Annotated in this window: 53 protein-coding genes (2 of these 53 only partly in view); 31 read left to right on the top strand and 22 right to left on the bottom strand. The window is 66.1% G+C overall.

Annotated elements, in window-relative coordinates; genetic code table 11:
- A protein-coding gene (locus DESPIGER_RS09995; RefSeq protein WP_072336281.1) for a YczE/YyaS/YitT family protein crosses the window boundary here: on the top strand, nt 1-279 show its end. It extends 423 nt beyond the left edge of the window; 279 of the gene's 702 nt are visible here — the last part of the coding sequence; its start codon lies off the left edge, out of view; the stop codon is at nt 277-279.
- Between the two features lie 254 nt (nt 280-533).
- Here the strand turns inward: DESPIGER_RS09995 and DESPIGER_RS09990 are convergent, their stop codons facing one another.
- Nucleotides 534-1,265: a DUF4952 domain-containing protein gene (locus DESPIGER_RS09990; protein WP_072336278.1), complete on the bottom strand. Its 732-nt coding sequence runs from the start codon at nt 1,263-1,265 to the stop codon at nt 534-536.
- Nucleotides 1,266-1,498: 233 nt separating this feature from the next.
- The gene (gene folD, locus DESPIGER_RS09985) at nt 1,499-2,353 is read right to left on the bottom strand and encodes a bifunctional methylenetetrahydrofolate dehydrogenase/methenyltetrahydrofolate cyclohydrolase FolD (protein WP_072336275.1); all 855 of its coding nucleotides are present in this window, start codon (nt 2,351-2,353) and stop codon (nt 1,499-1,501) included.
- A 270-nt stretch (nt 2,354-2,623) separates the two neighbouring features.
- Between folD and DESPIGER_RS09980 the strand changes: the two genes are divergently transcribed.
- Nucleotides 2,624-5,620, top strand: coding sequence for an EAL domain-containing protein (locus DESPIGER_RS09980; RefSeq protein ID WP_072336272.1), 2,997 nt, complete (start codon nt 2,624-2,626; stop codon nt 5,618-5,620).
- Nucleotides 5,621-5,816: 196 nt separating this feature from the next.
- On the opposite strand, the gene eno is transcribed toward DESPIGER_RS09980, so the two are convergent.
- Nucleotides 5,817-7,118, bottom strand: a complete 1,302-nt coding sequence (eno, locus tag DESPIGER_RS09975; protein ID WP_072336269.1) for a phosphopyruvate hydratase — start codon at nt 7,116-7,118, stop codon at nt 5,817-5,819.
- A 203-nt stretch (nt 7,119-7,321) separates the two neighbouring features.
- Nucleotides 7,322-8,110, bottom strand: a complete 789-nt coding sequence (locus DESPIGER_RS09970; RefSeq protein ID WP_072336266.1) for a type III pantothenate kinase — start codon at nt 8,108-8,110, stop codon at nt 7,322-7,324.
- A gap of 273 nt (nt 8,111-8,383) precedes the next feature.
- Between DESPIGER_RS09970 and DESPIGER_RS12975 the strand changes: the two genes are divergently transcribed.
- The gene (locus DESPIGER_RS12975) at nt 8,384-9,097 is read left to right on the top strand and encodes a hypothetical protein (RefSeq protein WP_156831687.1); all 714 of its coding nucleotides are present in this window, start codon (nt 8,384-8,386) and stop codon (nt 9,095-9,097) included.
- Between the two features lie 185 nt (nt 9,098-9,282).
- Here the strand turns inward: DESPIGER_RS12975 and DESPIGER_RS09965 are convergent, their stop codons facing one another.
- The gene (locus DESPIGER_RS09965) at nt 9,283-10,221 is read right to left on the bottom strand and encodes a TIGR01212 family radical SAM protein (RefSeq protein ID WP_072336263.1); all 939 of its coding nucleotides are present in this window, start codon (nt 10,219-10,221) and stop codon (nt 9,283-9,285) included.
- Nucleotides 10,222-10,476: 255 nt separating this feature from the next.
- On the opposite strand from DESPIGER_RS09965, the gene DESPIGER_RS09960 reads away from it, so the two are divergent.
- From DESPIGER_RS09960 to gap, 7 genes are all read left to right on the top strand, one after another.
- Nucleotides 10,477-11,517, top strand: coding sequence for a rod shape-determining protein (locus DESPIGER_RS09960; RefSeq protein ID WP_006007445.1), 1,041 nt, complete (start codon nt 10,477-10,479; stop codon nt 11,515-11,517).
- An 81-nt stretch (nt 11,518-11,598) separates the two neighbouring features.
- A complete protein-coding gene (mreC, locus tag DESPIGER_RS09955; RefSeq protein ID WP_231927565.1) occupies nt 11,599-12,489 on the top strand; it encodes a rod shape-determining protein MreC in 891 nt (296 codons plus the stop codon).
- Nucleotides 12,490-12,492: 3 nt separating this feature from the next.
- A complete protein-coding gene (locus DESPIGER_RS09950; RefSeq protein WP_072336260.1) occupies nt 12,493-12,963 on the top strand; it encodes a hypothetical protein in 471 nt (156 codons plus the stop codon).
- Entirely contained in the window at nt 12,950-14,959 is a 2,010-nt protein-coding gene (mrdA, locus tag DESPIGER_RS09945) for a penicillin-binding protein 2 (protein ID WP_072336257.1), read from the top strand. The genes DESPIGER_RS09950 and mrdA overlap by 14 nt, the downstream gene beginning before the upstream one ends.
- 18 nt (nt 14,960-14,977) lie before the next feature.
- Entirely contained in the window at nt 14,978-16,084 is a 1,107-nt protein-coding gene (gene rodA, locus DESPIGER_RS09940; protein WP_072336254.1) for a rod shape-determining protein RodA, read from the top strand.
- Nucleotides 16,085-16,338: 254 nt separating this feature from the next.
- A complete protein-coding gene (locus DESPIGER_RS09935; RefSeq protein ID WP_006007425.1) occupies nt 16,339-16,893 on the top strand; it encodes a GAF domain-containing protein in 555 nt (184 codons plus the stop codon).
- 131 nt (nt 16,894-17,024) lie between these two features.
- Nucleotides 17,025-18,041 (top strand): type I glyceraldehyde-3-phosphate dehydrogenase, encoded by a 1,017-nt coding sequence (gap, locus tag DESPIGER_RS09930; RefSeq protein WP_072336251.1) that lies wholly within the window; start codon nt 17,025-17,027, stop codon nt 18,039-18,041.
- 391 nt (nt 18,042-18,432) lie between these two features.
- Here gap and DESPIGER_RS09925 read toward each other — a convergent pair whose 3' ends face one another.
- Genes DESPIGER_RS09925 through DESPIGER_RS09900 form a run of 6 tightly spaced genes read right to left on the bottom strand, consistent with a single transcriptional unit; the run spans nt 18,433 to nt 22,838 of the window.
- Nucleotides 18,433-19,113: a DVU0298 family protein gene (locus DESPIGER_RS09925; protein ID WP_072336248.1), complete on the bottom strand. Its 681-nt coding sequence runs from the start codon at nt 19,111-19,113 to the stop codon at nt 18,433-18,435.
- A 16-nt stretch (nt 19,114-19,129) separates the two neighbouring features.
- Complete coding sequence (locus tag DESPIGER_RS09920) at nt 19,130-19,729, bottom strand: lysine exporter LysO family protein (protein ID WP_072336245.1); 600 nt, start codon at nt 19,727-19,729, stop codon at nt 19,130-19,132.
- Complete coding sequence (locus tag DESPIGER_RS09915) at nt 19,726-20,088, bottom strand: LysO family transporter (RefSeq protein WP_072336242.1); 363 nt, start codon at nt 20,086-20,088, stop codon at nt 19,726-19,728. Before DESPIGER_RS09915 ends, DESPIGER_RS09920 begins: the two co-directional genes overlap by 4 nt.
- Before the next feature lie 7 nt (nt 20,089-20,095).
- On the bottom strand, nt 20,096-20,998 hold the full coding sequence (locus tag DESPIGER_RS09910; protein ID WP_156831686.1) for a hypothetical protein: 903 nt from the start codon (nt 20,996-20,998) through the stop codon (nt 20,096-20,098).
- Nucleotides 20,980-22,209, bottom strand: coding sequence for a bifunctional phosphopantothenoylcysteine decarboxylase/phosphopantothenate--cysteine ligase CoaBC (gene coaBC, locus DESPIGER_RS09905; RefSeq protein WP_072336236.1), 1,230 nt, complete (start codon nt 22,207-22,209; stop codon nt 20,980-20,982). The genes DESPIGER_RS09910 and coaBC overlap by 19 nt, the downstream gene beginning before the upstream one ends.
- A complete protein-coding gene (locus DESPIGER_RS09900) occupies nt 22,206-22,838 on the bottom strand; it encodes a hypothetical protein (protein ID WP_072336233.1) in 633 nt (210 codons plus the stop codon). The genes coaBC and DESPIGER_RS09900 overlap by 4 nt, the downstream gene beginning before the upstream one ends.
- A 206-nt stretch (nt 22,839-23,044) precedes the next feature.
- Here DESPIGER_RS09900 and queA point away from each other — a divergent pair, with 206 nt between their 5' ends.
- The 5 genes from queA (at nt 23,045) to DESPIGER_RS09875 (ending at nt 27,005) form a co-directional block, all read left to right on the top strand.
- The gene (gene queA, locus DESPIGER_RS09895; protein ID WP_072337709.1) at nt 23,045-24,157 is read left to right on the top strand and encodes a tRNA preQ1(34) S-adenosylmethionine ribosyltransferase-isomerase QueA; all 1,113 of its coding nucleotides are present in this window, start codon (nt 23,045-23,047) and stop codon (nt 24,155-24,157) included.
- 192 nt (nt 24,158-24,349) lie between these two features.
- Nucleotides 24,350-24,571 (top strand): 4Fe-4S dicluster domain-containing protein, encoded by a 222-nt coding sequence (locus DESPIGER_RS09890; RefSeq protein WP_072336230.1) that lies wholly within the window; start codon nt 24,350-24,352, stop codon nt 24,569-24,571.
- A complete protein-coding gene (gene vorB, locus DESPIGER_RS09885; RefSeq protein WP_072336227.1) occupies nt 24,568-25,656 on the top strand; it encodes a 3-methyl-2-oxobutanoate dehydrogenase subunit VorB in 1,089 nt (362 codons plus the stop codon). The genes DESPIGER_RS09890 and vorB overlap by 4 nt, the downstream gene beginning before the upstream one ends.
- Before the next feature lies 1 nt (nt 25,657).
- Nucleotides 25,658-26,473: a thiamine pyrophosphate-dependent enzyme gene (locus tag DESPIGER_RS09880; RefSeq protein WP_072336224.1), complete on the top strand. Its 816-nt coding sequence runs from the start codon at nt 25,658-25,660 to the stop codon at nt 26,471-26,473.
- Nucleotides 26,466-27,005 (top strand): 2-oxoacid:acceptor oxidoreductase family protein, encoded by a 540-nt coding sequence (locus DESPIGER_RS09875; RefSeq protein WP_072336222.1) that lies wholly within the window; start codon nt 26,466-26,468, stop codon nt 27,003-27,005. The genes DESPIGER_RS09880 and DESPIGER_RS09875 overlap by 8 nt, the downstream gene beginning before the upstream one ends.
- A gap of 310 nt (nt 27,006-27,315) precedes the next feature.
- Here the strand turns inward: DESPIGER_RS09875 and DESPIGER_RS09870 are convergent, their stop codons facing one another.
- The 3 genes from DESPIGER_RS09870 to DESPIGER_RS09860 all read right to left on the bottom strand — a co-directional run bounded on the left by DESPIGER_RS09870 (nt 27,316) and on the right by DESPIGER_RS09860 (nt 29,825).
- A complete protein-coding gene (locus DESPIGER_RS09870; protein ID WP_072336219.1) occupies nt 27,316-27,813 on the bottom strand; it encodes a DUF805 domain-containing protein in 498 nt (165 codons plus the stop codon).
- 239 nt (nt 27,814-28,052) lie between these two features.
- The gene (gene proB, locus DESPIGER_RS09865) at nt 28,053-29,240 is read right to left on the bottom strand and encodes a glutamate 5-kinase (protein WP_072336216.1); all 1,188 of its coding nucleotides are present in this window, start codon (nt 29,238-29,240) and stop codon (nt 28,053-28,055) included.
- 147 nt (nt 29,241-29,387) lie between these two features.
- Nucleotides 29,388-29,825 carry a MerR family transcriptional regulator gene (locus DESPIGER_RS09860; protein ID WP_083575371.1) on the bottom strand — a complete coding sequence of 146 codons (438 nt, stop codon included), beginning with the start codon at nt 29,823-29,825 and terminating at the stop codon, nt 29,388-29,390.
- Nucleotides 29,826-29,965: 140 nt separating this feature from the next.
- Here DESPIGER_RS09860 and DESPIGER_RS09855 point away from each other — a divergent pair, with 140 nt between their 5' ends.
- Nucleotides 29,966-30,391, top strand: coding sequence for an ester cyclase (locus DESPIGER_RS09855; protein ID WP_072336210.1), 426 nt, complete (start codon nt 29,966-29,968; stop codon nt 30,389-30,391).
- Between the two features lie 60 nt (nt 30,392-30,451).
- Nucleotides 30,452-31,159 carry a phosphatidylserine decarboxylase family protein gene (locus DESPIGER_RS09850; RefSeq protein ID WP_072336207.1) on the top strand — a complete coding sequence of 236 codons (708 nt, stop codon included), beginning with the start codon at nt 30,452-30,454 and terminating at the stop codon, nt 31,157-31,159.
- A 359-nt stretch (nt 31,160-31,518) separates the two neighbouring features.
- Here DESPIGER_RS09850 and DESPIGER_RS09845 read toward each other — a convergent pair whose 3' ends face one another.
- The 4 genes from DESPIGER_RS09845 to rplU form a co-directional block, all read right to left on the bottom strand.
- Nucleotides 31,519-31,944 (bottom strand): hypothetical protein, encoded by a 426-nt coding sequence (locus tag DESPIGER_RS09845; RefSeq protein WP_072336205.1) that lies wholly within the window; start codon nt 31,942-31,944, stop codon nt 31,519-31,521.
- A gap of 77 nt (nt 31,945-32,021) precedes the next feature.
- The gene (gene obgE, locus DESPIGER_RS09840) at nt 32,022-33,125 is read right to left on the bottom strand and encodes a GTPase ObgE (RefSeq protein WP_072336202.1); all 1,104 of its coding nucleotides are present in this window, start codon (nt 33,123-33,125) and stop codon (nt 32,022-32,024) included.
- 138 nt (nt 33,126-33,263) lie between these two features.
- Nucleotides 33,264-33,536, bottom strand: coding sequence for a 50S ribosomal protein L27 (gene rpmA / locus DESPIGER_RS09835; protein ID WP_040369732.1), 273 nt, complete (start codon nt 33,534-33,536; stop codon nt 33,264-33,266).
- A 56-nt stretch (nt 33,537-33,592) separates the two neighbouring features.
- The gene (gene rplU, locus DESPIGER_RS09830) at nt 33,593-33,901 is read right to left on the bottom strand and encodes a 50S ribosomal protein L21 (protein ID WP_006007380.1); all 309 of its coding nucleotides are present in this window, start codon (nt 33,899-33,901) and stop codon (nt 33,593-33,595) included.
- A gap of 363 nt (nt 33,902-34,264) precedes the next feature.
- Between rplU and DESPIGER_RS09825 the strand changes: the two genes are divergently transcribed.
- The 7 genes from DESPIGER_RS09825 to DESPIGER_RS09795 all read left to right on the top strand — a co-directional run bounded on the left by DESPIGER_RS09825 (nt 34,265) and on the right by DESPIGER_RS09795 (nt 40,046).
- Nucleotides 34,265-35,803 (top strand): class I SAM-dependent RNA methyltransferase, encoded by a 1,539-nt coding sequence (locus DESPIGER_RS09825; protein ID WP_072336199.1) that lies wholly within the window; start codon nt 34,265-34,267, stop codon nt 35,801-35,803.
- Nucleotides 35,804-36,087: 284 nt separating this feature from the next.
- The gene (locus DESPIGER_RS09820; RefSeq protein ID WP_072336196.1) at nt 36,088-36,564 is read left to right on the top strand and encodes an AtpZ/AtpI family protein; all 477 of its coding nucleotides are present in this window, start codon (nt 36,088-36,090) and stop codon (nt 36,562-36,564) included.
- Nucleotides 36,565-36,641: 77 nt separating this feature from the next.
- Nucleotides 36,642-36,992, top strand: coding sequence for a hypothetical protein (locus tag DESPIGER_RS09815; RefSeq protein ID WP_231927564.1), 351 nt, complete (start codon nt 36,642-36,644; stop codon nt 36,990-36,992).
- Nucleotides 36,993-37,032: 40 nt separating this feature from the next.
- Nucleotides 37,033-37,737 carry a F0F1 ATP synthase subunit A gene (atpB, locus tag DESPIGER_RS09810; protein WP_072336190.1) on the top strand — a complete coding sequence of 235 codons (705 nt, stop codon included), beginning with the start codon at nt 37,033-37,035 and terminating at the stop codon, nt 37,735-37,737.
- A gap of 87 nt (nt 37,738-37,824) precedes the next feature.
- Entirely contained in the window at nt 37,825-38,148 is a 324-nt protein-coding gene (atpE, locus tag DESPIGER_RS09805; RefSeq protein ID WP_006007371.1) for an ATP synthase F0 subunit C, read from the top strand.
- Between the two features lie 376 nt (nt 38,149-38,524).
- Complete coding sequence (locus DESPIGER_RS09800) at nt 38,525-39,169, top strand: redox-sensing transcriptional repressor Rex (protein WP_072336188.1); 645 nt, start codon at nt 38,525-38,527, stop codon at nt 39,167-39,169.
- 295 nt (nt 39,170-39,464) lie between these two features.
- Nucleotides 39,465-40,046 (top strand): nitroreductase family protein, encoded by a 582-nt coding sequence (locus DESPIGER_RS09795; protein WP_072336185.1) that lies wholly within the window; start codon nt 39,465-39,467, stop codon nt 40,044-40,046.
- A gap of 386 nt (nt 40,047-40,432) precedes the next feature.
- On the opposite strand, the gene DESPIGER_RS09790 is transcribed toward DESPIGER_RS09795, so the two are convergent.
- Nucleotides 40,433-42,142: a cobyrinate a,c-diamide synthase gene (locus DESPIGER_RS09790; RefSeq protein ID WP_072336182.1), complete on the bottom strand. Its 1,710-nt coding sequence runs from the start codon at nt 42,140-42,142 to the stop codon at nt 40,433-40,435.
- A gap of 79 nt (nt 42,143-42,221) precedes the next feature.
- Nucleotides 42,222-43,502, bottom strand: a complete 1,281-nt coding sequence (locus DESPIGER_RS09785; RefSeq protein ID WP_072336179.1) for an IMP cyclohydrolase — start codon at nt 43,500-43,502, stop codon at nt 42,222-42,224.
- A gap of 215 nt (nt 43,503-43,717) precedes the next feature.
- Between DESPIGER_RS09785 and DESPIGER_RS09780 the strand changes: the two genes are divergently transcribed.
- The 6 genes from DESPIGER_RS09780 (at nt 43,718) to DESPIGER_RS09755 (ending at nt 52,553) form a co-directional block, all read left to right on the top strand.
- Nucleotides 43,718-44,080, top strand: coding sequence for a hypothetical protein (locus DESPIGER_RS09780; RefSeq protein ID WP_072336177.1), 363 nt, complete (start codon nt 43,718-43,720; stop codon nt 44,078-44,080).
- 285 nt (nt 44,081-44,365) lie between these two features.
- Nucleotides 44,366-45,844 (top strand): phosphotransferase, encoded by a 1,479-nt coding sequence (locus tag DESPIGER_RS09775; RefSeq protein WP_072336175.1) that lies wholly within the window; start codon nt 44,366-44,368, stop codon nt 45,842-45,844.
- Nucleotides 45,841-47,172, top strand: coding sequence for a CDP-glycerol glycerophosphotransferase family protein (locus DESPIGER_RS09770; protein ID WP_072336172.1), 1,332 nt, complete (start codon nt 45,841-45,843; stop codon nt 47,170-47,172). Before DESPIGER_RS09775 ends, DESPIGER_RS09770 begins: the two co-directional genes overlap by 4 nt.
- Before the next feature lie 36 nt (nt 47,173-47,208).
- Nucleotides 47,209-49,749, top strand: coding sequence for a YidC/Oxa1 family membrane protein insertase (locus tag DESPIGER_RS09765; RefSeq protein WP_072336169.1), 2,541 nt, complete (start codon nt 47,209-47,211; stop codon nt 49,747-49,749).
- Between the two features lie 300 nt (nt 49,750-50,049).
- Nucleotides 50,050-51,327 (top strand): adenylosuccinate synthase, encoded by a 1,278-nt coding sequence (locus tag DESPIGER_RS09760; protein WP_072336166.1) that lies wholly within the window; start codon nt 50,050-50,052, stop codon nt 51,325-51,327.
- A gap of 332 nt (nt 51,328-51,659) precedes the next feature.
- The gene (locus tag DESPIGER_RS09755; RefSeq protein WP_072336163.1) at nt 51,660-52,553 is read left to right on the top strand and encodes a hypothetical protein; all 894 of its coding nucleotides are present in this window, start codon (nt 51,660-51,662) and stop codon (nt 52,551-52,553) included.
- A gap of 306 nt (nt 52,554-52,859) precedes the next feature.
- Here DESPIGER_RS09755 and DESPIGER_RS09750 read toward each other — a convergent pair whose 3' ends face one another.
- Nucleotides 52,860-53,330 carry a hypothetical protein gene (locus DESPIGER_RS09750; protein WP_072336160.1) on the bottom strand — a complete coding sequence of 157 codons (471 nt, stop codon included), beginning with the start codon at nt 53,328-53,330 and terminating at the stop codon, nt 52,860-52,862.
- A gap of 251 nt (nt 53,331-53,581) precedes the next feature.
- On the opposite strand from DESPIGER_RS09750, the gene asnS reads away from it, so the two are divergent.
- On the top strand, nt 53,582-54,946 hold the full coding sequence (gene asnS, locus DESPIGER_RS09745) for an asparagine--tRNA ligase (RefSeq protein WP_072336157.1): 1,365 nt from the start codon (nt 53,582-53,584) through the stop codon (nt 54,944-54,946).
- Nucleotides 54,947-55,292: 346 nt separating this feature from the next.
- On the opposite strand, the gene DESPIGER_RS09740 is transcribed toward asnS, so the two are convergent.
- On the bottom strand, nt 55,293-55,614 hold the 3' portion of the coding sequence (locus DESPIGER_RS09740) for a nucleoside deaminase (protein ID WP_072336154.1). 188 nt of this gene lie beyond the right edge of the window; only the last 322 of its 510 coding nucleotides appear in the window; its start codon lies beyond the right edge, outside the window; the stop codon is at nt 55,293-55,295.

Here is a 55,614-nt window from a genome sequence, read left to right as displayed (position 1 = left end):
CTGGTCATCGTCATCTCGACGCTGTCCCGCAAGAATTTCGGCAACATCAAGGTCCTGTTCGACTGCTCGCTGGTCCTGGCCTCGCTCCTCCTCGGCCTTGCCGTGCTGGGCAGCATCGTGGGCCTGCGCGAAGGCACCGTGCTCTCGGCCGTCCTGGTGGGCATGTTCGCCCGCCTCTCCTCGCCCTGGACGCGCAGGCTGAAGCCCCTGCTCTGGTCCCCCCAGCAACGCCGGCTCCTGCGCCACATCAAAACGGAGATGCCGCCCCGCCAGAAATGACGGCAACGGCCCCGCCTCCCGGCACGATGGCCCGGAGGGCGATCCCGCAGACGGCCGTGCCCGCCATGACAGCGCCCGGACAGCCCACGGCGCTTCGTGGGCCGGATGCCCTGCCCCGCACGCTGCGGCCTTCCCTCCCGGCCTGCCGCGCCATGCCGCCCGGTGTCCTGCCGGGACATTCCCGGCGCGGCACGCGGCCCCTGCCCACGGTGCCGGGAACGCGCAAGGGCCTGGGCCCGGCAGGACGCGCCCTTTCAGCGGGACAGCGGCAGACGCACCGTCACCGCGAACCAGGCCACCTTTCCCCAGTCGTCCCGCTGCGGTGCCCATACCCCCGCTTGCGGCACTTCGCCCATGCTCACCGTGCAGGACGGCCCGGCAGCGGGAGAACCCTCCGCAAGGGGCGCATCCGGCCCGGCAGCGGGACCGTCCACAGCGGCGGTGCCTGCGCCATCAGCGGCTCCTTTCGCCGCCGCGGGGTCAGGGCCCCCGGCAACGGACGGGACGGCCGCCCCGCCCCCGGCATCACCGCCCCCGGAAAGACCCTCCGGCAGCTCCCCGGCCGGCAGGAACATGCCCGGCAGCGTCCCGACGGGACGGGCCTCTCCTGCGCTCCGCCGCAGGACGAACCGCCCTTCCCCGCCCTCCGGCAGCTGCCAGATGCCCGCCTGACGTTCCAGGGCGGCCATGCCGGTGCGTCCGCGCAGGGCCGCTTCCACCGCAGCGGCCTGCGGCCCCGGCACGCGGTACCGGGCCGTGAGCGTCCGGCGCCCCGTGCGCGGATCCGTGGCGGGACGGCAAAACAGATATTCCAGCCCTTCCGGCCTGAGGCCCGCCTCGTCCAGAAAATCAGCGCACCGGGGGCCCGGTGCCGCCTCCGCCGCCGGAGCGGGCAGCCCCGGCAAAAGCAGGACAGGCCCGCTGTCGGCCGCCCGGGCAGGCCAGGACAGATACAGGCCCAGCAGCAGGGCCAGCAGCATGCGCATGACGCGTCTCCTTCGTTCCTTCCCCGCCGTGCCGCCTGCCGGGGGATGAGGTGTGCGGGCACAGCACGGCCCGCGGCGCCGCACTGGCGCGGCCCGGCCAGCATGTCCCGCCCTGCGGCACGGCGACACGGGCCCGACGCCCTGTCCCGGACAGCCGGACATGACGAAAAAGGGGAAGGACGCGGTGTGCGCTCCTTCCCCGGCAAAGATGGGCTCAGGCCACGGACGGGCCGTTACGCACGGCTTTCCCAGGCCTGGACGGTGTTCTTCAGCAGCATGGCGATGGTCATGGGGCCCACGCCGCCGGGCACGGGCGTGATGGCCGCGGCCTTCCTGCTCACGGACTCGAAGTCCGCGTCGCCGCACAGGCCCTCGTCCGTGCGGTTGATGCCCACGTCGATGATCACCGCGCCCTCGCGCACCATGTCGCCCGTGATCAGGCGCGGGCGGCCGATGGCCAGGAAGAGGAAGTCCGCGCTGCGGCACTCCGCCGCCAGATCGGGCGTGCGGGAATGGCACAGGGTCACCGTGGCGTCGCCGAATTCACCGGGACGGGCCAGCAGCAGGGCCAGGGGCTTGCCCACGATGTCCGAACGGCCCAGCACCACGGCCTTTTTGCCGCGGGTGGGCAGGTTGTAGCGGCGCAAAAGCTCGATGACGCCCGCCGGCGTGCACGAGACCATGCCGGGCAGGTTGAGGGAAAGGCGCCCCACGTTCTCGGGATGGAAGCCGTCCACGTCCTTGGCCGGATCGATGGCCAGCAGGCAGGCGGAAGCGGAAAGCTGTCCGGGCAGGGGCAGCTGCAACAGGATGCCGTCCACGTCGTCACGGCCGTTGAGCTCGGCGATGAGGGCCAGCAGGGCGTCCTGCGTGGTATCGGCGGGCAGGCGGTAGGGGAAGGAGAGGATGCCCGCCTCGGCGCAGGCACGCTCCTTGTTGCGCACATAGACCTGCGATGCGGGATCTTCTCCCACCAGGATCACGGCCAGGCCGGGGGCACGGCGGCCGGCCGACACGGCGGCCTCCACCTGGGCCTTGAGTTCCGCGCGGATATCGCGGGCAGTCTGCTTTCCATCAATAAGGATCATGGCGACCTCGTGGCTGACGTTGACGCCGGGGCGGCGCGTGGAAGAGAAGAAGTATACTCCGGGAGCGCATCAAGCTCAAGTCCGCCTCCGCCGGTGCCCTCGGCTTCCCCGCCCCGCTGCCGGGGCCGTCTGCCCCGTCTCGTGCGGCCCCCCGGCCGTCTTGCGCTTGATGCGGGATACGTTGTACATTGCCTGCTCGGGAGGAACCCAGCCCGGCTGTCTTCCCTCGAACGCCATGCCCGGTGCCGCGGCATGCTGTGAGAACGTACCATGCTCCGAACTCTGCTGCTCTCCCTGCTCTGCCTGCTCCTGCTCGGCCCGCAGGCCGCTTTTCCCGTCGCGTCCGGGCAGGCGCCCCCCGTGACGGAAAAAAACCTGCCCCTGAACAGGACGACCTTCCATTTTTTCTCTCCTGAAGACATCGCCGCCAATTACCGGTCTCCGAAGATCGTCCGTGTCGGCTATTTCGACCAGCACGGCGTCTTCGAGGGCGAGGGCGAGCAGCTTTCCGGCTACGCCGTGGCCCTGCTCACGGCCGTCTCCCGCTATACGGGCTGGGAATACGAATGGGTCAAGATCCGCTTCGACGAACTGGCCCAGCGCCTGGACGACGGCAGCATCGACCTTTCCTGCGGCATCAGCTACACCCCCGAGCGTGCCAGGCTCTTCGATTTTTCCAAGCTGCGCGCCGGATACGAGAACACCTGCCTGCATGTCGCCAGCACGAGCGACATGCATTACATGGACCTGGAAGCCTTCAACGGCATGCGCATCGGCTTTTTTGCCGATTCCCTCCAGTACGAGGTGATGCGGCACTTTGCCGCCCAGAACGGTTTTTCTTTCGAATCCCTGTTCTTCGAAGAAAGCAGCGAGATGGTCCAGGCCCTGGCCGACGGCCGTATCGACGGCTATGTGGACGGCGTCCTCCAGGGCAAGGGCACCAAGGTGGTGGCCACCATCTCCACCGATCCCTTCTTCTTCGTCACCCGCAGGAACAACAGTGCGATCATGGACCCGCTCAACGAGGCCATGCGCCAGATCCTGCTGAACCATCCCAGCTATCTGGCCCGCCTCTATGACAGCTACCTCAACATCGCCTCGGACGTGCCCGTGGTCTTCACCCGTTCCGAATGCCGCTGGCTGGCCACCAGTCCCGCCATCCGCGTGGCCTACAGCCGCAGGCAGGACATGATGGACCCCGAACACGGGGGCAACTTCCTTTTTGCGTTCCTGAATATGCTGGAACGCCAGAGCGGCATCCGTTTCGAATACCTGCCCCAGCCCTCCTATGATGCCTGCCTCCAGGCGCTGGCCGAGGGGACGGCGGACATCATGCCCGACGTCTATCCCAAGCTGTCCTTCCTGCGCAGCCAGGGCATTGCTTCGGGCAAGACGTATTACAACGCTCCCATCACCGTCGTGGGGCGGTTCCAGAGCAAAAAGCTCCCCGGCCAGGGCTGCACCGTGGGTTTCACCAGTGAGATGCGCAGCGTGATGCTGGCCTACAAGAGCACCTATCCTGAAGACATCCCCAGAATCTTCCCTGATATCGAAGCCTGCCGCAAGGCCTTTGAAAAAGGGGAGCTGGACGTCTACCTCTGGCCCTACCCCGCCGCGCCCCTCCAGGACGACCCGCCCGAGGACGGGCTGCTGCTCCCCACCCGGGCCATGTATCCCATGTCCCTGGGCATCTCGCCCCACGCGTCGCCCTTCGTGACCTCCGTGCTGGACAAGGTCATCACCTCCACCACCACGGCCACCATGGACGCCCTGCTCCTGTCCGCGGCGCCGGATTCCCTGTCGGACATCATCCACCGCTTCCTGCGCCGGAACTTCGTGGAGGCGCTCTGCGGTCTCGGCCTGCTGCTGGTCCTGATCGTGCTCCTCGTCATGCGCCACAACAGGCGGCGCCTGGCCGAGCTCCGCGCGGCGGCCCTCACCGACCCCGTGACGCTGGGCCCCAACCGCGGCCGTTTCCTCATGGATGCCGCCAAGATCCTGCAAAAGGACAAACGCCGCCACTACCTGTGCACGGTCAACATCCGCAAGCTCAAGCTCATCAACCGGGCCTGCGGCCTGCGCACCGGGGACAGCCTGATCCGCCTCTGCAACCGCGAGTTCGCCCTGCGCAGCCGCCAGGGGGAGCTGGCCGCCTACAGCGGCTCGGGGCAGTACCTGCTGCTCTGGCGATGCCCGGACGATGCGGCCTTCACCCAGCGCATGGAAGAGCTGTTCAGCATCGCGGACATGGCCCGCAGGCTGTACCAGCGCCCGGTGAGCTTTTCCTGCGGCGTCTATGTCATCCGCAACGATGCCGAAGCCGAAGAAGGCGAGCCGGGCGGCGGGCAGGATGTCAACGAATCCGAGCGCTTCGTCTCCCGCTATCTGCTCTATGCCGAAACGGCGGAAGCCAGCATCGCCTCCGGCGGCTACCGCTCGCAGTTCCTGATCTACAATGAACTCATCGGGGCACGGCAGCTCAAGGCCAACGATATCGAGAACCGCATGGTCAAGGCCCTGGAGCAGGGCGAATTCACGGTCTTCATGCAGCCCCAGGTCTGCCTGGCGGACAGGAGCCTGCACGGGGCCGAGGCCCTCATCCGCTGGCAGATACCGGACGGGAAGATGGTCTATCCCGACGAGTTCATCCCCCTTTTCGAGCAGAACGGCTTCATCCGCGAACTGGACCTCTTTGTCCTGGACACGGTCTGCGCCTGGATACGCCGCCGCCTGGACGAAGGCAAAAAGGTGCCCCCCATCAGCATCAACCAGTCCAAGGCACTGTTCTTCCAGGACAATTACGTCAAGACCGTCCTCGGCATCGCGGAGCGCCATAACGTGCCCGCCCGCCTGCTGCATGTGGAGGTCACCGAGAGCATGGCCTGGCTGGATGAAGAAGCCTTCATCCGCACCCTTGAGGCCCTGCGCCGGGCCGGCATAGGCCTGAGCCTCGACGACTTCGGCAAGGGCTATTCCTCCCTGGCCATGCTGCATTCCTTCGGTTTCGACACCATCAAGCTGGACCGGGCCTTCCTGGCCCCCGGACAGGAAAAGCAGCGCTCGGTCTGGATCATCATCTCCTCGCTCGTGGACATGGCCCGCCGCCTCGGCATCGAGATCCTCTGCGAGGGCGTGGAGACCGAAGACCAGCTGCAAAAGCTCCTGGTCTCGCACTGCAAGTACGGGCAGGGCTACCTCTTTTCGCCGCCCATGAACCTGGACGCCTTCGACGCCTACGTGGACGCCCACGAGCTGGAACGGAAATAACCCTATGCTCCAAGGGGCCCCTTCCCGGCGAGGAAGGGCCCCGCCTGACCTGTCTTCCCCAAATGCAAAGCGCCGCCTTCCCTTGATGATGGAGGCGGCGCTTTTTTGCGGCAAGCTTTCTCTGCCGCAAAAAAAGGGGGCCTTGCGGCCCCCCGGGTATCGCGGATGACGGCAGGCCGGGCCTGCGTCCGCGGGACTAGTCTTCGCTTTCGTCCAGGGCGTAGTATTCCGCCAGCATGGGCCCGAAGAATTCGGCGCCGTCGCCCAGCTCTTCTTCGATGCGCAGCAGCTGGTTGTACTTGGCCATGCGCTCGGAGCGGCACAGGGAACCGGTCTTGATCTGGCCGGCGTTGACGCCCACGGCCAGGTCGGCGATGAAGCTGTCCTCGGTCTCGCCGGAACGGTGGGAGACCACCGTGGTGTAGGCGGCTTCCTTGGCCATCTCGATGGTGTCCAGGGTCTCGGTCACGGTGCCGATCTGGTTCAGCTTGATGAGGATGGAGTTGGCCACGCCCTCGGCGATGCCTTCGGCCAGGATGGAGGGATTGGTCACGAACACGTCATCGCCCACCAGCTGGGTGCGCTCGCCCAGGCTGGCGGTCAGCATGCCCCAGCCGTCCCAGTCGCTTTCGGCCATGCCGTCTTCGATGGAGATCAGGGGATACTTGCTGGTGAACTCGGCCAGCCACTGGGCCATCTCGGCATTGTTGAAGGTCTTGTCCTCGCCCTTCAGCACATACTTGCCGTCCTGATAGAATTCGGACGCCGCGGCGTCGATGGCCAGGGCCACTTCGCTGCCGGGGATGTAGCCGGCTTCCTCGATGGCCTTGACGATGTAGCTGAAGGCCTCGTCGTGGTTCTTCAGGTTGGGGGCAAAGCCGCCTTCGTCGCCCACGCTGGTCACGTGGCCGTCCTTTTCCAGCAGCTTCTTCAGCACATGGAAGATCTCGGCCCCCATGCGCAGGGCATCACGGAAGCTCTGGGCGCGCAGGGGCATGATCATGAATTCCTGGATGTCCAGGTTGTTGGGGGCGTGGGCGCCGCCGTTGATGATGTTCATCATGGGCGCGGGCAGCACCTTGGCGTTGACGCCGCCCAGATACTTGTACAGGGGCAGGCCCAGGTATTCGCTGGCGGCACGGGCGCAGGCCATGGACACACCCAGCATGGCGTTGGCGCCCAGACGGCTCTTGTTGTCGGTGCCGTCCAGGTCGATGAGGGTATTGTCCAGCTGTACCTGCTGCAGGGCGTCCAGGCCCAGCAGGGCGTCGGCGATCTCGCTGTTGACGTTCTCCACGGCCTTGGTCACGCCCTTGCCGCCGTAACGCTTGCCGCCGTCACGCAGTTCCAGGGCCTCACGGCTGCCGGTGGAGGCGCCGGAAGGCACGGCGGCGCGGCCGCTGTGGCCGGACTCCAGAGAAACTTCCACTTCCACGGTCGGATTGCCGCGCGAGTCCAGGATCTCGCGGGCATACACAGACGCAATGCTGCTGCTCATAATCGCTCCTTTGAAGGTTGATTCTTCCGCCGCGCGAAAGAGTCGTTTTCTCCGCTGCGCCCCCACGGGCGATGGCGGGCCATTGTCCGGCGGCAGGGAAGCCCTGCCGCAAAAATCTGTCCCGGAAAAGGGGATGCCGGGCCCCGCACAGGACGGGAGGCCCGGGGGCACCGCCGCACGGGGCGGCACGGCCGGTACGGCACTCAGTAGGGGTGGCGCTCGTAATACAGGCGGCGCAGGCCCTCCAGCAGGAGCGAGGGCAGCACGGCATCGAAGACGTCGGGGCTGATGCGCGCGATGGACGGGGCAAAGCCGCCCGTGGCCAGCACCAGGCAGGCGCCGGGCAGGCCCTTTTTCAGGCGCTGCGTCAGGCCTTCCACCATGCAGGCGAAACCGAAGACCAGACCGTGCTGGATGCTCACCGACGTGCTGCGGCCGGGCGCGGGCTCCAGGGCGTCCACGTCCAGGTTGACGCGGGGCAGCTGGGCCGTTTCGCGCGCCAGGGCCGAGATGGCCGTGCGCGGGCCGGGAAAGATCAGGCCGCCAAGGTAGGCATTGCCGCTGATGCAGTCAAAGGTGACGGCCGTGCCGAAATCCACCACGATGAGGGATTCCGGGCCGGGATGCAGACGGCGCGCCTCATAGGCGCCCACCAGACGGTCGGCGCCCACTTCCTGCGGGCGCTCGTAATGGTTCTGCAGGGGGATGGGCATGTCCTGCGGCACCATCCACAGGGGGCAGCCCAGATAGCGCTGGACGGCCTCGCGCAGCAGGGGATCGAAACCCGGCACCACCGACGAGGCCACGCAGGCCGTGAAACGGGGCTCGGCGCCGGCATGGCGCAGCAGCTCCAGCAGGGTCAGACCCAGACTGTCGGAAGTCTGGGCGGGATCCGTGCGCAGATTGTAGGAGGTCGTCACTCCCCGGGAGTCGGCCAGACCGACCTTGATGCAGGTATTGCCGATGTCGAAAAGAAGAAGCTCTGGCTGCATGTCACACTCCTTGGGGAACAGATGCCCCGCGCACAGGAATCCGCAGGCCGAGAGTATGCCAGAAAGCCCGCCCGTTCGCAAGGAAGGGCGTATTCCCCTGCCTACCGCGCTGCCCGGTACGCCCCTTTCCTCTGCCATCCGACAGCTCACCTGCCCGGAGGATTTTCTAGGATTCGTCTTTTTCTGGAAAAAACAATCTGGAGATGATAACGTTCCCGTATCTCTCCCGACATCAGGGCATCACATGAATCCACTTCACGCCGGAGGATGTACATGGAACAACTTTTCAAAGAATGCTGCAATTTTATCGATGCAGAATATAAACGTCTTGGCCATACTCTGGGCTATCGCTTTTTCTTGTGCCCTCGATGCTTACTGAATCCCAAGACAAAGATACTTTATCTTGGCCTTAATCCTGGAGGTAAAGAAGACCTTCCGGAACACCCGCGTACCAGCTGTGAAAATGGCACGGCATTCTTTACAGAATCATGGAAAAATAATGCCCCGGGGACAGAAAATCTTCAAGTTCAAACACAGCTGCTGTTTGAAAAGTTACGTAATCATCTTGGAATACACGGAATGACGACACGGGAATTCGCCGATTCCCACATTCTGTCTGCCTATTTTGTTCCTTTTCGCTCTAATTCATGGGAATCTCTTCCTAAAAAAACAGAATCAATCAAAAGTGCCAGCAAACTTTGGGAAAAGATTTTTTCATATTGGATGCCAACGTATATTATGACACTTGGACGTGATGACTATATACAAATAGAAAAATTTTTACTGAAAAACAACTTCACAGCATCTCTCATAGAAAATATTCCGGCAGGCTGGGGATCTTACAGCCATCAAGTTCGAACATTCTATCGAAAAGAACAGACTATATATCTTGGAACGCTCCTTCATCTTTCACACTATAGCATAATGGGTAAAGCAAAATATGCTCCCGCTGTAGATGATTTTCTAACTAAGATGCACCTTAGCTAAAATATGTTCTTCGCCCGGTGACCTCCATCCAGAGGATGGCCTTCAGACTCCTCTCCTCCCTGCCGTCGACCCTATGCGCGGTTTTTGAAAGGGCGGGGGGAGGTTGAGGGGGGCGGGGAAACTTTTTTCCGCCAGGAAAAGTTTCCCCGCCCCCCTCAAAAACACTCTTCCATCCTTTCCATCCCCTACCCGCCGAACCACTCCGGCCGGGCGTCGGGCACGTCGGCGCGGCAGCCCTGCCAGAGGCCGCGGGCAGCCAGGGCGCGGCGCAGGTCGGTGATGATGCCGCGTTTCTCCAGGGCCCAGGCGGGCGCCAGCAGCTCGCCCGGCGCGGGGTCGGCCTGGATGCGCTGCATGACCACGGTGGAGGGGATGCGCGGCAGGGCGGCGCACAGCATGTCCACATATTCGTCCCGGGCCAGGGGACGGTAGCCGCCCTCCTGCCACTGCCGGGCCAGTTCCGTGCCCTGCGGCACGTAGACGTTGTGCAGCTTGAGGCCCTGCATGCCCAGCGAGACGGCCCAGTCCACGCCGTCGAGGAAATCGTCCTCGTCCTCGCCCGGCAGCCCGGCCATGAGGTGCCCGCAGACCAGCAGCCCGGCATCCAGGGCGGCGCGCACGGCCTCTTCGGCCTGACGTGCCGTGTGGCCGCGGTTGATGCGGCGCAGGGTGTCGTCCCGGCAGGTCTGCAGGCCCAGCTCCAGCCAGATCTCGTCCAGCCCGCAACCGGCCAGCAGGGCCAGCTTTTCCCCGTCCAGACAGTCCGGCCGCGTGCCCACGGCGATGCCCCGGCAGCCGGGCAGGGCCGCCACCAGCTCCAGCAGGCGGGCCAGGCGGGAGGCCGGGCCGTAGGTATTGGAAAAGGATTGCAGATAGGCCATGAACAGGCGGTCGCTGTCCGTGGTGGTGTACTTGGCGTACCAGGCGTCCCACTGGGCGCGCAGACCGAGACCGCGCAGGCCCAGGCCGGAACCGGAGCCGCTGTCGTTGCAGAAGACGCAGCCCCGGGCGGAGAGCGTGCCGTCCCGGTTGGGGCAGGTGGCGCCCGCATCCAGTGGAATTTTTTGCACCCGGACGCCGTATTTGCGCCGGAAATAGGTGGCCAAGGTATGCCAAAGCAGCATGATTCGCGCCTTTTCCCCGGAAGATTCCTGCCTGCGGACAGGAGAAAAAATTTGTACTGTGTCCGCAACAGCTTGACTTCAAGCCCGTTTTAGCCGAACAAGTTTTGTCTGCTGCCGTGCTCTTTCCGCCTGCAAGGCCCGGTTCCCGCGGGGACCGGCCCGGAGCCCTACGGCACATCCCCCGGTTCCGCCCTCCCTTCTCCGCACGACCGGCAGCACCATACGCATACCAGTAGAACGAGGCAAGCTAGCGTAATGTCCAAAATCGTGGATTTCTTCTTGGGAATGTTCTCCAATGACCTGGCCATCGACCTGGGCACGGCCAATACCTGTGTCTATGTCAAGGGCCAGGGCATCGTCCTGCGTGAACCGTCCGTGGTGGCGGTCAAGAAAGATTCGCGCGGCAATACCGTTGTCCTGGCCGTGGGCGCCGACGCCAAGCGCATGCTGGGCAAGACCCCCGGCAACATCAAGGCCATCCGTCCCATGAAGGACGGCGTCATCGCCGACTTCGAGGTGACCGAGGCCATGCTGCGCCACTTCATCACCAAGGTGCACAATTCCCGCCATCTGGTTCGCCCCCGCATCATGGTCTGTGTGCCCACCGGCATCACGCAGGTGGAAAAACGCGCGGTCAAGGAATCGGCCCAGTCCGCCGGCGCGCGTGAGGTCTACCTCATCGAGGAGCCCATGGCCGCCGCCATCGGCGCCGACCTGCCCATCCAGGAACCCACCTCCAACATGGTGGTGGACATCGGCGGCGGTACCACCGAAGTGGCCGTCATCTCCCTGGCCGGCATCGTCTATGCCCGTTCCGTGCGCGTGGGCGGCGACAAGATGGACGAAGCCATCATGACGCATGTCAAACGCAAGTATAACATGCTCATCGGCGAAGCCTCGGCGGAAGAGATCAAGATCAAGATCGCCTCGGCCTATCCCATGGATCCCGAACAGCAGATCGAGGTCAAGGGCCGCGACCTGGTGACGGGCATCCCGCAGAACATCATCATCACCTCCGAGGAAGTGCGCAAGGCCATTTCCGAACAGGTGGAGAGCATCGTGCAGGCCGTGCGCATCGCCCTGGAACAGACGCCCCCGGAACTGGCCGCCGACATTGTGGACCGCGGCATCGTGCTGACCGGCGGCGGTGCGCTGCTCAAGGGCCTCGACCAGCTGCTGCGCGAGCAGACCTCCCTGCCCATCACCGTGGTGGACGACCCCCTGTCCACCGTCGTCATGGGCACGGGCCGGGCCCTGGACAACATCCACGTGCTCAAAGACGTCTGCATCGACTAATCTTTGCCAGTGCAGGACGGCCCGTCGCCTTTTTCCGGCACGGCCGTCCTTTTGTTTCCTGCTGCTCTCACGGGTGCCATCGTGACGTTCCGACGCTTTCTCCTCATGGCGGGCGGCCTTCTGGTACTGTTTCTGGGCATGTATTCCTGGAACCAGCGCACGCACACGCTCGACGACATCGCCGCCAACGTGGGCCTGGAGATGAGCGGCACGGTGCTGGACACCTTCGATTCCGTCAAGGGCAGCGTCCTGGGCGCCTGGCGCCGCTATGCGGACCTGGTGGGCGTGCGCGAGGAGAACGAGCGCCTGCGCGCCCAGGTGGCCGAACTGCAGGCCCGCATCGTCTCCCACGGCGAGGATCTGGCGGAGCTGGCCCGGCTGCGCGAGCTGGTGCAGCTGCCCGTGGACAGCGCCTGGAAGCCCGTGGGCGCCCGCATCCTGGCCGGACGCATGGGCCCCAACGCCATCCAGGACAGCATCACCATCAACCGCGGCTACACCTCGGGCGCCCGTCCCGGCACCCCCATCGTCACCAACATGGGCCTTGTGGGCCGCGTGCTGCGGGCCAGCCCCCATGCCGCCACGGTGCTGCTCATCACCGACCCGGGCAGCCGTATCGCCGTGTTCGCCCAGCAGAGCCGTTCGGCCGGCATCCTGAGCGGCCAGGGCCTGGAACAGCCGCTGGAGGTGGGCTTCGTGGAACGCGACGCCCCGGTGACCGCCGGGGAGATCCTCATCACCTCCGGCCTGGACGGCAAATATCCCAAGGGCATCCCCGTGGCCACCGTGGACAGCGTGGCCCCCTCGGACTCCACCCAGTTTCTGGCCGTCACGGCCCGGCCCCTGGTGGACGTGCGCCGCCTGGAAGAAGTGCTGCTGCTGGAACCCAGCGGCATCAACCGGCCCCTGCGCCCCAGCGAGCCCGCCCCGGACTTCGTGGGCCCGCCCCGGCCCCCCAAAAGGGAGCGCTAGCCCATGCAGGCCGTGCGCAACATCTTCTGGTGGCTGTGCTTCGTGGCCCTGGGCATCTGCGTGCAAAGCCTCGTCCCCTGCCTCGATGCCCTGGTGGTGGGGCTGGTCATCCTGTTGCAGGAAAGGGACTACAAAAACCTTTGCTGGCTGCTGCCGCTCTTCGTCCTGCTGCAGGAAGGCATCGGCACCAGCTCCTTCGGGGCCACCATCGTCTGGTACGCGCTGGTCTGCCTGATCTACCGCCTGCTGCGCTGGCTGCTGGGCCTGGGGAACTTCTTCCTGGTGCTGCTGCTCTCCATCTGTCTGGGCGGGGCCTGCTTCGGCCTGGGCTGGCTGTTCGCGCCGCTCCATGCCGTGCATTTCGATCCGCAGGAATTTCTGGACAGGAGCCTGATACAGGCCCTTTACCTGCCCGTGGCCTGGTTGCTCCTGACGGCCACGCGGCCCCTGGCATGTTCGCATGACGAAGAATAGGCGCATCACCCCCCCTCCCGCTCCGGCACCGGCCGCCCCCCTGGCGGAGACGCCCCGCCGCAAGCGCAAGAACTGGCGCTCCTGGCTGACCATACAGGTGGAGAGCGAACGCTACCAGCCGCCGCGCAGCGGCATCCTGCTCCTGCAGGTGCTGGTGGGCATCTTCTTTTTCGTCTTCGTCACCCGCTTCTGGTATCTCCAGCTCCACCTGGGGCCGGAGATGACCACGCAGGCCCAGAAGAACCGCCTGCGCACGGAGCGCATCTTCGCCCCGCGCGGCCGCATCTTCGACGATCACGGCAAGATCCTGGCCGACAACCGCACGGCCTACGGGCTGGCCATCATCCGCGAGGACTGCCCGGACATCCCCGCCACCCTGGCCCAGATCAGCCAGTGGACGGACACGCCCCTGGAGCAGCTCCAGAACCGCTACCACCAGGACCGCTTCAAGACCAAGCCCTTCGAGGCCCTGCCCCTGGTCTCCGGGCTGGATTTCGGCCAGGTGGCCCGCATCGAGGCCGAGCTGGTCAACTGGCCCGGCCTGGAGATCATGGTCCGCACCAACCGCTATTATCCCGAAAAAGACCTTTTCGCCCATGTGCTGGGCTATGTGGCCGAGGCCAACAGCGCCGAGATGGAAAAGGACCCCGATCTTGCCATGGGCGACCTGGTGGGCAAGGCCGGTCTGGAGCTGGAACTGGAAAAGCGCCTGCGCGGCCACAAGGGCCTGTACCAGATGGAAGTGGACGCCCACGGGCGCATGCTGGCCAAGACCCTGAGCGAGGCCCCCAGCGCCGGGCAGGAGCTGTCCCTCTCCCTGGACCGCGACCTGCAGCAGGCCGCCTGGGACGCCCTGGCCGGCGAGGCGGGCTGCGTGGTGGTCATGGAGCCGGACACCGGCAAGCTGCGTGCCCTGGTCACCTCCCCGGCCTATGACAACAACCTGTTCGCCGCAGGCATCTCCCGCCGCGACTGGGAGGCCCTGCGCACCAGCAAGCGCTACCCCCTGCAGAACCGCGTCATCCAGAGCGTCTACCCGCCCGGGTCGGTCTGGAAACTGCTCATGGCCGTGTGCTTCCTCGAGAACGGCGTGAACCCCAGGGAGACGGTCTTCTGCGGCGGCCAGACCAAGCTGGGCAACCAGATCTTCCGCTGCTGGCGGCGCGGCGGCCACGGCAGCCAGACGCTGGAACAGTCGCTCATCAACTCCTGTGACGTGTATTATTACATCATGGCCGAGCGCCTGGGCATCGACAGGATCTCGGCCTTTGCCAAGCAATGCGGCTTCGGCAGGCCCACCGGGGTGGACCTGCCCCACGAACGTTCGGGCCTCGTGCCCTCGCGCGACTGGAAGCAGCGCTACCGCAAGCAGGTCTGGGTGCGCGGCGATACCTTCAACACCTCCATCGGCCAGGGCTTCACCCTGGTCACGCCCATCCAGATGGCCGTCTATGTGTCGGCCATGCTCAACGGCGGCGACCTGCTCAAGCCCCAGCTGCTGGAAGATGCCCCCCGCGAGGTGCGCGGCCGCGTCCCCGCCGAACTGGACCACCTGCGTTTCGTGGTCCAGGCCATGCGCCGCACGGCCGGGGGCGGTACGGCCAGGGTGGTGGGCCGCCACGATGCCGACATGGGCGGCAAGACCGGTACGGCCCAGGTGACCAAGCTGAAGATGACCGCCAATGACCGCCGCCTGCGCACCGCGGAGCTGGCCTACCTGCACCGCGACCACGCCTGGATCGCCACCTGGGGCAGCAAGAACGGCAAGACCTATGTGGTCATCGTCATGGTGGAACACGGCGGCGGCGGCTCCAGCGTGGCCGGCCCCGTGGCCAAGAAGGTCTATGAATATCTTTTCGGGCCGGATACCGCCGCGCCCGGCTACAGGGCCCCGGAAGCGCCCCGGCCCGCCGGCCTGATGCCGGGCCCCGCATCCGGTCCCCTGCCGGGCATGACCAACGACAGCAACGATCCCCCCAAGCGCCGTCGCCGCTGACGGCAATAGGAACGCCCCATGGACAAGCGCCTTCTCGGCTATATCAACTGGGCACTGCTGGCCTGCATGCTGCTGCTCTACTTCACGGGCGTGGCCAACCTCTATTCCGCCAGCGGCACCCGTGTGGAGACGGGCTTCGCCTTCGAGAGCTTCTACCAGCGCCAGCTGGTCTGGGGCCTGTGCGGCCTGGGCTGCATGCTGCTGGCCACGCTCTTCGACTACCGGCAGCTGCGCAACCTGGCCTGGCCCGCCTACCTGCTCTTCCTGGTGCTGCTGATGCTGGTGCCCTTCGTGGGCTCCACCTTTTACGGCGCCAAGCGCTGGATATCCTTCGGCCTGTTCACCATCCAGCCCTCGGAACCCGTCAAGATCGCCGTGCTCGTCCTGGTGGCGCGCCTGCTGGCCCGCGACAGCCAGCCCCTGGGCTGGAAGAGCTTTTTTTCCGTGCTGGCCGTGGGCCTGGTGCCCGTGGTCTTCATCCTCAAGCAGCCCGACCTCGGCACGGCCATGATGGTGCTGCTCATCATGGGCGGCATGATCCTGTTCCACGGCCTGCGCCGCTATGTGCTGGGCACCTGCCTGCTGGCCGTGCCGGGTGTGGCCGCCTTCATGTGGTGCGTGCTCATGCACGACTACCAGAAGCAGCGCGTGCTCACCTTCCTCAACCCCGGTGACGATCCCCTGGGCGCGGGCTACCACATCCTGCAGTCACGCATCGCCATCGGCTCCGGCGAACTGTGGGGCAAGGGCTACATGGAGGGCATGATGAACAAGCTCAACTTCCTGCCCGAGCGCCACTCGGACTTCGCCCTGGCCGTGTTCGGCGAGGAGTGGGGCTTTGTGGGCTGCGTGGCCCTGGTGACGCTGTTCTGCCTGTTCCTGCTCTCCATCTTCTCCACGGTGGTCCAGGCCAAGGACCGTTTCGGCAGCATGCTGGCCGTGGGGGTCTTCTTTTACTTTTTCTGGCAGATATGTATCAATATGGGCATGGTCATCGGGCTCATGCCCGTGGTGGGCATCCCCCTGCCCTTCATCAGCTACGGCGGCAGTGCCACGGTGGTGAACTTCACATTGCTGGGCATCGTGCTTAATGTTTCCATGCGGCGCTTCATGTTCAAGAGCTGAGCCCGGAGCCTGCCTGCCCGCACGGCAGGCGCGCCGGAAGGAGACCTCCCACCTCCTTTCCCGGGGCACAGCGGGACCCCGCCGCAACATCCATACGGATATCCCGTTGCCGGGCGACCGGCCGACGACTATCCCATCTCCGCCGCCCTGCGCGCGTCCGTCACCCCCGGTCACGCGCCTGCGCCCGGGGCGGCCAACGGCAATCACCGACGCCCTGCCGGGGAAGGCGTCACCCCATCCAAAGGAGGTCTTCCATGCCCCAGGATTATTTCCGCGCCCTGCGTGATGTGGCCCTGGCCATCAATGCCAGCCTTGACCCCAAGGACGTGCTGCACAAGATCAGCGAGCACACGGCACAGACCATGAACTGCAAGGCCTGCACCATCCGCCTGCTGGACAGCACCGGGCACTTCCTGCTGCCCAGCGCCGCCTACGGCCTTTCCGCCACCTACATGCGCAAAGGCCCCGTGGAAGTGAAACGCAGCGGTCTGGACAGCGAAGTGCTGTCCGGCAAGGCCATCCACCTGAAGGACGCCACCTCTGACGGCCGCTTCCAGTATCCCGAATCCGCCAAGGCCGAGGGGCTGGTCTCCGTGCTTTCCGCGCCCCTGAGCGTGGGCGGCAAGGTCATCGGCCTGATCCGCGTCTACTCCTCCGAGGAGCGTGAGTTCAGCGCCGACGAGGACAGCTTCATGATGGCCGTGGCCGCCATCTCCGCCGTGGCCATCGAGAACGCCCGCCTGCATGACGCCCTGCGCAACAATTACGAGCTGATGGCCAAACACGCCTACTCGGTCTACGAAGACTAGCGGGCCCTGCCGCAGGTCCCGGCCCGCCGGGCCCGGCGACAGGCGCCCCGGCATGGCGGCCTCAGGGGCCCTGCCCGGCGCCGTGCCGCTCCCCTCAAGACAGGATGCCCGCAAGGGCAAAGGTGAATACGATGAAAAAAGTTCGTGTCGGTATCAACGGTTTCGGCCGCATCGGCCGCCAGGTGTTCCGCGCCCTGCGCCAGAGCTACGCTGACCGCGTGGAAGTGGTGGCCATCAACGACCTCTTCGACGCCACCACCAACTTCCAGCTGCTGGAGTACGACTCCGTCTACGGCCGCGCCTTCCTGGACGCCCAGGTGGACGGCCAGGAAGTGAAGGTCGGTGACTGGAACATCCACTGCTTCGCCGAGCGTGACCCCCATCAGCTGGCCTGGGGCCAGCATGGCGTGGACGTGGTGGTGGAAAGCACCGGCATCTTCCGCAAGGCCTCCCAGGCGTCCGTGCACATGGACAACGGCGCCAAAAAGGTCATCATCACCGCCCCGGCCAAGGAAGAGGACATCACCATCGTCATGGGCGTGAACCACGACCAGTACGATCCCGCAAAGCACCACATCGTGTCCAACGCCTCGTGCACCACCAACTGCCTGGCGCCCGTGGCCCTGGTGCTGCAGCGCAACTTCGGCATCAAGCTGGGCAACATGACCACCATCCACTCCTACACCAACGACCAGCGCATCCTGGACATGGCCCACAAGGACCTGCGCCGTGCCCGCGCCGCCGCCTGCAACATCATCCCCACCTCCACCGGTGCGGCCCAGGCCGTGGCCAAGGTCATCCCCGAACTGGCCGGCAAATTCACCGGCTATTCCCTGCGCGTGCCCACGCCCACGGTCTCCGTGGTGGACTTCAACGGCATCCTGGAAAAGGAGACCGATACCGAGACCCTGCTGGCCGCCCTCAAGGACGCCAGCGAGACCTACCTCAAGGGCATCCTGGGCTATAACAGCCTGCCCCTGGTCTCCATGGACTTCAAGGGCGACCCGCATTCCTCCATCCTGGAAGCGCCCTACACCACCGTGCAGAACGGCAATCTGGTGAAGGCCGTGGCCTGGTACGACAACGAATGGGGCTACTCCAACCGCGTCTGCGACCTCATCTGCCTGATGCAGGAAAAGGGCCTGTAAAAAACGCCGCCCGGAGCGGGCCTCCCCTGCTCCGGCATCCCCATGAACACAAAAGGCCACCCGTAACGGGTGGCCTTTTTTCACATATCCGATAGGCCCGGCACCGGCAGGGGGGTACCGCCATGCCGCAATCGGCCTGTCGCCCGGGCTTCCTGTCCACCACACGGCGTTCGCGCCCTGCTCCCCTCCCTCCCCGGCTTCCCGTCCACCAGACACAAAAAAAATCCCCCGCAGCACCGGGGGACCATCGAACACGGTACGGACAGGGCGCCACGCTCCCCATCCAATGATCATAGCAGCGTTTTTTGAAGGGAAAGGGGGAGCTTGAGGGGGAGAGGGGGACTTTTTCCAAGAAAAAAAGTCCCCCTCTCCCCCGCAGCATGGCATCACTCTACCCCAGGGCCTCGCGGGCCAGCCCGGAAACGGTCTTCTCGACCATCTTCTCACCGTCGAAGATCTCGCAGATCTCCTCATGCCCGGCCTCGGCCAGACGGCGCAGGGCCGGGGCATCCATGAAGTCGCGGGGCAGCTGGGCAAGGGCCCAGGCGGCCATGCCGCGGCAGGGGATGTCCTCGTCCTCCAGGCCCTTGAGCAGCCAGGGCCGGGCGCTGGCGGCCAGTTCCGGCCGGGCCTGGGCCAGGCGGCCGATGGCCCAGAAGCAGGAACGGCGCAGCGGGCCGTGGTCGCAGAAGTTGTCGTCCCGGCCCAGGTCGATGACATAGGAGATGAGCACCCGGTGGAACTCCCTGGCCGCGCGGGGACAGGCGGCCAGCACTTCGCCGAAGGCTTCGGGGATGCCCCAGCCGATGTTGCCGGATTCCTCGTTCATGTGCCACATGAGGCGGCGCATGATGTTGTGCATGTCCTCGGCGCTGCCCTCTTCCAGACCGGCCACCACCTGCCCCAGGGCCAGGGCGGCCTTGTGGCGCATGAGCGGCTCCAGCAGCAGGAAGGAGAAGAGCGGCCCCACGGCGGGCTGCCCCATGGAGCGCAGTCCGGGCAGATGGTCACGCCAGTCGGGCGCGGAAAGCAGGTCTTTCAGTTGCTGTTTGACGGCACGCATACGGGCCATGACGCAGCTCCTTGCGTTACAGGGTACAGAAGAAGGTCACCCAGAAAGGCACGCTGAAATCCAGGATCATGGCGTGCACGATGGAAACGAACACCCACTGCCTGCCCGCGAAGCGGGTGATGACCGGCAGGGTGGAATCCATGGTGGACGCGCCGCCGCACGAGATGGCGGCCAGCGGGCTGATCCAGCGTACCATGAGCGGCGTGAAAAGCAATGTGGCCAGCTCGCGCATGATGTTGGCCAGCAGGGCCACGGTGCCCAGCTCCGCGCCCTTGTACTGGGTGATGAAGATGGACGAAAGGGAATAATAGGCAAAGCCCGAGCCCACGGCCAGGCATTCGCTCAGGGAATAGGCCAGCGTGATGCTGGCCAGGGCCGCCCCGGCAAAGGTGCCCACGGTGGTGGCCAGGGGCAGCAGCAGCACCCGGGGCCGCAGGGTACGCAATATCTCGCCCAGACGGCGGTCGTGCCCGATGGAGATGCCCACCAGGAACATCAGCGCATAGAGCACATAGAGCGTGCCGTCGTGCTCCAGGAAATAGTCCGGTATCCAGCCCAGCCGGGCCAGCAGCACGCCCAGCACGAAACAGCCCAGGATCATCAGGCTCCCGCTCATGCCCGGCCCTCCCCGTCTTCCCGGTCATGGCGCAGGCTCATGGCCGCGCCCGCGTCCTCGCTGCCGTCCCCGGCGTCCGCATGGCGCCGGGGCCCGGCACCGGGGAAAAAGCGGCGCACGGCCATGATGCAGATGATGCTGCCCGCCACACAGGCCACGGTGAGCACCAGGGCCTTGCCGCCCAGCACGGGCAGGTCGGCCATCAGGGCCTTGTTGCCGCCCACGGCCACGCCGAGGGCGAAGAGCATGAGCATGATGGTGGGGGAGATGGCGCGGCCCAGCAGTTCGGGCCACTGGAACGAGCGCAGGGCAAAGCCCAGGGCGATGCCCGTGAGCATCAGTCCGATAGCAGTGAACATGATGTTTTCAGCGTCTGGAGATCTGTTGCAGCGCCCGGCGCACAAAGGCCAGCATGGCCGCGTAGCGCTGCGGTTCGTCAAGAAGGAATTCCACGTCCCAGAGCACCCAGACCAGCGTGCCGCGATGGCGCAGCTGCTGGAGGGGACGCACCCCGGCGGGCAGCCCCAGGGCGCGGGCCGCCACGGAGCCCATGACCACCACGGCACGGGCATGCAGGGCCTGCACGCCGGACCAGAACACGTCGGCATTGGGCTGGTAGCGGGGCCTGTCCTCCCCCTCGGCCGGGGCCGGGGAGGCGGGCATGGCGTCAGGATCGGGCAGGCAGGCGGGCCAGAAGGTGCTGGTGCCCGCCGGATAGGCCAGATCCTGCATGAGACGGCGGAAAAAGGCGCTGCGCTGCGCCTTGCCCGGGGCCTGCGCCTCGCAAAGGTCCGGGCCGAGGTTCCAGTAGGTCCAGACCACCCGTCCCTGCCGGGTGCGCGAAAGACGCTCCTGCCAGACGGCGGGCCAGACGTGGGGCGGCAGGGGCCGCCAGCTCCTGGCCGCCGCGACGGCTGCCGGGGCCTGTTCCGCGGGCCGCGGGCGGGCCGGACGCCGCTGTTCCGGGGCGGGCGCCGCAGGAGCGGAAGCGGCGGGAGAAGCCGCAGGGGCACATCCCTGCCGCACGGCCTGGGCCGGCGCAGCGGACGCACGGTCCCGGTCTTCCTGATGCAGCTGGGAAGGCAAAGGACGCACGGGACGCGGCGCCCGCGGGGCCGCAGGCTGCGGACGGCGCACGGGCGCGGCCGGGACGGCATCCGGCATGGCGCACAGGGAGAGCTCCGGGGGCAGATCCCCGGGCATGAGCAGGCAATGGAGGCCGCGTGCCTGCCAGGGGGCCGCCAGCGGGTTTACAGGCGCAAAAGCCACGAACAAAGATCCCAGGCCACGTCGGCCTTGCTCTGGTTGGGCCAGATCTCTTCATGGCCGGTACGGTCCACCACGGCCATGCTGTTGGTGGCCGCGCCAAAGCCGCTGTCACCGCTGTTGACGCGGTTGCCCGCCAGCAGGTCGACATCCTTGCGGGCGCGCTTGCCCCGGGCCAGCTCCAGCAGGCTTTCCATGTCGGGCGTGGTCTCGGCCGCGAAGCCCAGCACTTTCTGCCCTTCCCGCCGCTGCTGCGACAGGGTCCGCAAAATGTCGGGATTGGCCGTGAAGCGGATGCTGAAACCGTCCTGCCGTCCTTCTTTCTTGAACTTCTGCGGGCCCAGCGGCTCGGGCGAGAAATCCGCCACGGCGGCACAGAACAGGCCCATGTCCATATGGGGCCAGCAGTCGGACGCGGCCTCGAACATCTCGCGGGCACTGCCCACGCCGATGCGCTCCACCCCGGCGGGCAGGTCGGGGCAGCCGGGCCCGCACACGGCCGTGACCCCGGCCCCGCGCAGCCAGGCGGCCGTGGCCAGCGCCGCGCCCATGGTGCCGCTGCTGGGATTGGTCCAGTAGCGCACGCCGTCCCACTTCTCGCGGGTGGGCCCCATGGTCAGCATGACGCGCTGTCCCGCCATGTCCTGCGGCGAAAGGGCACGCAGGGCGGCCAGGAAAAGGTCCTCCACCGGGGCCAGACGGCCCTGGCCGGTATCGCCGCAGGCCGTGCCGCCGCAGCCGGGCACGACGATCTCGGCCCCGCGCCGCCGCAGGGTGGCCACATTGTCCTGCGTGGCCGGATGCCGCCACATGCGCGGGTTCATGGCCGGGGCCACCACCAGCGGCCCGTCAAAGGCCAGCGCCTGCGCCGAAAGCATGTCCGACGCCGCTCCGGCCGCCAGACGCGACAGGGCGTCGGCCGAGGCCGGGGCCACCAGCATGGCCTGGGCCCGCTGGCCCGGTTCCAGATGATCGAAGACCTCGTCGCCCTCGAACATGCGGCCATAGACCGGCATGGCGCCCAGGGCCTCGAAGAGCAGGGGCGTCACGAAACGGCGCGCGCCGTCGGTGAGGGTGACGGAAACGTGGATGTCCAGGGCGTGCAGGGCGCGCAGCAGATCCAGCGCCTTGTAGCAGGCGATGGAGCCGCACACGCCCAGATGCAGGCGCCTGCCCGCGAAACGGCGGCTGCTGCGGAAGGGCGACGCGCTCACAGCGGACGCTCCTGCAGACCGCTGCCGGAGGAGGAGCCCCAGCTCTCGCTGGTGCCCACCGGGGGCGGGGTGCCGCCGCCGTCGGGCGTCTCGAAACCGCCGCCCGTGGCAGGCCCGCTGCTCTCGAAGCCGCCGCCGGGACCGCCGCCAAAGCCGCCGCTCTGGCTGCCTTCGCCGCGCAGGGGCAGGAGGTTCAGGGAAGATCCGTCGGGCAGCTTTTCCGAGACCCATATCTCGGCCACGCAGCTGTAGACCGTCTGTGAGGAGAGGCTGATCACGGCAAGGCGGTTGCCGCTCTCGAAGGCCAGCATGATGCGGTCGGCCTTGCGCAGGCTCATGCGCAGGTTCCAGCCCGCGCCCTGCATGGAGCTGAACAGGCTTTGCGCCACCTGCATCCTGTCGGCCTGACCGTATGCGGTCTCCATGCCCTGGGGCTGGCCGTCGCTGCCGGTGGTGCGCGCGCAGTGCTGCGCGGAAAGCTCCATGCCCGCGGGCAGGCCGATGCCCAGCAGCTGGCTGTGCGTGGCGGCCGGAGAGGATTCGAAGGGGTTGCTGATGCCCAGGTCGGCGCAACCGGCGGCGCTGGCCAGGGAGACCCCAAGGATCAAGGTGACAAGTAGGCGTCGCATTGGCTATACTCCTTCAACTGTCGTCCGGGAGGCCGGACAGCCCGAAAAGGATAGCCTCTCCGGCACGGACTGACAAGCGTCTCTCCGGCTGCCCGGCTGCGCCTCCCCGTACGGGGCGGACAGGAAAAAACGGCATCGCCCGGCCCTGTCCCGACGGCAGATGTTGCGGCCGCCCCGCGGCCCGGAGAGTAATGAAGGAAAAAACCATGCCGCCTGTTTTCGTTTCCGAAGATGATTTTCTGCTGCAAAACTATACCTATGAGCTGCCCCAGGAGCAGATAGCCCAGTATCCCCCGGACCAGCGGGGCGCGTCGCGCCTGCTGACCATGCGCCGCAGCGGTGCCCTGGGCCTGGAACACCACATGTTCAGCGACCTGCCGGACTGCCTGCCCGAAGGCGCCCTGCTGGTGGCCAACAATTCCCGCGTGCTGCAGGCACGGCTGCTGGGCAGCCGCAGTACCGGCGGCAAGGTGGAATTCCTGCTGCTGACGCCCCTGCCGCTGGTGCGGGCCGACGCCACGCCCGTCAAGGGCCGCGAGGACACCTGGTGCGCCGAGGTCAGCGGCCTGATCCGTTCCGGGGGTAGCGTGCGCGAAGGCGAGACCCTGCATTTCGGCGCGGGCATCAGTGTGACCATCCTCGAATGCGGCACCTTCGGCCACCGGCGTGTGCGCATGTGCTGGAAGGGCGACGTGGCCGAGGCCTTCGCCGCCACCGGGCACATCCCCCTGCCGCCCTACATCAAGCGCTCCGATGCCGAGGAAGATTTCAGCCGTTACCAGACCATCTACGCCCGCGAGGAGAAGACCGGCTCCGTGGCCGCGCCCACGGCGGGCCTGCACTTTACCGACGAGCTGCGCGAGACCCTGCGCCGCCGCGGTTTCCAGTGGGCCGAAGTGACCCTCTATGTGGGCTACGGCACCTTCAGCCCCGTGCGCTGCGAGGACATCCGCAACCACCAGATGCACCGGGAATATGTGGAACTGCCCGAAGAGACGGCCGACGCCATCGCCGAGGCCAAGGCCCGGCACCGGCCCGTCATCGCCGTGGGCACCACCTCGGTGCGCACGCTGGAGGGCGTGGCCCAGGTCTGCGGCCGGGCCAAGCCCTTTGCCGGCTGGACGGACATCTTCCTCTATCCCGGCCGTCCCTTCCGCGTGGTGGACGGGATCATCACCAATTTCCACCTGCCCGAGTCCTCCCTGCTGATGCTGGTCTCGGCCTTCGCGGGCCGCAAACGCATCCTGGAGGCCTATCAGGAGGCCGTGAAGGAAGGCTACCGCTTCTTCTCCTACGGGGATGCCATGCTCATCCGGTAGGCGGCATCCGTGCGGGGGGGCCACCGGCAGCGCCGCGCGAAAGATATCTTTTGGGGATGCCCCGCTCCCGCACACGGGGCAGACGGCATCCGGCAAGCAGCCCTTCGGGGCACGAGACAAACATCCGCATGGAGAGGCACCCTGTGGCAGGATGCCGCGCCATGCGCAACCTGTATCGATCAGGGGAACAGCATGTCGCGAATTGTTTTTCTGGAAGAACGCTGCAAGGGCTGCGGCCTGTGCGCAGCGGTCTGCCCGGCGCACATCATTCGCCCCTCGGGACGGTTCAACCGCCAGGGCTATGAGGTGATGGAAACCGAAGGCCGCTGTACGGGCTGCGCCTCCTGTGCGCTCATGTGCCCGGACGTGGCCATCCGTGTCTTCAAATCCCAAAAAACGGAGAAGACCGCATGAGTCACGACCGCATTCTCATCAAAGGCAATGAAGCCGTGGCCTTTGGCGCCCTGGACGCCGGCTGCCGCTGCTATTTCGGCTATCCCATCACGCCGCAGAACGAGATCCCCGAGACCATGTCCCTCCGGCTGCCCGAATGCGGCGGCCAGTTCGTGCAGGCCGAGAGCGAAGTGGCCGCCATCAACATGCTGCTGGGCGCCGGCGCCTGCGGCATCCCGGCCATGACCTCCTCGTCCAGCTGCGGCATCTCGCTGATGCAGGAAGGCATCTCCTACATGGCGGGCAGCCATATCCCCGCCGTCATCGTCAACATGGAGCGCGGCGGCCCGGGCCTGGGCGACATCGGCCCCTCGCAGGGCGACTACTTCCAGGCCGTCAAGGGCGGCGGTCACGGCGACCACCGCAACCTGGTGCTGGCCCCCTCCACGGCGCAGGAATGCTATGACATGATGTTCCTCGCCTTCGCCCTGGCCTTCAAGTACGCCAACCCGGTCATGCTGCTGGGCGACGCCATCGTGGCCCAGATCAAGGAGCCCGTGCGACGCCAGCCCCCGGCCGACGCCCTGAGCCCCGAGGCCCTGGCCGAACTGGCCGCGCCCTGGCGCATGGAAGGCTACGGCAAGCGCGGCCCCGGCGCCAGGCCCCGTCTGCTCAAGTCCGTGTACCTGGCCGAAGGCGCCCTGGCCGCCCGCAACCGCCTGCTCATGGAAAAATACGCCGCCATGCAGGCCGAAGCCTGCGCCGAATGCTGGAACACCGACGACGCCGAACTCGTGGTGGTGGCCTTCGGCTCCATGGCCCGCATCGCCCGCAGCGCCGTCCGCAAGCTGCGCGAAGAAGGCCTCAAGGCGGGCCTGTTCCGTCCCAAGACGCTCTATCCCTTCCCGGCCGGCGCCCTGCGCGCCCTGGCTCCGGGCCGCCGCTTTCTGGTCATCGAACAGAACACCGGCCAGATGGTGGAAGACGTGCGCCTGTCCCTCATGGGCGAGAACGCCAGGGTGGACTGGCACGGCGTCATGCCCGGCCTGTTCATCGGCGCCGATGCCCTGGAAGATCCCATCCGTCAGGCCTGCAAGGAGAACTAAGATGCACGCGCACGAACTTGAACAGGCCCTTGTGCCCCAGGATGGCGAGACCCTGGTCTTCGACACCAATCCCGTGCTCAACGAGCGCGTGACCCACTACTGCCCCGGCTGCCACCACGGCATCGCCCACCGACTGGTGAGCGAGGTGCTGCACGAGCTGGGCGTGGCCGACAGGACCATCCTGGTGGCCTCCGTGGGCTGCGCCACCTTCACCTATGACTACTTCAACGTGGACGGGCTCGAAGCCCCCCACGGCCGTGCCTGCGCCGTGGCCACCGGCGTGCGCCGCGCCCGTCCCGAAAGCGTGGTCTTCACCTATCAGGGCGACGGCGACATGGGCGCCATCGGGCTGGCCGAGTCCATCCACGCGGCCAACCGCGGCGAGCTCATCACCGGCATCTTCATCAACAACACCGTCTACGGCATGACCGGCGGCCAGATGGCCCCCACCACCCTGCTGGGCCAGAAGACCACCACCAGCCCCCGCGGCCGCGACATGGCCCGCCACGAAGGCGGCCCCATCCGCATGGCCGAACTCATGGCCCAGCTCTCCGGCGTGGCCTATTCCGAGCGCTGCGCCCTGGACAGCGTCAAGCATGTGCGCGCGGCCAAGAAGGCCCTGCGCAAGGCCTTCGAAGTGCAGCTGCAGGGCCTGGGCTTCGGCTTCGTGGAGCTGCTCTCCGGCTGCCCCACCAACTGGCATATGGACCCCGTCAGCGCCAACAGGCGCATCAGCGAGGCCATGATCCCTGTATTCCCTCTGGGCGTGTACAAAGACGTGACCGCCCAGGCCGAAAGCGAGGTGCAGCATGGCTAAGTATCAGGACGTCATCATCGCCGGTTTCGGCGGCCAGGGCGTCATGCTCATCGGCAACCTGCTGGCCCAGGCCGGTATGGAACACGGCCTCGAAGTGAGCTTCATCCCGGTCTACGGCGCCGAGATGCGCGGCGGCACCGCCAACTGCACCGTGGTGCTGGACGAACATCCCGTGGGCTCGCCCCTGGTCAACACGCCCCGCTCCATCATCGTGCTCAACGAGCCCTCGCTGGCCAAGTTCCAGCCCCGCCTGCACCCCGACGGCGTGCAGATCGTCAACGCCTCGCTCATCTCCGAAGGCCTGCTGGACGGCAGGCACCGCACGGTCTACATCCCGGTCAACGACATCGCCCACGAACTGGGCAATGTGAAGCTGGCCAACATGGTGGCCCTGGGCGCCTGGATCAAGGCCACCGGCTCCCTGCCCCTGGACGCCGTGCAGGAGGCCCTCAACCGCGTGGTCAGCGCCCACTACGCCAAGCTGATCCCGGTCAACGCCAAGGCCCTGCAGGCCGGCTACGACTTCGCGTAACCAGCTGGACGGGGGAAGGGGCCCCCTCTGCTGGCGCGAGAGGGGTCCCCTTCCCCCGTACCCCCATCCCTCCCCAGCGCGCTTTGTCCAAGCCCCACGGTCCGCCATGCGGCGGACCGTGGGGCTTTTTTGATGGCAGGCGGATATGCGCGGCAACAGACTGGCGGCACAGGGATGCCCAGCGCGAGAAATGGTTTTGAGGGCCTTGCATGGAGAGCCTGGCGATCTTTGCGCTGTTCCTGTGCGCATAAAAAAAGCGGGGCCACCGGGCTCCGCTTCATCAGGTGTCTCCCGAACAGGGAATAGTGGCCTAGCCTTCTTTGGCCCCCTCTTCCTCGTCCGCGGCAGCGGCGGCCTTCACGCACGGCACCGGGCCGTACTTGTTGGGGCCTTCCTGTCCGCCGGCGAAGCAGAGGAAGAGCAGCAGCGTGCCGGTGATGAACAGCCAGGCATAGTGCAGATAGAGCATGTAATCCGAAAGGTGCCCTTCGTTGTTCATGTAGTTGGAAAGGCCGAACATGGGCAGGATGACGGTGATGGTCAGCCAGACCGTCCAGATGCCGCCGGGCAGGTTCAGGTCATGCAGGCGGCGGATGCCCACGGCGCTGAGCGGGATCATCAGCAGGGCCCAGAGCATGCCCACGATCATGGGCGAGGTGAACCACACGGCCAGGGCCCCCAGGACCAGGAAGAACAGCAGGAACCAGATGAACTCGGCCCGGCAGCTGCGACCGTAGCAGCGGGCGAATTTGCCGAAACAGGCGGCGATGGCCGCCCCGGGCGTCATGACAGTGTGTTTGCCGGACATGGTCCCTCCCTGATCATGCCGCCGCATCCGGCACAAGGCCTTCCGCAGGCAGCGCGTTGAAAAATACGTTCCGCGCGGTCCGCCAGGCCGCGCACACGCCGTACCCGGGCCCCCGTCCGCGCCCGTGGAAGGGCCCGCCCCCCGGATGACGCCCCCGGACGCCGTGCCCCTGAGCCGTCGCCCGCGGGCACCGGCGGCCATGCCGCACAGGCTCTCCTGCCCGGGAAAGGATGTACCGCCTAGACGGCGGCATCCATGAGCAGATTGTCGCGGTGGATGACCTCGGGGTAATGGGCGTCGCCCAGGATGGCGGCCACCTCATGGCGCCGCAGGCCCATGATCTTGCGCAGGTCCGCGGCGCTGTAATTGGACAGGCCCACGCCCAGGCCGGCGTGGCTGTCGCTCTCGCCCAGGCGGGCCACGCGCACCAGCGCGCCTTTCTGGAAATTGCCCAGCACCTGCCGCACACCGCCGGGCAGCAGGCTGCCGCCCTTGCTGAGCAGGGCCTCGGCCGCACCGGCATCCACCAGCACCGTGCCCGCCGGATCGGACTGGTAGGCCAGCCAGAACTTGCGCCGCGGGATGGCGTGTTCCTCGGGACGGATCCAGGTGCCCACGGCCTCGCCGGCAAAGGCGCGCGCCAGCACGTCCGCCTCCCGGCCGGGCAGGATGAGGGTGGGCACGCCCAGCTGGGCGGCACGGCGCGCGGCCTGCAATTTGGAATACATGCCGCCGGTGCCCACGCTGGTCTTGCCGCCGCACATGCGGCCCAGATCCAGGCCCGCCACGTCCTCCACGCATTCCAGGATGCCCGCGTCGGGCACGTCCTGCGGGTTGGCCGCGTAGACGCCGGGAGCCGAGGTCAGGTTGATGTAGAGGTCGGCACCGATAAGGTTGACCAGCAGGCTGGCCAGGCAGTCGTTGTCACCGAATTTGAGCTCGCTGACCGAAACCGTGTCGTTCTCGTTGACGATGGGCAGCACGCCCCAGTCCATGAGCTCGGCAAAGGTGTTGCGGGCATTGAGGAAGCGCTGCCGGGCGCGCAGGTCGTCGCGGGTGAGCAGCACCTGCGCGGTGGGAAAATCATGGGCGCGGAAGACCTCGTCCCAGGCGCGCATGAGCTGGCCCTGTCCCACAGCGGCAGCCGCCTGGCGGGCGGACAGGCCGGAGGTCTCGCCGCTGTGGCCGTGGGCACGCAGGACGGCGCGACCGGCCGCCACGGCCCCGGAAGAGACCAGCACCAGACGGCGTTCATGCCCGTCCGGCGCGGTGCGCAGGGCGGCCATCTGACGGGCCAGGCTTTCCAGCACGGGCGTGCCCAGCCCCCGGGCATCGGTCAATACCGCACTGCCCACCTTGATGACCACCACACGGGCACGGGCCAGTGCCTGTGCTTTTTCCTGTCGCCAATCGGCCTGTCTTTCCATAATCGCTCCTGCAAGGGCTCTGAAACATTCCCGTCCGCCTCCGGCGGACGCCGCCTGACCATAGCCCAAAGCACGACAAACAGCCAGTGTGCAAAGTGGCAGTGTTTTCCAGCAGGCGGCCCCATCTTCCGGCCGCCCCTCCCTCCTTCATGAGGGGTCATGCGGGAATCGCGCATAATCGGAACAGGCGGGGCACGGCGCCCCCAGCGTCTCCATGATCCTGTCCCCTTTTTCCTTTCCTCCGGCCGGGTCGGCGACCAGGTCGTCCAGTTTGCGGAGCAGGGCAGTCAGCGAGGCGATCTGCGCTTTTATGTTTTTCCTGTGGGATTCGACGATAGCGACGATGTCCCCATCATGAAGGACACCGTCATCATCCTTTAGCGACAACAGTTTTTCGATGTCGGCAAGCGACATGCCGTGGTTGCGGCAATGGCGGATGAAGCGCAGGCGCTCCAGATCGTTCTGATCGTAGATTCGGTAGTTTGACGCCGTCCGCTTTGCGTTGGGCAGCAAGCCGATCTTTTCATAGTAGCGGATGGTGACCGCCGGGCAGCGGGAAATTTTTGCGACCTCTCCTATCCTCATGTTCACCTCTCCGACGTGCAGGGGACGACATCGCAAGAAAAGTGCTTGACCTTATAGCTGCTATAAGGATTAGCGTCAATGCAGACCTCCTGGAAGGATACGCGGATCCGCACTACCACCACCCAGCAAGGAGCACATCCATGTCCCCTGAAGAAAACAAAGCTGTCGTCAAAAAGTTCTATCAGCTCATCGAAGAGAACAACTACGATGCGCTGAAGGACCTGTGCCACCCTGATTTCCGCTTCTACTCCCAGATAGACCATCCCCTTTCGGCCGATGAGTTCATCCGGCAGGAAAAGAACCATATGGACGCCTGCCCGGGCTTTACCATGCGCATCCACAACATGTTTGCGGAAGGCGACAAGGTGGCCTGCTATCTGGTCTATGAAGGGGTCCACACCAGGCCTTTTCTCGGCCTCCCGCCCACGAACAAAAAGGTGCGTTTTTCCCTGATGTTCATGATCACGCTCAAGGACGGGAAATTCCTTGAGAAACGGGCCCACTATGACGGCGCCGACATCCTGAGGCAGCACGGGACGGACTTTTTGTGTCCGTCACTCGTGTAGCCTGACTGGGGAAGGCCTCCCTGCCCGTGCATGGAGGCCTCCCAGCTTGGAGACATACGCATGAAACATCCCCAAATCGGCATATGCAGGGAAGGTTTCCCGTTCCTCGCCCTTGTCGCGTTCAGCGCGCTCCTGTTCGCCCTCCTGGGGCTCTGGTTCCCGGCCCTGGCCTTTTTGCTCGTGCTCTGGCTGTCCAGCCATTTTTTCCGTGATCCCGACCGGGTATGCCCGCAGGAAAGACATTGTGCCCTCAGTCCGGCCGACGGCAGGATCGTGCGGATCGAGCAGGTCGGCGAGCCGTTCACGGGGGAGCGGCGCACCTGCATCAGCATCTTCATGAACCTTTTTGACGTGCACGTGAACCGGATGCCGGTCGATGCCACCATCAAGGACATCCGCTACTATCCCGGCAAATTCTTCAACGCGTCCCTGGACAAAGCCTCCCGGGACAACGAACGCTGCGCCTATGCCCTGAAGGCCGATGACGGGGATTTCGTCATGGTACAGATCGCGGGGCTTATAGCCCGGCGCATCGTCAGTTATGCGGAGATAGGCGGCATGGGCAAAAAAGGGGAACGCATCGGCATGATCAAGTTCGGCTCCCGTGTCGATCTCTACCTTCCCCCGGACTACATGCCCCGTGTGGCGGTGGGGCAGAAGGTCTTCGCCGGCCAAAGCATCGTCGCGGCACGGCGGCAGTCTTGCAGCGCCCTGCCCTCGGAAGACAGCGAAAGGCATCCTTCCCCCGAAAGCCTGTCTGCCGAATGAGCGGGATAAAAGTCCCGGCCCTGTGATCCCGCACGAAGCCGACACGCCGATTCCCTGCCGTCCTTCGAAACATCATTGATGACGGGCAGGGCCGACAAGAGGGACATCACCAGAAATCCCCCGCATATGGCGTCATGGTCCCCTGCCGGAGCCGTGACGAAAAAAAGGACGCCGGATAATCCGGCGTCCTTTTTGGTTTCTGTGATGATCTGAGGGGGGAGTGCACCGGACCATGCCCGACATCTCCCCGGCTGACGGCAGGCTCCCCGGCGTTACGGAATGACGTTCGGGAGCTTTGCCGGACAACAGGGAGGCTGGGAGGCTGCGCCCCGCCCCTCATGAAATACACGAGAGACGGCCTACTTGTAGAACTCCAGCGAGTCCACGATGCCCTGCAGGGCGGGATGGCCGGTGCGGCCCACGATGCTGGCCACGCCGTGCATGCCGTCGAAGGTCCAGAGGCAGACCTCCAGCGGCAGGTCGCCCGCCATGCCCTTGAGGCCGTAATAGTTGCCGTTCTGCGCCACACGGGCGGCGTGCAGCTTCTGCTCATAGTCGGCCGCCAGCTGTTCCGGCGTCATGGTCCCGCTGGCGGCGGTGACGATGGTGACGCTCACGGACTTGTCCGGGGCCACCAGCACCACGCCTTCGCCCACGTCCGGCACGGCGGTCACGGTCCAGCCCTCGGGGGCGACCACGCGGAAGGTCTGCCTCTCCACAGGGGCGGCCGGGGCGGTGGCGCACAGGGCCAGCAGCAGGAGGCAGGACAAAAGGATATGTTTCATGCTTCTCCTCCTGAGTGACGAAAAACGGGGCAGGAGCACGGCCTGCCAGGCGGCCCCGCGGCCCCGCCCCGCACGCGTCACTCGCGGGTGTAGATGACTTCGATGTCCTCGAACTCCTCTTCGTCCACGTTCCCGGCTTCCACGAAGTGGTGCAGGGGCTCGTGCACCTGCACTTCGTCGCGCAGCTTCCAGAGCGCGGCCACCAGATCCCCGATGCCGATGCCGTCACGGGCCGAGATGAAGAAGACCTCGCGGCCGTCGGCACGGGCGCGGGCCCGCAGCCCTTCCAGACGCTCCTCGTCCACCAGGTCGATCTTGTTGATGACCTCGATCTGGCGGCGTTCGGCCAGTTCGGGGTCGAAGCGGCGCAGCTCCTCGTTGATGAGCTCGAAACCGGCCCAGGGGTTGTCGTCGCTCACGTCCTCGATGCTGAGGATGTGCACCAGAAAGCGGGTGCGCTCCACATGCTTGAGGAAGCGGTGGCCCAGGCCCTGGCCTTCGTGGGCGCCCTCGATGAGGCCGGGGATGTCGGCGATGACCATGCGGCGGTCAGGATCGTATTCGTCGATCATGACGCCCAGGTTGGGGGTCAGGGTGGTGAAGGGATAGGCCGCGATCTTGGGCCGCGCCGCCGAGACCTGCGAGATGAAGGTGGACTTGCCCGCGTTGGGCAGGCCCAGCAGACCGGCGTCGGCCAGGATCTTCAGTTCCAGGCGCAGCTCGCGTTCCTCGCCGGGCTCGCCGGGCTGGGCGAAACGCGGGGCGCGCATGGTGGACGTCTTGAAATGCTCGTTGCCCATGCCGCCGCGACCGCCCTGGGCGGCCACCACTTCCATGCCGGGCTCGCGCAGGTCGGCCAGCAGGTATTCCTCGCCCATCTCGTCGCGGGCATAGACCAGGGTGCCCACGGGCAGGCCCAGGATGAGGTCCTCGCCCTTGCGGCCGTTGCACTGGCTGCCCATGCCGGGCTGGCCGTTGCGGGCCTCGTACTGGCGCTTGAGGCGGAAGTCGTAGAGGGAAAGCAGGCGGCTGTCCGCCTTGAGGATGACGGAACCGCCCCTGCCGCCGTCACCGCCGTCCGGCCCGCCGCGGGGCACGAACTTTTCACGCCGGAAAGACACGCAGCCGTGGCCGCCCTTGCCGGCCCGGACCTGGATGGTAGCTTCGTCCACAAAACGCATGAAACATCTCCCGGGTGTCGCCACCCTGATCTTCGGGACGCCTTGCGGGCGTACCGCAGGCCGCAGGGGCCTGAAAAAGCAAAAAAGGGAAGAAGCCCTGCGGCCTCTTCCCTTCAAAAATCACGCCTTGCCGCGCCGTTATTCGGCAACGGGGGCTTCCACATGCACGCGGGTGAGCACGCGACGCTTGCGGATGTACTTTTCAAAACGCACCACGCCGTCAACCTTGGCGAACAGGGTGTAGTCCCTGCCCATGCCCACGTTGGTGCCGGGATAGATCTTGGTGCCGAGCTGACGCACGATGATGTTGCCAGCCAGCACGTTCTGGCCGCCAAAGCGCTTCACGCCGCGTCTTTGGCCCGCACTGTCGCGGCCGTTACGCGAAGAGCCGCCTGCTTTCTTATGAGCCATGGTATACTCCTTACAAGGCAGATTGCCGTGCGTCCCCGCGGGGACACGCCGCCAAGCTAGCCGTTAATGCTTTTGACGCGGATGGTGGTGCAGTCCTGACGATGACCGCGCAGCTTGCGCGAGTCGTTACGACGCCAGCGCTTGAACACCATGACCTTGGCGCCGCGGCCCTGTTCCACCACTTCGGCGGTCACGGCAGCGTTTTCCACATAGGGAGCGCCCACTTTCACGTCGGCGCCGCCAAGCATCAGCACCTTGTCCAGCTTGATTTCGCTGCCGGCTTCGCCAGCGAGCTTTTCCACAACGATCTTGGAACCTTCTTCGACGCGGTACTGTTTGCCGCCCGTTTCAATAATAGCGTACATGCTCTTAAACCTCCGAAAAGAGAGAGGCCTGTTTGCCTCATGCTGCAAGAAAAGTCAAGTGATTTTTGTTCTTGGCCGCGCCACAGGCCACGCATCCTGTGGCGGGACGCGCGGTAGTCGGGGCCAGACAGAGGCGTAGGCCAGTTGCGTTGCATAGCACAGGAAAGGCCGGGAGGCAATGCTTTTTTGCCTGACGACGGATTTTTCCCACGCCGGACGCGCTTTTCCCGCCGCGGGAGGGGCGGGGGACCATCCCGCCGCCGGACGCGCATTGCCAGCCCGGGGCAAAGCCGCTACAAGAAAGATCATCGTGCCGCGGGCCTCTCCGGCCTGCCCTCCGCCACCCCAACCCCCTGTTCCGCCATGACCGACGAGATCGTTTGCCGCATCGACGCCCTGGCCCACGACGGCCGCGGCCTGCACCGCCCCGAGGACGGAGGGCCCGTCATCTTCGTCGCGGGCTCCCTGCCCGGCCAGACGGTGCGGGCCCGCATCATCCGCCGCCAGAAACGCTTCTGGGAGGCCCGGCGCACGGCGGTGCTGGAGGATGTGGCCCTGGCGGCGGACATCTGCCCCCACGGCGAGGATTGCGGCGGCTGCCCCTGGCAGCGCCTGCCCTATGCGGCCCAGCTGCGCTGGAAAGGCCAGCTGGTGCGCGATGCCCTGGAGCGCATCGGCGGCCTGGGCCGGGATGCCGCCCTGCCCCTGCGGCCCGCCCTGGGCTCCCCGGAACAGCGGGCCTTCCGCAACAAGATGGAATTCGCCTTCGGCCCTGCCGACGGCAGCGGCCTGTGCCTGGGCCTGCGCCGGCGCGGCGGCCTGCAGGTGCTGCCGGTGCCCGGCTGCGCCCTGCTGCCCGCTGAGGGGCCGGGACTGGTCACGGCCTGCGCCGGTCTGGCCGCCCGCAGCGGCCTGCCCGCCTATGTGCCGCCGCGCAGCGCCGCCGAGGAAGGCCGCCTGCGCCCCCGGACGGACAAGGGACGCGGACGCCGCCCCCGGCGGGAACGCCCCGGTGCGGAGGAGTGCGGCTTCTGGCGCTTCCTGGTGGTGCGCTGCGGCTGGCCCGATCCCGCTCCGGCACAGGCCGCCGCGGCCGATGCCCCGGGACGCCGCTGGTGGCTCACCTGCGTCACCAGCCCCGGCACGGCGGAACAGCGCCGCACGGTGGCCCGCATGGGCCGGGAACTGCTGGATGCCTTCCCCTGCGTCCAGGCCTTCGTCCATGAGGAACGCGCCACCCCTGACGCCCTGGTGGCCGGGGAGCGGCGCGTGCTCTGCCTCGACCGGCGGGGCGAGGCCCTGCCGGGCGACGAAGCCCCGCTGTATCTGCCCCTGGGCGGCCGCTGGTTCGGCCTCGATCCCGCTTCCTTTTTCCAGGTCAACGGCCTGGCCGCCGAACGGCTGGCCGCCACGGCCGTGGAGCAGCTCCTCTCCCCCCGGCCGGGCGCGGCGCCCCGCCGCCTGCTGGACGTCTATTGCGGCGCCGGAGCTCCGGGCCTGCTGGCAGCGGGACATTTCGACGAGGTGCTGGGCATGGAATACGACCGCCGCGCCGTGCTCCTGGCGGAACGCAATGCCCGCCGTTTCGGCTTCGGCCACTGCCGCTACGAGGCCGGGGACGCCGCCCGCCTGCTGACGGCCCTGGCCCGCGAGCACGGCCCCGGCCACTGGGATCATGCCCTGCTGGACCCGCCGCGCGGCGGTGTGGCCCCGGAAGCCCTGGCGGCCCTGCGCCATCTGGCGCCGGAACGCCTGGTCTACATCTCCTGCAACCCGGCCACCCTGGCCCGCGATGCCCGGGCCCTCTCCGCCGACTATGAACTGATGCAGGTGACGCCCCTGGACCTCTTCCCCCACAGCCCGCATGTGGAAAGCGTGAGCTGCTGGCAGCGCCGCACCTGAGGCGGGGGCCGTTCCCCGGTGCGGCACGGTACGGATTTTTGACGCTTCCGGGGCTCTCGGCCTTTTTTATAAAATATGTCAGATAGTTAAAAAATATCTTCTTTTTCAGCAAGATAGAAGCGCGGGACGCACGCCCTTCCTGGCAGGAAGCCGGTGCAAATCCACAAATTGCATTGACGCAGCCATGCCATTGTGATAATTTGTACATTGACACGGCTTCAGGGGGCCCAAACGATTTTGCGGTCCCCGCCCGCCCGTCATCACAGCCGGAGGCAGGAGAAAACGTGTCACTGAAGGACATTTTCAAACAGCAGAGCAAGGGCATGGAATCCCTTGCCACCACGGGCGTCATCGGCATGCACATGGTGAGCGGCCCGCTGGTGGGGTTCGCCATCGGCTACGGGCTCGACGCCTGGCTGGGGACGGGTCCCTGGCTGAAGCTGGTCTTCCTGGTCATGGGGATCATCGCCGGCTTCATGAACGTCTATGAGGATACCCGGCGCCTGCTGCGCAAGATGTCCCGCGAAGAAGAACAGAAACGTGCCGAAGCCCTGGCCGACAGGCCCGAGCGCGCCACGCTGAAGAAAAAAACGGTCGTCCCGGACAGCATCGCCCGGGCCTGCGCGGCGGAGACCGCCGCCGTCAGCCGGGAGACCGGCGGCAAGGCCCCCGCGGCGCGGCTGCGCAGCGGCACGACCGGCCCGGAAGCCCCCGAGGGCGAAGGCACGAAGACCGGCGGTCACGACCGCAGTGACGGATAATGTTGGGACCCTTGCTGAAAGATATTGACAACTGGCTCTGGCGTCGGGGTATAAGTCATCCGGTCATTCTGCCGCTGGTGCGGAATCTGATTCTGTTTACCGGCATCTGCCTCGGGATGGGCGGCGTCGGTTATGCGCACATGCCCGGCCTGTTGTGGTTCGGCGTGGGCGCGGCAATGATAACCTGGACTTTTTGGGGATTGGCCCGCTTTTTCTTGCGGCAGCCCCTTGGTGAATACAGTACGGCGTTCCTGCGCGTGGTGCTCTTGCGCTGGGGAGGCAGACTGGCCGTACTGGCCGTGGTGACCTATGTGGCCCTTGCAGTGTGCGGGGCGCCGCTGACGGCCCTGCTGGGAGGGTTGGCCGCCGCCACGGCATTGGCGCTCATTACCTACGCGTGGGCAAGCCGCGCGGCCGGAAAGCGCTAGCGCCGGATTTTTCACCTTAACCAAGCAGGAGGCATGTCTCATGGCTGGTGGTTTGCCGCATCCGGTATTACTCTCCACGTTCTGCAACATGGACCAGATCACGATCGGCGGACAGGTGGTGGAATTCAAACATGTCTTCTACTCCTGGGTCTGTATGGCCGTGCTCTTTGTGGTGGCCTATCTCGTGCGCCGTCGCCTGACCCTGGTGCCCGGGGGCATGCAGAACTTCTTTGAAGCCCTCATCGATACCATCGAGAACTTCATCTGCAACACGATGGGCGAGGCCGGCCGCCGCTTCGTGCCCCTGCTGGCCGGCATGTTCATCTACATCTTCGGCATGAACCTGCTGGGCCTGATCCCCGGCTTCGACGCCCCCACGGCCAACCTGAACACCACCGTGAGCATGGCCCTGTTCGTGCTCGTGTTCTACAACGCCCTGGGCATCATCCGCTGGAAGGCGCACTATGTGCACCACTTCACCGGGCCCTCCAAGTTCCTCATCCCGCTGATGTTCCCCCTGGAGATCGTGTCGCACCTGTCGCGCCCCGTCTCTCTTTCCCTCCGTCTTTTCGGCAACATCCGCGGTGAAGAAATCGTCATGGTGCTCTTCTTCGTCATGGCTCCCATCCTGGGCACCATCCCGATCTATGCCCTGTTCCTGCTGGGCAAGACCATGCAGGCCTTCGTGTTCTTCATGCTGACCATGTTCTACATCAAGGGCGCCATCGAGGCCCCGGAACATTAATCAGCCCGCTGCCCCTGCGGCAGCCCCGAATCTGTGGGGAATGGTCGGAAACGACCCAACTTATACAAACTGTTGAAGGAGTGTCACATGCGCAAACTTCTGATGATCGCCCTGAACACCGTGGCCCTGCTGGGTATGGCTTCCATGGCTTTCGCCGCCAACCAGCTTGATTCCGCTTCCCTGGGTTACACCTGCCTGGCCGCCGCTCTCGGCATCGGCATCGCCGCCTTCGGTTGCGGTATCGGTATGGGTCTGGGCCTGAAGGGCGCCTGCGAAGGCATCGCCCGCAACCCCGACGTGAGCGGCAAAGTGACCGGTACCATGATCCTGGCCTTCGCCTTCATCGAATCCCTGGCCATTTACGCCCTGGTCATCAGCTTCATCCTGCTGTACGCCAACCCCTATGCGTAGGCCGTCCAGGCAGTAATGCTGCAACGGGGGGACTTCGGTCCCCCCTTTTTTTGTCCCGGCGCAGGCGTGGTTGTCCGCTCCTTCACGCAATTGTTGCGTAATGTAACAAAGTGCCTTTTTTTTCGCCGTCCGCCGGCCGCCGCCGGGGGCCCGCGGCCCGTGACCGCCTCCGCCAAAATATTTTCTGGGACCGGACTTTTTTCCCTTTCCCCATTCACACTGCCAGCAGACTGATTATATTGGCTTATCATTTCGCCCGCCTGGAGATGGAAGAAACACGGGCTGCATTTCCGGTGCTTGCGGATTCCTTTTTTTTCCATTAAGTTGAAAAGACTAAATTTCACAAAAGCATCACAAGCTTGAGCAGGTAGCTATTATGCCCACGGAACCCAAAAGCAAACATATCCCCCGCGCCACCATCCAGCGCCTGGCCACCTATGTGCAGGTGCTGGAAAATTTTGCGCGCGACGGCGTTGAAGTCATCTCCTCCAACCCCCTGGCCGAGGCCTGCGGGGTCAACGGCTCCCAGGTCCGCAAGGACCTGGCCTACTTCGGCGAATTCGGCATCCGCGGCGTGGGCTATCACATCACCTCCCTCATTGCGGCCATCACCTCCTCCCTGGGGGTCGACCGCGAATGGCGCATGGCGCTCGTGGGCGTCGGCAACCTGGGCAAGGCCATCCTGAACCACGGTGAATTCCGCGCCCGCGGCTTCAACATCGTGGGCATCTTCGACTGCGACCCCTTCAAGATAGGCGAGATCGTCCACGGGCTGGAAGTGCACTGCACCAAGGACCTCAAGGCCATGGTGGCCGAGCAGAACATCGAGATCGGCATCATCACCACGCCGCCCGAGCGCGCCCAGCGCGCGGCCCAGCACCTGATGGACGCGGGCATCACCTCCATCCTCAATTTTGCCCCGGCGCGCATCAAGACCCCGGACCATGTGCATGTGGAGTATGTGGACTTTTTCCACCATCTCTATGCCCTGGCCTTCGACCACACGAGCCAGCACCGTTAGAACGGCACGGCGGCAGGCGCCTTTTTCCAGGGGGGGACGGATGTCCTCCTCTTTTTTTCTGCCGCTTCCCGCGCTGTCCGTCCCCAAATCTCCGCTTGAAAAAGGCCGGGCATCCGTGTTGTCATGGCGGGGGAAGACCTGTCTTCCCCGCCTGCGCGCGGGGCGCAACCCAAAAGCTGACAATGCCAGCCCGCATAAGGAGTCTTCCCCGCCTGCGCGCGGGGCGCAAGACGCACCGGAACAACATCGCTCACCGCAACCGGCAGACAGAAGATCTGCCGTTCAGGAGAAGCCCATGACCGACTTCAGGACGCTGGTGGAGCAGGCCCGTACCTGCCGCCGTTTCGAGGAAGAACGTCCGCTGCAGATGGCGGATCTGGAATGGCTGGTGGACTGCGCCCGCCTTACCCCCTGCGCCCGTAACGCCCAGCAGCTGCGTTACAGCCTCGTGGGCCCCGGCGAGACCTGCCGGCGCCTGTTCGGCATGACCAAATGGGCCGCGGCCCTCAAGGACTGGGGCGGCCCCTTCCCCGGCGAGCGCCCCACGGGCTTCATCGTCATGAGCATGCCCAAGAGCGCGGGCGACCTGGTCTGGCTGGATACCGGCATCGCGGCCCAGACCATCAACCTGGCCGCCTCCAGCCGTGACTGGGGCTGCTGCATGATCGCCTCGTTCGACCATGACGGCGTGCGCGAACTGGTCCGGCTGCCCGACGACCTGCGCCCCACGCTGGTCCTGGGCCTTGGCGTGGCCAGGGAAGTGCGCCGCGTGGCCGACGTGCCCGAAAGCGGCGCCCTGGGCTACTGGCGTGATGCCGAACAGGTGCACTATGTGCCCAAGCTGTCCCTGGACACGCTCATCCTGAACCGTTTCTAGGAACCCAGGGACACGCCGGGAAGGCCCCTGCCCTCCGCTGCCGATGCCCGCAAGGTCCCTGCGCCGCCAGCAGGCACGCCCCTTGAGGCCGCCATCCGGCCACTCGCGCAGCAAAACGTCCTCCCCGTGCGCCCTCCTTTCCCCCACAGCAAAAAAGGCGGCGTTCCCGGAGCCACACTCCGGGAACGCCGCCTTTGATCTTTACAACAACACAGGGCCCGTCCCTATCCGCTGATCGTGCCCGCCGCAGCACTGTCAGCAGGCCCGCCATATCCTGCGACGCCTCCCGACAAAAGTTTTTGGAAGGGAAAGGGGGGAGCTTGAGGGGGGAGAGGGAGAACCTTTTTCCAAAAAGGTGTCCCTCTCCCCCCTCATAAAAACCTTCCCTATCTCCCAACCCGTTCCTGGCGGTAGCAGCGGGCCAGCTCCACGAAACGGGAGGCCCATCCGGGCACCGCCGGGGCGAAGATATGGCAGTAGGCGGCCCAGACCCGGCCGCGCACCAGGCCATCCCGGCCGTGGCCCCCGGCATCGCGGCCCATGCCCGTGCCCTTGCAAAGGCGCAGGGCATGCTCCAGACGGCCGCTGACGTCGGCAGGCTCGTGGCAGAGGGAATAGTGGAACTCATGGCCGCGCAGGACCGTGCCCTGGGGAAAATAGGGATTGGTCAGCACCACCTCGGCCCGCACATAGCCCAGGCCCTGCGGCCTGGGACAGAAGCGGGTCTCCACGGGAAAGATGCCGCTCATGGGCCAGCGTTGCCCGTCACGCTCCAGGGCCGAGGCCAGGACCATGAAGCCGCCGCATTCGGCATAGACGGGCAGGCCCTCTCCGGCCAGCGTGGCCAGACGGGCCAGATGCGGCGAGGCCGACAACTCCCGGGCCCAGTCTTCGGGAAAGCCGCCGCCCAGATACAGGCCGTCCAGCTCCGGCCACGGCGCACCGTCCAGCAGGGAAAGGCGCACCAGCTCCGCCCCGGCCCGGCGCAGGGCTTCGAGGTTCTCCTCATAGTAGAACCACAGGGCCCTGTCGCGCACATAGCCGATGCGCGGCGCAGAGGGCCCGTGCCGTCCTCCCGCGCCGGCCGGGGGACAAGGGACCGGGCCGGGGAGGGCCCCGGCGCCCCCGCAGGCTTCCCCGCCCGTCTGCGGCACGGCAGACGGCACGGCCCGAGGGGAGGTGACGGACGCGGCTTCCGGCGGAGCTTCCTCGCCGCAGGATGTCCCCGTCCCGGCAGCGAAGACCGTGTCCGCGCCTCCGGCAACAGGCTGTCCCCCGCCGGAGGAGACGGCGCGTCCCTCCCCGGACCAGGCGGCCTCGTCCCAGAAATCCGGCTCTTCGGGCAGGGCGGGCAGATCGTCGGCGATGGCCAGCACGCGCTCCATGTCCACATGGCCGCGCACCACGTCCGCCAGCTTTTCCAGGATCTCCTGGGCCTGCGGGGCCAGCTCGTCGCCGCACAAAGAGGCCAGGCCCATGTGCCGCTCGGGCAGGGGGTTCTCGCGCAGGCGGGGGATGGCCCCCAGCACGGGCACGTCCGTATAGGTGGTGATGGCCTCACGCAAAATGCCTTCGTGCCGGGCCGAGGCCACCTGGTTGAGCACCACGCCCGCCAGACGCAGGCCGGGCTCGAAATGCCGCACCCCGGCCACCAGGGCCGCCGCCGTGCGGGTCATCTTGGTGCAGTCCAGGCTGAGCAGCACCGGACAGTCCAGCGTACGGGCCAGTTCGGCCGTGGCGCAGGAACCGCGCACGTCCATGCCGTCGAAAAGGCCGCGGTTGCCCTCCAGCAGGGCCAGCCGGGCCCGGCCGCGTCCCACCACATGGCGGAACAGGGCCCGCAGGCGTGCGGGGGGCAGGAAATAGGGGTCCAGGTTGCTGGCCTGCCGCCCGGCCGCCAGCGAGAGCCAGGCCGCGTCGATATAGTCCGGGCCTTTCTTGAAGGGCTGGACGGCCAGCCCCTGCCGGGAAAAGGCCCGCGCCAGGCCCAGCGAGAGCAGGGTCTTGCCGCCGCCCCCGGACAGGGCGGAGATGCAGATACGGGCGGACGGGGCCCCTGTGCGGGGCGTGCGGGGATGGGAAGACACGGCGGGCATCCTTGGCTGACGGGAAGGCGGCAGGGCCGCGGACATGAAAAAAGGGCACGGCACCGGCCGGTGCCGTGCCCTCTGGGGACTAGTGCTTGAAGGAACGCTGCCCGGTGAAGACCATGGCCACCTGCGGACTGGCTTCGTTGCAGGCCGCGATGACTTCGGCGTCGCGCATGGAGCCGCCGGGCTGGCCGATGGCGGTGACGCCCTGGGCCATGGCGGCATCCACGCCGTCACGGAAGGGGAAGAAGCCGTCGGAGATGAGCACCGTGCCGGGCAGGCCGCCGCGGGCAGCCTGGGTACGGGCCTGGATATCGTCCAGGGCGGCCTTGAGGGCGGCGTCCGTGGCGGCCTTCTGCTTGAGCTCGTAGAAGGAGAGTTTGTGCTCGCGGAAGGCCAGGGTGTCGGCATACTTGGTGTAGGCCTTGTGGATGGCCAGTTCCACGCAGCCCACGCGGTCCTGCTCACCGGTGCCGATGGCCACGGTGGCGCCGTTGCGGGCGAAGATGACCGAATTGGAGGTCACGCCGGCCTCCACGGCCCAGGCAAAGCGCAGGTCGGCCATCTCCTGGGCGTTGGGCTTGCGGGCGGTGACGGTGACGCCGTTCTTGTCCGTGGCTTCGGCGGGCAGGAAGTCGGCATCGGTGAGGATGCGGTTCACAAAGGATTTCTGCACCACGATACCGCCGTCGGCCAGGCTCTTGATGTCCAGGAAGGCGGACTGCGTCAGTTCGTCCAGGCGGCCCAGGCCGGGCAGTTCCATGATGCGCAGGTTCTTGCGGCCCTTGAGGATCTCCACGGCGCCTTCCTCATAGGCGGGAGCGGCCACCACTTCGAAGTAGCTGGCGGCCACCATCTCGGCGGCCTCGCGGGTGAAGGGGCGGTTGACCACCACCGCGCCGCCGAAAGCGGCGATGCGGTCGCACCAGAAGGCCTTGTCCAGGGCGGCGGCCACGCCGCCGTCGTCCCAGGCGGCGCCGCAGGGGTTGTTGTGCTTGAGGATGATGGCCGCGGGGCGCTCGCTGAGGTACTGCAGGATATTGGCACCGTTGTCCACGTCGGTGAGGTTGGTCTTGCCGGGATGCTTGCCGGCCTGGATCATCTGGGCCTCGGTCATGGCCGACACGATGCCCTGACCGGGACCACGCCAGCGCAGGCCGCCGCAGGTGATGCCGCCTTCACGCAATTCGTACAGGGCAGCGGGCTGGTCGGGGTTTTCGCCGTAGCGCAGGCCTTTTTCCTCGTTGTCCAGGGTCCAGACGCGCTTGTGGTACACAAGTTTTTCGTCACCCAGCAAAATGGTCATGGTCTCGGGAAAAGCGTCCTTGTGGACTTTCTTGTACATGGCCTTCAGGTCGGTCGTCATGATGCCTCCAGGTATGCCTAGCAAAAGGTGAAAGCGCTTCGCGGCGCGGCAATGGTGTAGCACAAAACGCCCCTGTCCACCAGTGCGCGCCCCGGGGGACCGGAGGGCCCGCCGCAGGGGCTGTCCCCGATCCGGCGGGGCGGCGGATTTGACGCAGGCCCGCAAATAAGCCATAACGACGGCGCGGTATACGCGCGCTTTTGCCGGAGGAAACCATGGAAAAACTGCTCACCCGCCTTGCCCGCCAGCTGGATGCCCTCGACGAGGCGTCGCTCATGTCGCTGTGGAGCAAGTACGCCACCATCGCCAGCCGTTTCGAACCGACCCAGCGCTGGGAAGAGGCCGTCCTGGTCTTTTCCATGATCCAGGCCAAACGCTACAAGAACCAGCTGTTCAATTATTACTGGGCACAGCAGGCCCAGCCGCACGAGGACGGCCCCGCCCCCGCGGCCCAGCCCCTGGCCCCCGGCTTCGACCTCATGCCGGAAAAACAGGAGGCCCCCGCGCCGCACCGCTGCCGTGTCCTTTCGTTCCGTCCCGCGCCGGGGGATACGGCCACCCCCCGCAAGGACGACTGAGCCGGGATCTTTCCCCGGCCCGTGCCCCGCTCACAAAAAACTGACGCTTCTACCTGTACAGCATGGACCGGGCCGTCTCCCGCACCCTCCCGGCCCTGACCCGCCCGGCGGCAACCACCGGGCAGCCCTTGCCTTTTTTCGCCTGTCGTGAGAAACCTCCGCACCCCGGATGCGGCATCCGGGATCGCGGACTCCGGGGGAAAGGTTCTCCTGCCCGAGCGCAGCCCCCTCACCAGCAGCGCGGATGTCCGCCACATCCCCGCACAACGCACAGGAGTGGTTCCCATGCGTGCCAACATTCTTTGTGCCGGCTTCGGGACGCGTCTGCGCCCCTTCACCTATCTGAAGCCCAAGCCCCTGCTCAATATCGGCGGCTACCCGCTGGTGGAACGCACCATCCGCCAGCTCCATGCCGACGGCGTCACCGACATCGCCCTGGTGGTCGGTTACAAGCACGAATGCTTCAACTATCTCGTGGACAAGTACGGCGTCCAGCTCATCGTCTCGGCGCAGTACGCCACGGCCAACAACTATTCCTCCCTCCAGCTGGTGGCCCACCGTCTGGGCGACAGTCTGGTCATCGACGGTGACACCTACATCCGCCGCCCGGTGGTGCCCCTGGTGCGCCCCGGGGTCTCGCAGTTCATCTGCCAGCAGACCCAGCAGGGCCGCGAGTGGGAGCTGATCACCGATGCCGGCGACCGCGTGGTGGCCGTGCGCAAGGACTCGCCCTCGGGCTACTGCATGTCCGGCGTCTCCTACTGGACCGAGGAGGCCGCGGCCCTCATCCGCGAGGAACTGGACAAGAGCGGCCCGGACGATTACTGGGAGGATGCCGTCATCCGCATCCTGGACCGCGTGCCCGTCTACGCCACCCGGGTGAAGATGCTGCTCTGCGAGATCGACAGCCTGAGCGACGCCCTTTCCCTGGGCCTGCTGACGCCCGACGAACTGGCCGACCAGTGCTCCGAGACCCAGATGGCCGAAAAGCTCAAGGGCCTGACCAACGATACCTACCACATCCAGCTGGACGGCAAGGGCCTGGTGCTGCGCATCCCCGGCCAGGGCACCGACCAGATCATCGACCGCAGCGTGGAAGCGGCCATGCTGGAGATGGTGAAGGATCTGGACATCACGCCCGAATGCCACTTCTACGCGGGCGGCATCAAGACCACGGACTTCCTGGAAGGCTACCGCATCCTGAACCACGACACCCTGGACCGGTTCGAGGTGCTCGGGGTGGTGGACATCATGCGGCGCCTGCACGACATCCGCATGCCCGCGGGCTTCCGCGACACCTACGGCCCCAGCGCCGTGCTCTCCGTGCTTTCCGAGGTCAAGCTCTACGAACGCCAGAGCGGCGTCAACCTGCTGACCGACCACGAACGCGAGCTGTTCTATGATTTCGCCCGCGAGATGGACAAGGACGAGAAGCGCTTCTGCCATCGCGACTTCGTGCTGGAGAACATCCTGCGCAAGGGCGACGACATCAAGCTCATCGACTTCGAGTACGCCTGCTTCTGCTCGCCCTACTGGGATTACGCCAGCTTCGTCACCGAGACCCGCCTTTCCGGCCCCCTGCTGGACTGCTTCATCGAAGCCAGCGGCGCGGACCGCACCCGCCTGCTCAAGGCCATGATCATCGTGGATTACATCTGGGGCCTGTGGGGCTTCTACCGCGAATGCATCGACTACGGTCGTGGCCGCATCGCGGAAATGGACCGCAACCTCAAACTGCTGCAACGCGGAGAAAAACTGGCATGAAGCGCGGTTTTCTGATTTCCGTGGGCGCCTATCTGGGGCTCTGGCTGCTGCTGGAGGCCCTGTTCCCCGCGCCCTCCTATGCCTATCTCGACCCCGGCACGGGCAACGTGCTGGTCTACCTGGCCATCAGCCTGGTGGGGACGGTGCTCTATTTCGTCAAGAACATCGTCTATGCCATCATGGGCAAGGCCAAGGGCGAACGCCGTCCCCAACAGCAGCTGCACCACGAGCGCATCCTCATGTTCTCCGAAGGCCGCAGCTACTACTATACCTTCAAGCCCGTCATCGATGCCTTCCTGCGCCGCGGCGTGCCTTTCTCCTACATCACCATGGATGTGGAGGACCCGGCCCTGACCATCGAGAACGACCTCATGAACTCGCGCTACATCGGCACGGGGTCCGCGGCCTTCGCCCGTGCCGCCGGCCGGCGCGCCGACATCATGCTCTCCACCACGCCCAACATCGGCACGCCCGGCTTTCCCATGCCGCGACCGCGCCGCGTGGCCAACCTGGCCCACATCTGCCACGGCGTGGGCGACATCGCCATGTACCAGAAAGGCTCCCTGGACCATTACGACGCCGTCCTCATGGTGGGGGACTTCATGCTGCCCAGCATCCGCAAGGTGGAAGAACTGCGCGGCCTGCCCCCCAAGGAATGCGTCTCCCTGGGCCTGCCCTATCTGGACGAGCTGGCCGCCAAGGCCCGCAAGAAGGAAGGCCGGAGCACCCCGCCCGTGGTGCTGGTGGCGCCCTCGTGGGGCAACAAGGGCTGCCTCAACATCTGCGGCCCCAACTTCCTGCTGGATCTGGCCAGGGCCGGCTATGACGTGATCCTGCGCCCGCATCCCCAGTCCCTCAAGGTGGAGACCGAGATGCTGGACACCATCCACGAGATGCTGCGCGACTATCCCAACGTCAGCTTCGATACCGAGATGGACGCCACCGCCTCCATGAGCCGGGCCGACGTCATGATCTCGGACAAGTCCTGCGTGCGCTTCGACTTCGCCTTCCTCTACGAAAAGCCCGTCATCACCCTGGACATCCCCGTGCGCAACCCCGAGCTCTACGAGGTGGCGGACCTGGGCGTCATCTGGGAAGACACCGTGGCCGCCCGTCTGGGCGAGGTGGTCTCGCCCGAGGACTTCAACAATATCGTGCCCGTGGTGGAACGCGCCCTCAAGACCCCGTCCTCGGCCATCGCCGCCTTCCGCGAGGAAACCGTGGCCTGCTGGGGCCGGAGCGGAGAAGCCATCGCCCAGTGGACCGTGGACACCCTGGCCCGCATGGACGCCGGACACGCGGCCCAAGCCGCCCCCCAAACGAAATAGCACGGCCCTTGCCGGATATGCTTTCAAGGAAACGCCATGTCGCTTCTGTATGAGATATTCATCCTGCCCATCGAGATCATCTACCGGGCCATCTATCTCGGCAGCCTCCAGTTCACCCACAACTACGGCCTGAGCATCCTCGTCCTGTCCTGCATCAGCGCCGTGGCCTTCATCCCCCTGGGACGCCTGGCCGTGGGCACCCAGGCCCGGGAAAAGAAGCTCCAGATGATCATGGCCCCGCAGCTGGCCCGCATCCGCAAGGAGTCCAAGGGGGCCGAGCGCCAGCGCCGCATCAACAACCTCTACAAGCGCTATGCCTACCATCCGCTGCTGGCCGTCCGTTCGGCCTTCGGCGTGGCCCTGCAGATCCCCTTCCTGACCGGCGCGTACTACATGATCCTGGGGCTCACCCAGCTGCAGGGCCAGCCCTGCCTGATGATCCCCGACCTTTCGCGGCCCGACGGCCTGCTCTGGGGCGTCAACGCCCTGCCCATCATCATGACCGTGGTCAACATCATCGCCACGCTGACCACTCCGGGCCTGACGCGCAAGGACACCCTGCAGGCCATCATCATCGCCTTCTTTTTCCTGGCGCTGCTGTACAACGCGGCCTCGGCCCTGCTCATCTTCTGGACCATGAACAACGTCTTCTTCCTGCTCCAGAACCTGCGCCTGCCCATCCGCCTGCCCCGTTTCCGCAAGCCCGGCTTTGCCCAGGGCGGCATGAACACCGTCATGGCCGCCACCATGCGCTCGGTCTACAGCCTGTCCTGCGCCGGTCTGGCCATACTGATCTTCCTGTACGTGCCCTTCCAGTCCTATGCCAGCGATCCCAACTTCTTCGCCGCCGGTCCCCTGGACGTGCTGCTGGGCATGGTGCGCTACCTTTCGCTGACCTTCTTCGTGGTCTTCGTGCTCTGGCTCTGGTTCCCGGCCAGGGCCAAGACCATCCCGGCCTTCGTGGCCTTCTGGGCCCTGAGCCTGGCCTTTGTGGACCTTTTCGTGCTGCCCGGACACTTCGGCGCCCTGGACGGCATCCGCTTCCTGCGCGAGGCCGCCCTCACCGGCCCCATGAGCACTTTCAGGGACGGCCTGCTGCCCGTGCTGCTGGCCCTGGGCCTGACGGCCCTGCTGTTCGCCTTCCCCAGGGTGCGCCTGCAGCTGCCGCGCGTCTTGTCCATCGCCGTGTTCTCCCTGGTGGCCCTCACGGCCTGGAACGCCCTGACCGCCGAAGAGCCCGAACAGGCCAAGACCAGCTTCACCCCGCCCGCCTATGTGGCGGACATGCAGTCCTATTCCAGGGACGGCGAGAACGTCATCGTCGTCGTCATGGACATGTTCACCGGCGGCCATATCGAACGGATGCTGGACGACCCCTGGTTCACCAACGGCTTCCGCAAGGGCATGGACGGCTTCGTCTGGTATCCCGACACCGTCTCCATGGCCGACGCCACGGTCATGAGCCTGCCCAGCATCTACGGCGGCCATGCCTACAGCCCGGCGGCCGTCAACGCCCGCCGCGACGTGACCCTGGAAGAGAACATCAACAGCGCCTTTGCCGTCATGCCCCGCAACTTCGCGGCCCACGGCTACGATGTCTGCATGATCAACGGCCTGGAGTTCTTCAACCGGGACTTCTACGAGCGTCACCTCGGCACGGCGAAGAACGTCACCACCGTGCCCCAGGTCAAGGACGACTTCCAGCTCAAGTACCACCAGGGCACCAGCCTGCGGGACTTCAGCAGCTTCTTCGCCATGCTGGGCCTGTTCCAGGCCTCGCCCAACATCCTCAAGCAGAAGATCTACGACGACGGCAACTGGCATGATGCCGGCGACGGCATCCTGGTGGCCAGCATGGACGCCTGCCGCGCGGGCGACGCCTTCTTCCGCTTCGCCTTCACCTCGGGCATCACCACCGATGCCCCGCGCAGCACGGCCAAGGTCTTCTACACCATGCTGTCCCACTACATGTGGCACTACGCGCCCGACCTCAAGGACGGCCAGCCCGAGATCGTGGCCGACCCCTATCCGGCCACCGAAGGCCAGCTCTTCCACGTCAACGGCCTGCTGCCCGAGCACTACTACGCCGAACGCCACCTGATGCGCTACCTGATGATCTTCTTCGACCAGCTCAAGAAAGCCGGCATCTACGACAACACGCGCATCATCCTGGTCTCCGACCACGGCGAGAGCGACAGCCCCATGGTGGAGCGCGCCTACAACGACGGCAAGGAATACCCCGACGGCACCGTCTTCCAGACCGCGCCCTACGCTCCCGGCCGTCCCCACGCCCTCCTGATGGTCAAGGAACCCCACCGGCGCGGCGAGCTGCGCATCAGCGATGCCTTCATGTCCAGCGCCGACGTGCCCACCCTGGCCCTGCAGGGCGTCGGCACCTGCGACGAGTTCGAGATGCGCGACCCGGCCGCCCTGCCCAGGCCGCGCATCCTCACCCATGCCCGCGGCGGCGCGCGCTGGAGCGAGCACAAGGAGAACGCCTACATCTTCGAACAGTTCCGCATGGAAGGCACCCTGTTCGATCCCGCCAGATGCACGCGCGAAGGCGCCTACCGGTAACCGTCCGTCCTGACGGCCCGCTGCTCCGGCAGTGTCCTGAAAGGGAGGGGCATCCCGGCTGGGGTGCCCCTCCCTTTTTTGCGGCCGCTGCCTCCCGGCGCGCGTGCCCCGGGGGATTTTCCCGATTTTCCCGCCTGCCGGCGGCCCCGGCCATTTGACTTGTCGGCTGTTAGCGGCTAGAAAAAACTAAGGCATTGCGGCCAACGTTGTCCCCCTTAGCCGTCAGGCTACGGGGTTTTCGCGTGTGGACGACAAAACTTCAGCCTTGGCCCGCGCCATGCGGGCAGTGCAGGTGGATATATGGCAAATACGGTCATTATCGGCGCCCAGTGGGGCGACGAGGGCAAGGGAAAGATTGTGGACATGCTCAGCGCGCAGAGCGGGCTGATCGTGCGTTTCCAGGGCGGCAACAACGCCGGCCACACCATCAAGGTCCAGGGCAGGGAGACCATCCTGCACCTGATCCCCTCGGGCATCCTGCACGAGGGCAAAAACTGCCTGATCGGCAACGGTGTGGTGCTGGACCCCTTCGTCTTCCTCAAGGAAGTGGACGAACTGGCGGCCAAGGGCATCGACGTGTCCCCCGGCCGTCTGGGCATCAGCAAGAAGACCCACCTGATCATGCCCTACCACAAGAGCCTGGACAATGCCCGCGAAGCCAAACGCGCCGGCAAGAAGATCGGCACCACCGGCCGCGGCATCGGCCCCTGCTATGAGGACAAGGCCTCCCGTGTGGGCCTGCGCGCCGGGGACCTCACCAACCCGCAGCTGGTGCGCGAAAAAGTGCGTCACGCCCTGCTGGAAAAGAATGTCCTGCTGCGCGAGCTCTACAAGTACGACACCCTGGACGAGAACCAGGTCTGCGAAGAGCTGCTGGCCATCGCCCCGCGCATCACGCCCTATCTGAAGGACGCCTCCGCCGAGATCCAGAAGGCCCAGGCCGCCGGTCAGGACATCCTGTTCGAAGGCGCCCAGGGCATCCACCTGGACATCGACCACGGCACCTATCCCTTCGTGACCTCCTCCAGCACCGTGGCCAGCTCCGCCGCCGCCGGCAGCGGTGTGGGCCCCTCCGCCCTGGAGCGCGTGGTGGGCATCGTCAAGGCCTACACCACCCGCGTGGGCTCCGGCCCCTTCCCCACCGAGCTGGAAGACGACACCGGCCGCTACATCCAGACCAACGGCCACGAGTTCGGCGCCACCACCGGCCGCCCGCGCCGCTGCGGCTGGCTGGACATCGTCATCCTGCGCGAGACCGTGCGCCTGTGCGGCCTTACCGACATCGCCCTGACCAAGCTGGACGTGCTCCAGAACCTGCCCGCCCTGCAGATCTGCGTGGCCTACGAACTGGACGGCCAGCGTCTGGAATACCCCCCGCAGGAAGAAGGCGCCCTGGGCCGCGTGAAGCCCGTCTATGAAGAGATGCCCGGCTTCGAGGACGACATCAGCCAGTGCACCAGCGTCGAGCAGCTGCCCGACACCGTGCGCGCCTACATCGCCCGCATCGAAGAGCTCACCGGCGTGCGCGTCTCCTTCATCTCCGTGGGTGCCGACCGCGCCCAGACCATCGTCCGTTAGGCGTTCGCGCGTAGACGAGCGTTTTTAGAGGGGGGAGAGGGAAACCTTTTTGAAAAAAGGTTCTCCCTCTCCCCCCTCATACTCCCCCCTCTCTTTTCCAAAAACTTTTGCCAAGGGGACGATGCGGCCGCCCCAGCGCTGACCGCTTTTTCCGGGGGAGCACGAGCCATGACAGGCAGCGGCGGATGGCGCCGCACTGTCCCGGACACGCGCCGCGCGCACCCGTCCGGCCGGCTCTTTTCCTTCCAACCATCTTTGGTGGAGCCTGAGGCGCACCAGGGCAGCCCTGCCACGGTGCGGGCCCGTCACGCTCCCGCGCCGCGAGGGACGCCATGCCGCTTTTCCAGGACATCAGCACGCCGGACTTCGACCGCATCCGCGAGGTGCTCCACCGTCTGTCCGCCAACCCGCCGCAGGTCCTGCTGCTGGAAGGCGGCACCGGGCCCCAGCGCCTGGCCGCGGCCCGTTACTGGGCCGCCTGCGTCAACTGCCCGCAGCCGGGCAGCGGGGGCGGGCCCTGCCTCATCTGCCCCACCTGCATGCAGATCGACGCCGGTGAGCATCTGGACGTGCTGGCCTACGACGGCCGCATCAGCAATGCCGATGACGAGGCCCACCCCGGCCCCATCCGCGCCCTGAACATGGACAACATCCGCGAGCTCAAGCAAAAGCTGCGCGACGCCCCCCACGGTCAGGGCCGCCGCGTGGTGCTGCTCATGGGGGTGGAGCAGAACCGCAGCAACGCCGCCAATGCCCTGCTCAAGGCGCTGGAGGAACCCTCGCCCTCCTCCTGCTTCGTCCTGCTGGCCGCCCAGCGCGAACAGCTCCTGCCCACGCTGGTCTCGCGCTCCCTCTGCCTGACCCTGCCCTGGCCCGACAGCCTGTCCCGGGATCCGGCCCTCCAGCCCTGGGAAGAGGCCCTGGCCCTGTTCATCACCAGCGGTCGCGGCCTGTTCGAGCGCACCGGCGCCCGCAACGCCCTGGACGCCCGTCTGGCCGGGCAGATCCTGCTGGCCTGCCAGAAATCCATGAGCCGGGTCATGTCCGGCAATGACGATGCCCTCTGCCCCCTGGACACGGCCCTGGCCCTGCTGCCCCGCGAAAAGCGCGTCCAGTGCTGCTTCTGGTTCAACGAGGCGCAGGAGGCCCTGGGCTTCAACGTCACGCCCGCCCGCGTGCTGGAGGCCCTGGCCGCCCGCCTGCACGTCACCCGCATGGGGGACTGACAGTCCCTCTCCCTTCCACTGCCCGTGTCTGGACCCTGACAGCAGGGCTGCTTGCGGCTCCCCAAGCGACCCGTCATATCCATGACGCGCGCGTCCTGTGCGGAGCGCAGGACGCCATGAGCGCGTTTTGGGAAGGAAGGGGGAGCACCAGGGGGAAGGAGGCCCTTTTGCCGCGCCAGCCAAAAGGACCTCCTTCCCCCTCGTCACACCATCCGCCGCCCCACGCCCTGCCATGCAAAAAGCCGCCGTCCCGCAAGGGGACAGCGGCTTTTCCAACAGCGCAGGGCCGTCTTTTTCCAGAAAAAACTACTTCCAGAGGTTGCTGTACTTGACCGACAGGCCGTCGGTGCGTTCCACCAGCCGGTTGACCAGGGCGTCGATCTCCTCATAGGTCAGGGTGCCCACTTCGCGGGCCAGCAGATAGCCGAGATAGCCCTCGCCCTGGGTGAAGGTCCAGCAGATGGAGTACACGGAGCCCACGCCCGGACGGCCGGGGAATTCGGACTGCGTGCTCACCAGCAGGCGCATCTTGGGCATGTCCTTGTCCGTGAGGCTGAAAAGGTTGCTGCCGTTGAAGGCTTCCTTGAGGCGCATGCCCAGGCGGGCACCGATGCTGTCCGTGCCTTCCAGCTCCACCCAGACGGGCGTGCTGCGGGCATCGACCTTGGCGGGCTTGTCGGCCTTGGGCGCTCCGGCCTGGGGGGTGGCCGCCTGGACCGCAGGGGCCGTCAGGGCCAGCATGAGGACGCACAGGGCCAGCGTGGCGATCTTTTTCATGTCCGTGTCTCCTTGTTTCATGGCTGCCGGGGATGGAAGGCAGCCCGCTGCCTCCATCTAAGCACGTTCCCGCCCAAAATCCAAGCGCCGCCCCGGGGCCGCCTCTGCCCCGGCCTTGAAGGGCGCCGTCTTTGCCGTTATAGTAGCATGTTGGGGTGCGTTCCGCCCACAGGTCCGCGCGCCCTGTCCCGAACATACGGCAAGAGCCTTATCCATACACATTCTACCCTTTTGCGACACAAGGAGTCGTCATGCAACGCACCCTTATCGTCCATGCCCTGGCCGCCGAGGCCCCGCAGCGCCAGATCACCGTCTGCGGCTGGATCCGCACCCGCCGCGATGCCAAGGACTTCAGTTTCGTGGAGATCAACGACGGCTCCTGCCTGACCAACATGCAGTGCATCGTGGACGCCGGCACCGCCGCCCACGAAGGCCTGGGCGATGCCAGCACCGGCGCTTCCGTGGCCGTCACCGGCGAGCTGGTGGCCTCGCCCGGCAAGGGCCAGAAGTGGGAAGTGCGCGCCAGGAACGTCCGCGTGTTCGGCCCGGCCGACCCCGCATCCTTCCCCCTGCAGAAAAAGCGCCACTCCGACGAGTTCCTGCGCGGCATCGCCCACCTGCGCATGCGCACCAACAAGTACGGGGCGGCCTTCCGCATCCGTTCCGAAGCGGCGCGCGCCGTGCATGACTATTTCCACAGCCAGCATTTTTCCTGGGTGCACACGCCCATCCTTACCGGCTCCGACTGCGAGGGCGCGGGCGAGATGTTCCGCGTGACCACCCTGCCCGCCGGAGAGAAAGACCTTTCCCGGGACTTTTTCGGCCGCCAGGCCAACCTGACCGTGTCCGGCCAGCTGGAAGCCGAAGCCCTGGCCCTGGGCCTGGGCCGCGTCTACACCTTCGGCCCCACCTTCCGTGCCGAGAACTCCAACACCCCGCGCCATGCCGCCGAGTTCTGGATGATCGAGCCCGAGATGGCCTTTGCCGAACTGGAAGACATCATGGAACTGGGCGAAGGCCTGACCCGCCATGTGGTGGACCATGCCCTGACCCGCTGCGAGAGCGACCTCAAGCTCTTCGACAGCTTCGTGGACAAGGGCCTCCTGGACCGCCTGAAGGGCATGCTGGCCCAGCCCTTCGCCCGCGTCTCCTACCGCGACGCCATCCACATCCTGGAAGACAGCGGCAAGGACTTCACCTTTCCCGTGGCCTTCGGCGTGGACCTGCAGACCGAGCATGAACGCTTCCTGGCCGAGGAACACTTCCGCCGTCCGGTCATCGTCTACGACTATCCCAGGGAGATCAAGGCCTTCTACATGCGCGGCAACGACGACGGCGAGACCGTGGCGGCCATGGACGTGCTGGTGCCCCGCATCGGCGAGCTCATCGGCGGTTCCCAGCGTGAGGAACGCCTGGACAAGCTGCTGGCCCGCATCGCCGAGATGGGCCAGAAGCCCGAAGACTACTGGTGGTATCTGGACCTGCGCCGCTTCGGCAGCGTGCCCCACGCCGGTTTCGGCATGGGCTTCGAACGCCTGCTGATGATGCTCACCGGCATCACCAACATCCGCGACGTCATCCCCTTCCCCCGCACGCCCGGCAGCCTGGAATTCTAGGCAAGGGCCACATCAAGGCGACACAGAACAACGGCCGGCGTCCTCCAAGGGATGCCGGCCGTTCCTTGTATCGGGACGCTGTCTGCCCTGCCGCTTGTTTTTTGGGGGGAAGGGAAAGCCCTCATCCTTGCTGTCGATGCCCGCAGCTCCCTGCGTCGCAACGGGCACGGCCCCGCGGGCCGCCATCCTGCCGCTGCCGGAGCGAGGGAGGCCCTTCCCCCATCCTTTCCCCAGCGCGCTTTTTCCAATGGACGAAAAAGCCCGGGGCAAGCCTCCTTTACCCGGGCATGTGTCGCAGATATTCTCTATTTACCATAAATAATTGAAGATTGCATAAAAACATACTCTAGTAGAGCTGCCGGTCCGGCAGGCCCTTCCATTCCTCATACAGGGCCGCGCCTTCCGGCAGGGCCAGCCGCCGGATGTCCAGCCCGGGCAGCCTGACCTCTTCCAGCACCGAAGGCGTGCAGCCAAAGACCGTGCCCACCGCGCGCATGAACTCCTCGTCATCAAAGCCCGCCGCACGGGTCATGGCGTAATCGTTGCAGTAGTAGAGCGTGGAGACGCGCGACCAGAGGATGGCGCCGAGGCACATCACACAGGGAAAGCCCGTGGCGTAGAGCGTATGGCCGCGCAGGTCCAGATGCCCCACCTTGCGCAGGGCGGCC

Source organism: Desulfovibrio piger (assembly GCF_900116045.1).
In the GTDB taxonomy this organism is placed as follows: domain Bacteria; phylum Desulfobacterota; class Desulfovibrionia; order Desulfovibrionales; family Desulfovibrionaceae; genus Desulfovibrio; species Desulfovibrio piger_A.
The sequence above is the reverse complement of the archived record's forward strand: the minus strand, read 5'-3'. Positions and strand labels throughout refer to the sequence as shown.

Excerpts from the sequence above, each read along its gene's own strand:
- queA (WP_072337709.1), top strand. The coding sequence starts at position 23,045 with ATGCCGCCTGTTTTCGTTTCCGAAGATGATTTTCTGCTGCAAAACTAT.
- vorB (WP_072336227.1), top strand. The coding sequence starts at position 24,568 with ATGAGTCACGACCGCATTCTCATCAAAGGCAATGAAGCCGTGGCCTTT.
- DESPIGER_RS09860 (WP_083575371.1), bottom strand. The coding sequence starts at position 29,825 with ATGAGGATAGGAGAGGTCGCAAAAATTTCCCGCTGCCCGGCGGTCACC.
- DESPIGER_RS12975 (WP_156831687.1), top strand. The coding sequence starts at position 8,384 with ATGGAACAACTTTTCAAAGAATGCTGCAATTTTATCGATGCAGAATAT.
- DESPIGER_RS09850 (WP_072336207.1), top strand. The coding sequence starts at position 30,452 with ATGAAACATCCCCAAATCGGCATATGCAGGGAAGGTTTCCCGTTCCTC.
- DESPIGER_RS09790 (WP_072336182.1), bottom strand. The coding sequence starts at position 42,142 with ATGCCCGCCGTGTCTTCCCATCCCCGCACGCCCCGCACAGGGGCCCCG.
- eno (WP_072336269.1), bottom strand. The coding sequence starts at position 7,118 with ATGAGCAGCAGCATTGCGTCTGTGTATGCCCGCGAGATCCTGGACTCG.
- DESPIGER_RS09770 (WP_072336172.1), top strand. The coding sequence starts at position 45,841 with ATGAAGCGCGGTTTTCTGATTTCCGTGGGCGCCTATCTGGGGCTCTGG.
- gap (WP_072336251.1), top strand. The coding sequence starts at position 17,025 with ATGAAAAAAGTTCGTGTCGGTATCAACGGTTTCGGCCGCATCGGCCGC.
- DESPIGER_RS09935 (WP_006007425.1), top strand. The coding sequence starts at position 16,339 with ATGCCCCAGGATTATTTCCGCGCCCTGCGTGATGTGGCCCTGGCCATC.
- DESPIGER_RS09785 (WP_072336179.1), bottom strand. The coding sequence starts at position 43,502 with ATGACGACCGACCTGAAGGCCATGTACAAGAAAGTCCACAAGGACGCT.
- rodA (WP_072336254.1), top strand. The coding sequence starts at position 14,978 with ATGGACAAGCGCCTTCTCGGCTATATCAACTGGGCACTGCTGGCCTGC.
- DESPIGER_RS09900 (WP_072336233.1), bottom strand. The coding sequence starts at position 22,838 with ATGCGACGCCTACTTGTCACCTTGATCCTTGGGGTCTCCCTGGCCAGC.
- DESPIGER_RS09825 (WP_072336199.1), top strand. The coding sequence starts at position 34,265 with ATGACCGACGAGATCGTTTGCCGCATCGACGCCCTGGCCCACGACGGC.
- DESPIGER_RS09780 (WP_072336177.1), top strand. The coding sequence starts at position 43,718 with ATGGAAAAACTGCTCACCCGCCTTGCCCGCCAGCTGGATGCCCTCGAC.
- rpmA (WP_040369732.1), bottom strand. The coding sequence starts at position 33,536 with ATGGCTCATAAGAAAGCAGGCGGCTCTTCGCGTAACGGCCGCGACAGT.
- DESPIGER_RS09950 (WP_072336260.1), top strand. The coding sequence starts at position 12,493 with ATGCAGGCCGTGCGCAACATCTTCTGGTGGCTGTGCTTCGTGGCCCTG.
- DESPIGER_RS09870 (WP_072336219.1), bottom strand. The coding sequence starts at position 27,813 with ATGTCCGGCAAACACACTGTCATGACGCCCGGGGCGGCCATCGCCGCC.
- DESPIGER_RS09965 (WP_072336263.1), bottom strand. The coding sequence starts at position 10,221 with ATGCTGCTTTGGCATACCTTGGCCACCTATTTCCGGCGCAAATACGGC.
- DESPIGER_RS09795 (WP_072336185.1), top strand. The coding sequence starts at position 39,465 with ATGACCGACTTCAGGACGCTGGTGGAGCAGGCCCGTACCTGCCGCCGT.
- DESPIGER_RS09960 (WP_006007445.1), top strand. The coding sequence starts at position 10,477 with ATGTCCAAAATCGTGGATTTCTTCTTGGGAATGTTCTCCAATGACCTG.
- DESPIGER_RS09800 (WP_072336188.1), top strand. The coding sequence starts at position 38,525 with ATGCCCACGGAACCCAAAAGCAAACATATCCCCCGCGCCACCATCCAG.
- DESPIGER_RS09915 (WP_072336242.1), bottom strand. The coding sequence starts at position 20,088 with ATGTTCACTGCTATCGGACTGATGCTCACGGGCATCGCCCTGGGCTTT.
- DESPIGER_RS09880 (WP_072336224.1), top strand. The coding sequence starts at position 25,658 with ATGCACGCGCACGAACTTGAACAGGCCCTTGTGCCCCAGGATGGCGAG.
- DESPIGER_RS09845 (WP_072336205.1), bottom strand. The coding sequence starts at position 31,944 with ATGAAACATATCCTTTTGTCCTGCCTCCTGCTGCTGGCCCTGTGCGCC.
- DESPIGER_RS09970 (WP_072336266.1), bottom strand. The coding sequence starts at position 8,110 with ATGCAGCCAGAGCTTCTTCTTTTCGACATCGGCAATACCTGCATCAAG.
- asnS (WP_072336157.1), top strand. The coding sequence starts at position 53,582 with ATGCAACGCACCCTTATCGTCCATGCCCTGGCCGCCGAGGCCCCGCAG.
- DESPIGER_RS09765 (WP_072336169.1), top strand. The coding sequence starts at position 47,209 with ATGTCGCTTCTGTATGAGATATTCATCCTGCCCATCGAGATCATCTAC.
- DESPIGER_RS09855 (WP_072336210.1), top strand. The coding sequence starts at position 29,966 with ATGTCCCCTGAAGAAAACAAAGCTGTCGTCAAAAAGTTCTATCAGCTC.
- DESPIGER_RS09990 (WP_072336278.1), bottom strand. The coding sequence starts at position 1,265 with ATGCGCATGCTGCTGGCCCTGCTGCTGGGCCTGTATCTGTCCTGGCCT.
- rplU (WP_006007380.1), bottom strand. The coding sequence starts at position 33,901 with ATGTACGCTATTATTGAAACGGGCGGCAAACAGTACCGCGTCGAAGAA.
- proB (WP_072336216.1), bottom strand. The coding sequence starts at position 29,240 with ATGGAAAGACAGGCCGATTGGCGACAGGAAAAAGCACAGGCACTGGCC.
- DESPIGER_RS09760 (WP_072336166.1), top strand. The coding sequence starts at position 50,050 with ATGGCAAATACGGTCATTATCGGCGCCCAGTGGGGCGACGAGGGCAAG.
- DESPIGER_RS09775 (WP_072336175.1), top strand. The coding sequence starts at position 44,366 with ATGCGTGCCAACATTCTTTGTGCCGGCTTCGGGACGCGTCTGCGCCCC.
- DESPIGER_RS09980 (WP_072336272.1), top strand. The coding sequence starts at position 2,624 with ATGCTCCGAACTCTGCTGCTCTCCCTGCTCTGCCTGCTCCTGCTCGGC.
- atpB (WP_072336190.1), top strand. The coding sequence starts at position 37,033 with ATGGCTGGTGGTTTGCCGCATCCGGTATTACTCTCCACGTTCTGCAAC.
- mrdA (WP_072336257.1), top strand. The coding sequence starts at position 12,950 with ATGACGAAGAATAGGCGCATCACCCCCCCTCCCGCTCCGGCACCGGCC.
- DESPIGER_RS09755 (WP_072336163.1), top strand. The coding sequence starts at position 51,660 with ATGCCGCTTTTCCAGGACATCAGCACGCCGGACTTCGACCGCATCCGC.
- DESPIGER_RS09890 (WP_072336230.1), top strand. The coding sequence starts at position 24,350 with ATGTCGCGAATTGTTTTTCTGGAAGAACGCTGCAAGGGCTGCGGCCTG.
- DESPIGER_RS09920 (WP_072336245.1), bottom strand. The coding sequence starts at position 19,729 with ATGAGCGGGAGCCTGATGATCCTGGGCTGTTTCGTGCTGGGCGTGCTG.
- folD (WP_072336275.1), bottom strand. The coding sequence starts at position 2,353 with ATGATCCTTATTGATGGAAAGCAGACTGCCCGCGATATCCGCGCGGAA.
- atpE (WP_006007371.1), top strand. The coding sequence starts at position 37,825 with ATGCGCAAACTTCTGATGATCGCCCTGAACACCGTGGCCCTGCTGGGT.
- DESPIGER_RS09875 (WP_072336222.1), top strand. The coding sequence starts at position 26,466 with ATGGCTAAGTATCAGGACGTCATCATCGCCGGTTTCGGCGGCCAGGGC.
- obgE (WP_072336202.1), bottom strand. The coding sequence starts at position 33,125 with ATGCGTTTTGTGGACGAAGCTACCATCCAGGTCCGGGCCGGCAAGGGC.
- DESPIGER_RS09750 (WP_072336160.1), bottom strand. The coding sequence starts at position 53,330 with ATGAAAAAGATCGCCACGCTGGCCCTGTGCGTCCTCATGCTGGCCCTG.
- DESPIGER_RS09925 (WP_072336248.1), bottom strand. The coding sequence starts at position 19,113 with ATGGCCCGTATGCGTGCCGTCAAACAGCAACTGAAAGACCTGCTTTCC.